35 protein-coding genes and 1 tRNA gene are annotated in these 41769 nt (G+C 37.6%); 17 read left to right on the forward strand and 19 right to left on the reverse strand.

What is annotated here, in order from left to right; genetic code table 11:
• Positions 1 to 170: 170 nt before the first annotated feature.
• From ACFIJL_RS07100 to rpmH, 8 genes are all read right to left on the reverse strand, one after another.
• Positions 171 to 255, reverse strand: a tRNA-Leu gene (locus tag ACFIJL_RS07100).
• A 128-nt stretch (positions 256 to 383) separates the two neighbouring features.
• Complete coding sequence (locus ACFIJL_RS07105) at positions 384 to 1004, reverse strand: 2,3-bisphosphoglycerate-dependent phosphoglycerate mutase (RefSeq protein ID WP_375623809.1); 621 nt, start codon at positions 1002 to 1004, stop codon at positions 384 to 386.
• 28 nt (positions 1005 to 1032) lie between these two features.
• The gene (gene dapB, locus ACFIJL_RS07110) at positions 1033 to 1845 is read right to left on the reverse strand and encodes a 4-hydroxy-tetrahydrodipicolinate reductase (RefSeq protein WP_375623811.1); all 813 of its coding nucleotides are present in this window, start codon (positions 1843 to 1845) and stop codon (positions 1033 to 1035) included.
• Between the two features lie 1212 nt (positions 1846 to 3057).
• On the reverse strand, positions 3058 to 3750 hold the full coding sequence (locus tag ACFIJL_RS07115; RefSeq protein ID WP_375623813.1) for a glutathione S-transferase family protein: 693 nt from the start codon (positions 3748 to 3750) through the stop codon (positions 3058 to 3060).
• A 139-nt stretch (positions 3751 to 3889) separates the two neighbouring features.
• Positions 3890 to 4534 (reverse strand): ribosome biogenesis GTP-binding protein YihA/YsxC, encoded by a 645-nt coding sequence (gene yihA / locus ACFIJL_RS07120; RefSeq protein WP_375623815.1) that lies wholly within the window; start codon positions 4532 to 4534, stop codon positions 3890 to 3892.
• The gene (yidC, locus tag ACFIJL_RS07125) at positions 4531 to 6369 is read right to left on the reverse strand and encodes a membrane protein insertase YidC (protein WP_375623817.1); all 1839 of its coding nucleotides are present in this window, start codon (positions 6367 to 6369) and stop codon (positions 4531 to 4533) included. Before yidC ends, yihA begins: the two co-directional genes overlap by 4 nt.
• Positions 6359 to 6751 carry a ribonuclease P protein component gene (gene rnpA / locus ACFIJL_RS07130; RefSeq protein WP_375623819.1) on the reverse strand — a complete coding sequence of 131 codons (393 nt, stop codon included), beginning with the start codon at positions 6749 to 6751 and terminating at the stop codon, positions 6359 to 6361. Before rnpA ends, yidC begins: the two co-directional genes overlap by 11 nt.
• 117 nt (positions 6752 to 6868) lie before the next feature.
• Complete coding sequence (gene rpmH / locus ACFIJL_RS07135; RefSeq protein WP_005864709.1) at positions 6869 to 7003, reverse strand: 50S ribosomal protein L34; 135 nt, start codon at positions 7001 to 7003, stop codon at positions 6869 to 6871.
• A 567-nt stretch (positions 7004 to 7570) separates the two neighbouring features.
• Here rpmH and ACFIJL_RS07140 point away from each other — a divergent pair.
• The gene (locus tag ACFIJL_RS07140) at positions 7571 to 8632 is read left to right on the forward strand and encodes an Mrp/NBP35 family ATP-binding protein (RefSeq protein WP_375623822.1); all 1062 of its coding nucleotides are present in this window, start codon (positions 7571 to 7573) and stop codon (positions 8630 to 8632) included.
• 486 nt (positions 8633 to 9118) lie between these two features.
• On the opposite strand, the gene ACFIJL_RS07145 is transcribed toward ACFIJL_RS07140, so the two are convergent.
• The 7 genes from ACFIJL_RS07145 to ACFIJL_RS07175 all read right to left on the reverse strand — a co-directional run bounded on the left by ACFIJL_RS07145 (position 9119) and on the right by ACFIJL_RS07175 (position 17003).
• The gene (locus ACFIJL_RS07145) at positions 9119 to 9910 is read right to left on the reverse strand and encodes a pyrroline-5-carboxylate reductase (RefSeq protein WP_375623824.1); all 792 of its coding nucleotides are present in this window, start codon (positions 9908 to 9910) and stop codon (positions 9119 to 9121) included.
• 55 nt (positions 9911 to 9965) lie between these two features.
• A complete protein-coding gene (locus ACFIJL_RS07150) occupies positions 9966 to 10211 on the reverse strand; it encodes a hypothetical protein (RefSeq protein WP_375607294.1) in 246 nt (81 codons plus the stop codon).
• Positions 10212 to 10314: 103 nt separating this feature from the next.
• Positions 10315 to 10683 (reverse strand): YraN family protein, encoded by a 369-nt coding sequence (locus ACFIJL_RS07155; RefSeq protein WP_375623865.1) that lies wholly within the window; start codon positions 10681 to 10683, stop codon positions 10315 to 10317.
• Between the two features lie 10 nt (positions 10684 to 10693).
• A complete protein-coding gene (rsmI, locus tag ACFIJL_RS07160) occupies positions 10694 to 11581 on the reverse strand; it encodes a 16S rRNA (cytidine(1402)-2'-O)-methyltransferase (RefSeq protein ID WP_375623826.1) in 888 nt (295 codons plus the stop codon).
• Positions 11582 to 13619: 2038 nt separating this feature from the next.
• Positions 13620 to 15281, reverse strand: a complete 1662-nt coding sequence (locus ACFIJL_RS07165) for a 4Fe-4S dicluster domain-containing protein (protein WP_375623828.1) — start codon at positions 15279 to 15281, stop codon at positions 13620 to 13622.
• 3 nt (positions 15282 to 15284) lie between these two features.
• Entirely contained in the window at positions 15285 to 16205 is a 921-nt protein-coding gene (locus tag ACFIJL_RS07170; RefSeq protein WP_375623830.1) for an electron transfer flavoprotein subunit alpha/FixB family protein, read from the reverse strand.
• A 51-nt stretch (positions 16206 to 16256) separates the two neighbouring features.
• On the reverse strand, positions 16257 to 17003 hold the full coding sequence (locus ACFIJL_RS07175) for an electron transfer flavoprotein subunit beta/FixA family protein (protein ID WP_375623832.1): 747 nt from the start codon (positions 17001 to 17003) through the stop codon (positions 16257 to 16259).
• A 512-nt stretch (positions 17004 to 17515) separates the two neighbouring features.
• Between ACFIJL_RS07175 and ACFIJL_RS07180 the strand changes: the two genes are divergently transcribed.
• The 3 genes from ACFIJL_RS07180 to ACFIJL_RS07190 all read left to right on the forward strand — a co-directional run bounded on the left by ACFIJL_RS07180 (position 17516) and on the right by ACFIJL_RS07190 (position 20235).
• Positions 17516 to 18319: a hypothetical protein gene (locus tag ACFIJL_RS07180; RefSeq protein WP_375623834.1), complete on the forward strand. Its 804-nt coding sequence runs from the start codon at positions 17516 to 17518 to the stop codon at positions 18317 to 18319.
• Between the two features lie 183 nt (positions 18320 to 18502).
• Complete coding sequence (locus ACFIJL_RS07185; RefSeq protein ID WP_375623836.1) at positions 18503 to 19423, forward strand: sulfite exporter TauE/SafE family protein; 921 nt, start codon at positions 18503 to 18505, stop codon at positions 19421 to 19423.
• Between the two features lie 2 nt (positions 19424 to 19425).
• Positions 19426 to 20235: a TIGR02186 family protein gene (locus ACFIJL_RS07190; RefSeq protein WP_375623838.1), complete on the forward strand. Its 810-nt coding sequence runs from the start codon at positions 19426 to 19428 to the stop codon at positions 20233 to 20235.
• A gap of 22 nt (positions 20236 to 20257) precedes the next feature.
• Here the strand turns inward: ACFIJL_RS07190 and ACFIJL_RS07195 are convergent, their stop codons facing one another.
• Positions 20258 to 20539 (reverse strand): DUF6460 domain-containing protein, encoded by a 282-nt coding sequence (locus tag ACFIJL_RS07195; protein ID WP_375613505.1) that lies wholly within the window; start codon positions 20537 to 20539, stop codon positions 20258 to 20260.
• A gap of 1076 nt (positions 20540 to 21615) precedes the next feature.
• Here ACFIJL_RS07195 and ACFIJL_RS07200 point away from each other — a divergent pair.
• From ACFIJL_RS07200 to ACFIJL_RS07225, 6 genes are all read left to right on the forward strand, one after another.
• Positions 21616 to 23241, forward strand: coding sequence for an ABC transporter substrate-binding protein (locus ACFIJL_RS07200; RefSeq protein ID WP_375623840.1), 1626 nt, complete (start codon positions 21616 to 21618; stop codon positions 23239 to 23241).
• A 372-nt stretch (positions 23242 to 23613) separates the two neighbouring features.
• Entirely contained in the window at positions 23614 to 23802 is a 189-nt protein-coding gene (locus ACFIJL_RS07205) for an exodeoxyribonuclease VII large subunit (RefSeq protein WP_375623842.1), read from the forward strand.
• Between the two features lie 377 nt (positions 23803 to 24179).
• Positions 24180 to 25811, forward strand: a complete 1632-nt coding sequence (locus tag ACFIJL_RS07210) for an ABC transporter substrate-binding protein (RefSeq protein ID WP_375623867.1) — start codon at positions 24180 to 24182, stop codon at positions 25809 to 25811.
• Positions 25812 to 26679: 868 nt separating this feature from the next.
• Positions 26680 to 28311, forward strand: a complete 1632-nt coding sequence (locus ACFIJL_RS07215) for an ABC transporter substrate-binding protein (RefSeq protein WP_375623844.1) — start codon at positions 26680 to 26682, stop codon at positions 28309 to 28311.
• A gap of 462 nt (positions 28312 to 28773) precedes the next feature.
• Positions 28774 to 30204: an exodeoxyribonuclease VII large subunit gene (xseA, locus tag ACFIJL_RS07220; RefSeq protein ID WP_375623846.1), complete on the forward strand. Its 1431-nt coding sequence runs from the start codon at positions 28774 to 28776 to the stop codon at positions 30202 to 30204.
• The gene (locus ACFIJL_RS07225) at positions 30182 to 30811 is read left to right on the forward strand and encodes a DNA-3-methyladenine glycosylase I (RefSeq protein ID WP_375623848.1); all 630 of its coding nucleotides are present in this window, start codon (positions 30182 to 30184) and stop codon (positions 30809 to 30811) included. The genes xseA and ACFIJL_RS07225 overlap by 23 nt, the downstream gene beginning before the upstream one ends.
• Positions 30812 to 31026: 215 nt before the next feature.
• Here ACFIJL_RS07225 and ACFIJL_RS07230 read toward each other — a convergent pair whose 3' ends face one another.
• Positions 31027 to 31191: a DUF4102 domain-containing protein gene (locus ACFIJL_RS07230; protein WP_375623850.1), complete on the reverse strand. Its 165-nt coding sequence runs from the start codon at positions 31189 to 31191 to the stop codon at positions 31027 to 31029.
• 1091 nt (positions 31192 to 32282) lie between these two features.
• Here ACFIJL_RS07230 and ACFIJL_RS07235 point away from each other — a divergent pair.
• The 6 genes from ACFIJL_RS07235 (at position 32283) to ACFIJL_RS07260 (ending at position 39650) form a co-directional block, all read left to right on the forward strand.
• Positions 32283 to 33908, forward strand: coding sequence for an ABC transporter substrate-binding protein (locus tag ACFIJL_RS07235; RefSeq protein ID WP_375623852.1), 1626 nt, complete (start codon positions 32283 to 32285; stop codon positions 33906 to 33908).
• A 361-nt stretch (positions 33909 to 34269) separates the two neighbouring features.
• Positions 34270 to 35886: an ABC transporter substrate-binding protein gene (locus ACFIJL_RS07240; RefSeq protein ID WP_375623854.1), complete on the forward strand. Its 1617-nt coding sequence runs from the start codon at positions 34270 to 34272 to the stop codon at positions 35884 to 35886.
• A gap of 112 nt (positions 35887 to 35998) precedes the next feature.
• On the forward strand, positions 35999 to 37072 hold the full coding sequence (locus tag ACFIJL_RS07245; RefSeq protein ID WP_375623856.1) for an ABC transporter permease: 1074 nt from the start codon (positions 35999 to 36001) through the stop codon (positions 37070 to 37072).
• Positions 37073 to 37074: 2 nt separating this feature from the next.
• Positions 37075 to 38004, forward strand: coding sequence for an ABC transporter permease (locus ACFIJL_RS07250; RefSeq protein WP_273790732.1), 930 nt, complete (start codon positions 37075 to 37077; stop codon positions 38002 to 38004).
• Complete coding sequence (locus ACFIJL_RS07255) at positions 37997 to 38881, forward strand: ABC transporter ATP-binding protein (RefSeq protein ID WP_273790733.1); 885 nt, start codon at positions 37997 to 37999, stop codon at positions 38879 to 38881. The genes ACFIJL_RS07250 and ACFIJL_RS07255 overlap by 8 nt, the downstream gene beginning before the upstream one ends.
• Positions 38868 to 39650, forward strand: coding sequence for an ABC transporter ATP-binding protein (locus ACFIJL_RS07260; RefSeq protein WP_375623859.1), 783 nt, complete (start codon positions 38868 to 38870; stop codon positions 39648 to 39650). The genes ACFIJL_RS07255 and ACFIJL_RS07260 overlap by 14 nt, the downstream gene beginning before the upstream one ends.
• Positions 39651 to 40386: 736 nt before the next feature.
• Here ACFIJL_RS07260 and ACFIJL_RS07265 read toward each other — a convergent pair.
• Together ACFIJL_RS07265 and ACFIJL_RS07270 are read right to left on the reverse strand one after the other, a co-directional pair.
• Positions 40387 to 40905 (reverse strand): helix-turn-helix domain-containing protein, encoded by a 519-nt coding sequence (locus tag ACFIJL_RS07265; protein WP_375623861.1) that lies wholly within the window; start codon positions 40903 to 40905, stop codon positions 40387 to 40389.
• A gap of 80 nt (positions 40906 to 40985) precedes the next feature.
• Positions 40986 to 41516 (reverse strand): helix-turn-helix domain-containing protein, encoded by a 531-nt coding sequence (locus ACFIJL_RS07270; RefSeq protein ID WP_375623863.1) that lies wholly within the window; start codon positions 41514 to 41516, stop codon positions 40986 to 40988.
• Positions 41517 to 41668: 152 nt separating this feature from the next.
• On the opposite strand from ACFIJL_RS07270, the gene ACFIJL_RS07275 reads away from it, so the two are divergent.
• Positions 41669 to 41769 (forward strand): helix-turn-helix domain-containing protein (locus ACFIJL_RS07275; RefSeq protein ID WP_375619074.1); only part of this gene is annotated, 101 nt, incomplete at its 3' end.

Below are 41769 nucleotides of genomic sequence, written 5' to 3' on the forward strand. Positions count from 1 at the left end.
TGGCTTACATCAAGAAGCGTTAGCAGACTTCAAAGAAACATTAGAAACATTGTGCGAAGCGTGCTTTATAGAGAAATATTAAAAATCCTATTCCCTAACTTTTATTTACGCGTCCCTCACTGTAAAAAATATATGGAAAATCAATAAATTATTTTGGATAAAAAAGAACATGGTGCCCAAAAGAGGACTCGAACCTCCACGCCTTACGGCACAGGTACCTGAAACCTGCGCGTCTACCAATTCCGCCATCTGGGCTTATAAAATTCATCTAAGCGCATGAAGAAACTCTGTCAATAAAATTATAGAATTTATTTTTTCAGCTTAAAACGATAGAATTGAATTTTTGAGGGAGATCATGATTTTAGAAGTTTAAGGTTAGAAGTTTAGGGTGTGAGGACTGTCTTTGATAAAATTGTTGAATCCGGATTAAATGTGTAAATAATAGGAATGCCGGTCGCTAATTCTTGAGATATAATTTCCTCACCAGTTAGACCTTCAAGCGCCATAATAAGAGCACGAAGAGAGTTTCCATGTGCTGCGATCAAAACAGTTTGGGAGCGCAAAATATGAGGCTGGATATGGTAAAGATAATAAGGCCAGATGCGCGCACCGGTGTCGCGTAGGCTTTCTCCATTCGGCGGCGCAATCGTATAGGAGCGGCGCCACATTTGCACTTGTTCTTGCCCCCATTGTTGGCGTACTTCATCTTTATTTAAACCAGAAAGATCACCATAATTACGTTCATTTAATGCGGGACTTTTTATCACTTCTAAATCTGATTGTCCCATTTGCTCTAAAATGTGCTGAGCGGTTTTTTGAGCTCTCTGTAAGGCAGATGTATAAGCGATATCAAACTTTAAACCATATTCTTTTAGTTTTTCTCCTGCTGCTATCGCTTCTGCATGACCTTTTTCTGTTAAATCGGGATCTTTCCAACCGGTAAAAAGGTTTTTGAGATTCCATTCACTTTGTCCATGACGAATGAGTACAAGTATGCGTCCCATTATGAATTGCCTCTATTCTATTGATTGTTTAAAATTCATCGTTCAATCCTAAAACATCGAACATTGAATAAAGACCGCTTTCATGATTTTGTGCCCATAAAGCTGCTTTTAATGCACCGTTGGCAAAGATAGAGCGTTCTTGCGCTGTATGTGAAAGAATAATGCGCTCATTGGAACCGGCAAAAATGACACTGTGTTCTCCAACAACTGTTCCACCACGTGAACAGGAAAAGCCAATGGTGCCTTTTTTGCGTTTACCTATATGACCATTGCGTTCGTTGACACCCACATTTTTAAGCATAACATTGCGCCCTTCAGCTGCTGCTTGGCCAAGAAGAATGGCTGTTCCAGAAGGGGCGTCAACTTTGTTCGCGTGATGCATTTCATAAATTTCGATATCAAAATCATCGGCTTCTAATGCTTTAGCGGCTTTCTTTACAAGGTTTGCTAAAAGATTTATTCCAAGGCTCATATTTCCGGATTTGACAATTGTTGTATATTTTGCAAAATTTGCAATTTTTTCTTCTTCTGTTTTGCTAAATCCTGTGGTGCCAATAATATGGACAAGGCTTTTTTGAGCAGCGTAGTTAGCATAAAGAATACTGGCTTCTGGTTGTGAAAAATCTAAAATACCTTCTGTATTAGAAAAGGCATTTTCGGGATTGTCAGTGATACTAATCCCAAGAGAATCAGAACCAATTAAGGCACTGGCATCTTTTCCTACAAACGGTGAGCCTTTGCGTACAAGAACAGCACAAAGCTCTACATCTCTCCTCTGCTGGATTGCTGTAATGAGTTCACGTCCCATTCTTCCATTTGCACCAACAACTGTAAGGCGCATTTTTATCTCCTTATGATACTTTACTGTGCAGTATAGGCAAATTCTTGCCTTCTTTCCAATGGTTCTTTTTCTTTATAGAAAAATTTTTTTCTGCTTTAATTTATCTTGTTGTGCTGTAAGATACTGTTGTTTAGAGCAAGTGATATAAGATCTACAAATTTAAATAGAGATGTTTTTCGTTAGAGGGTGTGATGAATATTCCTAAGTAAGGTTTGCTTATGAAACCTAATGAAGATTGTGTATTACTTTACGCTTTTGTTTCTTTCGTTCTTTAAGGGGGAGCGTTCTTCATGCAAAACAAGATCTCCCAAACAAAATAGACCTATGTTGTCAATTCATGCGCTTTTCTTAAAGAAATATTTATCAATTTTTCTAAACTTATTTTATGATAGTGTTCATGAGTGGTATCACGAGAGAGTATCCATAAATAATATAACATCTATTCTGCGCCACTATCTTTATGCTTCAGAAAAGAGAAAATCAGCACTATCATGCGTTTTATTAGCCTTTAATGTTTTAATAATTCTTGGCACTTAGGCATTTTCATTCTTTTCTTTAATATTTTTTCACTTACCAATTTCATTTGTGACCCATAAGCAAGTGATTTTGATTGTTTCAAATGTGAGGAAGGTAATGAGAAAAAAGTATTTGGAATTGATGATTTAAGTTAAAAATGATTGTATATCAATATATTATCCATAAATAAAATCATGTAAAAAGGGAGTAAAAACAAGAGACTAACAAGAAGTTGGATTGTTTACACACGAGAGTTGGTCGGATTCTTCATCCTTGAGGAAAGTCAGTTGAAAAAATTGTTATGTTATAAAAACGCATAATGAGTTTTGTTTATTATAGAGCAAATAGTATATATATTATGCAATACATTTTTTCATATATTGGGGAGAATGGAGGATAACATGCGTTAAGTATTATTATTTTATTTGCCGATCTTCTAATAATGCTACAGCTCTTGTATTTAAAGAGAGTCTTTAAAATTCTTTCTTAAATACTTTCTCTCCCTGTACTAATCTTTTTTATGACATGACAAGAAAGTGACTTTTTTGATGCAATTATAAAGGGTCTTATTCTCTGTTAAATATGATTATAAATCAATGCATTATTGTATTATTTATATGAAATGCATAAAAATTCATAAACCTATAAATATCCTTTAGATAAAATATCACTTTTATTTTTGTTTGTGAGAGAAGGCTAGAAATCAAGATCTGCATAGTGAGCACTTGCAACAATTCCGCGGACGCGATCTGTTAAAAGAGAACGAAAAGAAGGGCGTGATTTAATTCTCATATACCAGTCTTTGGCAGCAGGAGATTGTTCCCAGTCAATTTCCCCTAGAAAGTCAAGTACAGAAATAGAGGCTGCTGCTGCTAGATCTGCATAGGACAAGGCAGAACCGACTAAACTATCGCGAGAGGCACAGAGCCAATTAAGATAGTTCATATGTGGTAAAATATTGGCACGTGCATTGCGTAAAATTTGTGAATTAGGAGCACCACCGCCAATGGCAAGTGGCATTTCACGTTTATGGATTCGTTCTCGTACGATATGGCGCGTTGCTTCATTTTCGAATTTATTTAAGAACCAGTCATTGAGACGGCGTACTTCCGCACGATCTAAAGGATTTTCCGGAAAGAGCTTATTTTCTTGTCGTAAACTTCCATGTATTTCGTCTAAATATTCACAGATAACAAGAGGGCCTGATAACGGAACTTCGTGTTCATCGAGAAAAACAGGAACATGACCAGCGGGATTGAGAGCTAGAAATTCGTGTCTTCTTGCCCATTCATATTCTTCAATCAGTTGAGTGGTTACACCATATTCCCCAAGAATGAGGCGTATGAAGCGCGAGGCAGCGGATAGGGGAGAGTGAAAAAGTGTTAGCATAATTTACACTATCAAATAGAGTTGAAGAAAATTCTTTCAAGTAATCATTTTTATAAAGATGCTTGACTAGAAGTACAAGATTATTAGCAGCTGCTAGCAATTATAATTAATAAATTATTAATAACTAGGAATTGTTCTCTTATGCGATGGTTTGCAAAATGGCAGCACGTAATTCTTCTAAACCGATAGCTTTTTCTGAAGAGGTTACAAGAAGCTCAGGATAAGCTGCTGGGCGTTTAAGAAGCTTTGTTTGTGTGCTCATAATTAATTTTTCCAAGGCATTTGATTTGATTTTATCGCTTTTTGTCAAAACAATTTGATAAGAAACGGCTGCTTTATCAAGGAGAGCAAGAACATCTTCATCATTATTTTTGATTCCGTGCCGTGAATCAATCAAGATATATACACGTTTTAACGTTGTGCGCCCCCGTAAATAGCTAAAAATCAAATTTGTCCACGCATCAACCAGATTTTTAGGAGCAGCAGCGAAACCATAACCAGGCATATCTACTAATGCTAGAGGGGGAAGGTCTCCTAGTTGCCCACTGAAGCCATCAGGGACAAAATAATTAAGCTCTTGAGTCCGTCCTGGTGTATTTGAGGTACGTGCTAAGCTTTTTTGTTGGACGAGTGCGTTAATTAAAGATGATTTTCCAACATTGGAACGTCCTGCAAATGCAATTTCCGGTGGTCCTTCGGGGGGAAGAAAGCGTATTGCTGGTACACCACGAATAAAAATCCAATTGCGAGAAAAAATTCCAGAAAGGGAAGAATCTCTTGTCATTCACGCACTTCTTTTTTGGGTGATCTTCTCCAGATGGCTTTCAGATTATCAAAAAGCTCAATTTTGACGCCTTGGCGCTTCATCATGATACCTTGCTGAATGATTGATAATATATTGTTCCATGCCCAATAGATGACGAGACCAACAGGGAAAGAGGCGAGCATAAAAGTAAAGACAATAGGCATCCATGTGAATATCATCGCTTGGGTTTGGTCTTGAGGAGCGGGATTCATACGCATTTGTAAAAACATCGTTATTCCCATAATCAAAGGCCATGCACCAATCATAAGAAATGTTGGCGTTGTATATGGCAAGAGACCAAACAAGTTAAAAAGAGAAGTTGGATCGGGTGCCGCTAAATCTTGAATCCAGCCAAAGAAAGGCGCATGGCGCATTTCAATGGTGATATAGAGAACTTTATAAAGAGCAAAGAATATTGGGAATTGAACCAACATTGGCCAACAACCGGCAAGGGGATTAATTTTTTCGGTTTTATACAGGTCTATTATTGCTTGTTGTTGTTTGGTTCGGTCATCGGGATATTTTTCTTTTATTTCTAGCAACCGCGGTTGTATAAGCTTCATACGTGCCATAGATTTATAAGATTTATTGGCTAGAGGGAAAAGAAGTGTTTTTAAGAGTACTGTGACAAGAAGTATGGCGATACCAAAATTTCCTGTTTGCTTATAAAGAATATCAATGAGAGAAAACATTGGTTTGGTGATGAAATCAAACCAGCCCCAATCAATTAAAAGAGCAAACTTTTTGATTTTTAGGTTATTTTGATAATTATTAATAATTTCAACTTGTTTTGCACCAGCAAAAAGACGATTAGTAACAGTTTTTGTTTCATTTGGGGCAATCGTTAAAGGCGACCCTAGCAAGTCAGATTGATAATGTGTTTGCAAACGATCAAAATAAATAAAACGGCTTGTATATTCTTTATTTTGCGGGGGAATGACTGCTACGGCCCAATATTTATCGGTAATACCAATCCAACCTCCTGTTACTTTAGAGAAGGTCATGCTCTTTTGCCCATTATCAGGATTTGGATCAAGTTCTGCTAAGGTTTTATATTTTTCAGTTTTGAGCGAATCTCCCGCAATTCCTATCATCCCCTCATGAAGCAAATAGGTTGCATTTGTATGTTCTGGTGGCGCTGCACGTGCAACGCGGGCATAGGATGAGAGATATATTGGTTGATCACCTTCATTGCTGATAGAATCCTCAATGGTAAACATGTAATGATCATCAACAGAAAGGGTACGGCGGAAGATTTGTCCCTGTCCATTATTATAAATTAAAGTGATGGGTGTTGAAGGAGTCAGGATTGTATTATTTCCCTCTATTTGCCATTTTGTATCCGATTGAGGTAAGGCTTTTGCTGGCAAAGACGCACTTGCAAAACCAAATTCAGCAAGGTAGGTCGTTTTAAAACCTTTAGGGTTTAGCAAATCGATTTCCGGTGATTTTTTATCGACTGTTAAACGATATTTTTTGAGGTGAAGATCATCGAATTGTGCACCAACAAGATTAATAGAGCCTTCTAGTTCATTGGTTTTGATCGCAATACGTTCTGTTTTGGCCAATACAGCTTTCCGAATTTCAGGTGTCATTGGCTGTTCGATGATAGATGTAGCTTGATGCGTTGAGGCATCGTCAGAAAAATCCGTCGTGGTAGTAGCAAGAGCTGATTGTTGTTTTGACAATTGCTGTGTGACGATTTGTTGTTTTTGTAACTTTGCTTGTTTGGGAGCAACATGAAGAAATTGCCATGCGATGAGCACTACGAAAGATAAGCCAATAGCGATAAAGAAATTGCGGTTATATTCCATCCGTACACCCTTGTTGTTGTTTCTGATGTTTTATTTTTGGTTTTATTCGCCGATTTAACTCACTAATTAAGGATGTAAAAGGCGCATGTAACACATCACGGTACGCTACAATGACATAATCTGTTCCTGCTTCTAGGTGGTTTGTTACACCAACTCTCACGGCTTCACGCAAGCGCCTTTTAATACGATTACGTTTCACAGCATTACCGTTTTTACGGGTAACAGTGAAGCCTACGCGTGCAAAAAGAGAATCTTTTTTTTCTGTTGTTTGTTTACGAGATTTAACTTCGAGCAGAAATAAAGGACCACGTCGTTTTTCTCCTGTACGGACAGCCAAAAAATCTGCTCTTTTGCGAATACGACAGGGATGTTTTTTCTTCATAAAAGAACATTTCGCAATTTCACTAAATGCCTGCAAGCAGGCATTAGAGGTTCATAATGAAAGTTTCACAACGAAGAAATGATGAGAAATCCTCAATAGTTGTGAATATTTAAATGGTTAAGCAGAGAGCCGCTTACGTCCACGAGCACGTCTTGCAGCAATAACTTTACGTCCTCCAGCTGTGGCCATGCGTGCACGAAACCCATGGCGGCGTTTACGGACAAGTTTAGAGGGTTGGTAAGTACGTTTCATTTATTTAAATACCGCGGAGTGCGGCCCTTCTTAATCTTCGTTTTATGAGCAGTTATGCACGAGATGAACAATTTTATCCTATCATACGGCTGTTAACCCATAAGGAAAAATATAAAAAAAGTCAATCTTAGAATGTTTTTCTCTCCCTTGAAAGAATACAAAACACCTTAATAACTGTCTGTGACACTTTTTGTAAAATACTGTAAGGGTTTCAGAAAATAACGATTGAATCTACAAAAAACAAATGACTAGGGCATTAAAGAAAGTGTGACTGATTACTGTATGCCAATTTTAAATATCCTTTAATATTAAAAGTTTTTTTACAAAATTTTTATCAGAATATTCATTAAATTGATTGTAGCATAAACATGATTGATAGGATTTTATATCAGATTTTATGTTTGAGCTTCTTTATTTAAGGATAGTTTCATATTTTTAAAGAGATAAGATATAAGTAATGTACACTTTATAATGCTGAGTAAAGTAGAAAATTATCAGGTGATAAGCCTGTAAGTGTTTTCGTTCTTATGCTTGTATTTGCTGGTATTTTTATAGAGAGGAAAGAACGTGAATCCTATCACAAGTGAGGCTGTCCGCAATGTGTTACGTACAATCAAAGGACCAGATCTTGAAAGCGATATTGTGTCGTTGGGGCTTCTTTCAGAAATATTGATTGCTGATGGAAAGGTTTTTTTTTCCATTACAGTTCCTGAGGGAGGTGTGCAAGAATGGGAATCATTGCGTCGTTCTGCTGAAAAGATGGTATGTGCCTTGGAGGGCGTGGAATCTGTTGTTGTCACACTTACAGCTGAAAAAACAACAAAGGCTGCATCTAGACGGAGAGCAAATCTCTTACCGATCAAAATGCCCATAGAAGGTGTGCGGCATGTGATTGCTGTTGCTTCTGGAAAAGGAGGGGTAGGAAAATCTACGATGGCAATAAATATCGCCTTAGCTTTACAAGATTCTGGTTTCAAGACGGGGGTGATGGATGCTGATATTTATGGTCCTTCGTTGCCACGTTTGACAGGACTTGTTAATCAAAAACCACAGCTTATTGGAGAAAAAAAGCTTCAACCTCTTGAAAAATTCGGACTGAAATTGATGTCGATGGGATTTTTGGTGGAGGAAGAAAAGCCGGTGGTCTGGCGCGGTCCTATGGTTATGGCAGCTGTAACGCAATTGTTACGAGATGTTGTATGGGGCCCTTTGGACGTTTTAGTCGTTGATATGCCGCCCGGTACAGGGGATGCACAATTAACGCTTGCCCAACAGGTACAATTAACAGGTGCGTTGGTTGTTTCTACGCCCCAAGATCTTGCTTTAGTGGATGCGCGTAAAGCAATAGAAATGTTCATGAAAGTTAATGTTCCTATTCTAGGACTCATTGAGAATATGAGTTATTTTATCGCTCCTGATACGGGAAAACGCTATGATATTTTTGGCTATGGTGGTGCACGGGCAGAAGCGGAACGTCGAGAAGTCCCTTTCTTAGCGGAAATACCGCTTGATGCAGCTTTAAGATTTTCTTCAGATGAGGGGGTCCCTATTTTTGTTGCTAAGCCTACTGAAGAGCTTGCTAAACTGTATCGTAAAATTGTTGATCAAATAAAAAATAAATTCTTTTGAAGATATGTTTGTTTAAGAGAATTTGCTAAAATATAATCATAAAAGACATAAAAATAGGTGTAACCTTTGTAAGGGTAAAGGGAAGCCTTAATGTTTGAGTGGAGTATAGAGGTGACAAACAAAAAGTTAGTCATGCACTTGGGTAATCTGAAGAACGGGGACTTAATCGGGGCGGTTGGAGCAGTGAGGTGAAAAAGATGTTGGCATTGATGCGAAAAGAAGAAGACAGAAAATGAAAATAATTGAGGAAAATTGTAAAAGGTTATAAAAAATATTTAACAATCACTTTTTTACGATAAAAACAGCTTGAAGATCAATCGGAAGATTGATCCCTATTCATTTAAATTACAAGGGATGGGCGTTTAAAAAGCTCGTTTATCTTGCTCTTGAAATGTGTATAGCAGATAATGTTATCAATCCATATTCAAGAAAAACTCAATAAAAATACCAATAACTTTCTCTTATTGAGAGGATAAAAAATGCTGGTCAAGCCTTTTTAGAAGCATTTATTTTTTGAAAAGTAGCTTCAATAGCCGTTGTTAAAGCACTTCTTCCCCCTTGATGAGAAAAACAATTTGACAAAAATTCATTTGTTCCCCCCTTTGTTGAAAACTCTTTTTCAAGTCGTGCAAAATCGAGAGATGTAGAACAATCTGTTGCTATAATTTTACGCATTTCATCTGTAAGATTGCCAAACATCATGGTAAGAAATTCTGCTGATTGCTGTTGTTTTAACCCCTGTGTTATAAACCATTGATGGGCTGTCTCTAAAAAATTAAAATATACGCCCATAAGTGAACCAGCAGTCATAAAAAGATTAAACTGCTCTTCCTTATCTAGTACCAATGTACCCCCCAATGCATCAAATAGAGCACGTAAAAAGGGATGATCGGGATAAATTGGTGTCAAATTTTTACACTCTGCGACAAAAGGTAGAGGAACAGCACGATAAACTTTATGGTTGATCCATTCTTCCACTTCTGCTGCTTTTGCCATAGCAAGTACGGAAATAACCAGCTGTTCTGGACGAAAGCGAAGAGAACGCAAAACGCTTTCTGCAATTTGGTTAGGCAAGCAAAGAAAAACACAATCACTCACATCGAGCAACGCTTGGTTATTTTCAGCAATCATAACCTTATCATACGTGTGTGAAAGATGCTCTGCTGTTTGTGCATTGCGCGGTGAAACAATAATGGAAGAAATGTCAAAGGTGCTTGTCATGAGGCCATTGACCATTGAAGCACTGATTGTGCCCGTTCCCAAAAAGCCAAGTTTCATTTCTCTTCCTCAGTTTTATATTTTAAAAGGAATCTCAATTAACAGTTTATGTGTTTTAACTAACATAAATGCTAATTGAGGAAGCAACACATAAAATAGCAAGAATAATCAAGCCCAAATAGACTTTTGGTTTGTCAAACAGAACGGCAAAAGCAGAAAACCAACCAACAATAGCTGCGGCTAATGCAAATAAAAAACCTGGTTTATTCATAAGTACAATATGCATTGCCATTAAACCACCAATAATCAGCGCTCCAAAAACAATGAGCAAACCTGTTGCAAACTTTTCATAATCATCCATATTTCGCTCCTTATAGCGCTCAAATTGTTATACACTTTTTAACGCATATGCATATAAAAACGAAACGTTTTTTATAGAGTATGGTTAAAACGGAAGGAGTCTTTTATTGATCAGATGTAAAAAATGCAGGGATATGCTGTGGCCAACGCCAAGGTAAAATTGCAATTAAATCAAAGCGTACAGACAAAAGGGCATAATCTTTTTGCCGTGCAAGCCAAATATCGGCAGCTGCTTCAATTCGCCTTTCATTCATTCGGGAAACCGCTTCCATTGCTTCAGCTAATGTTGAACGTGCTTTGACTTCAACGATTAAAATCAAATTTCCACGTCGTGCAATTAAATCAATTTCCCCACATTTTGTTTTAAAACGCCTTTCGGCAATGTGAAACCCTTTGCAACGTAGCCACCAAGCTGCCAATTTTTCTGCACGAACCCCTCGATAAAAAGACTTTTGCCTCCGTTTTTTTTGTATAGTCTTAATTTTATGCATTTTTTAAAAAATTTAACCGCTGAAAAAGTTCCTGTTTTTTAAAACCGGTCTTTTTTGCAACCAAAGCTGCTGCCTGAGCAGCAGAATGTGTCCGCGAGAGTTTTAATAACATTTCATCAACTTCTTGATCACTCATCACGTTTAAAGAAGAAGATGATTCTCCAACAAGTACAACAATTTCTCCACGAATATGTGATTGTTTTTTGTAAGATTCCAACAAATTCCCCAAATTGGAAGCATCCACTGTTTCAAACTTTTTTGTTAATTCACGACAAATTGCGGCAGGTCGATCAGCCGAAAAAAGCGTGACCATATCCTGTAAAGTTTCAACAAGACGATGCGGTGATTCATAAAAAATCAAAGTCGCTGGAATCTCTTTTAATTGTTCCAATCGTTTTTGACGCTGTCGCTTGCGTGCACTCAAAAAACCTGCAAAGAAAAAGCTATCCGTAGGAAGCCCTGTTGGTATAAGAGCGGTTAAAAGAGCTGATGCTCCAGGGATCGGAATAATTTTATGACCAGCTTTACGTGCCTTTTCTACCAATCGAAATCCGGGATCAGAAATAAGTGGCGTTCCCGCATCGGAAACAAGCGCTACCGTTTTATTTTCTGCCAAAGCGGCTAAGAGCTTCGGCCCCGCTTTTTGCGCATTATATTCATGATAAAGAAAAGTTTTTTTCTGAATACCATAACGTTGCAACAAAACACGTGTTACCCGCGTATCTTCACACGCTAAAATATCAATTCCTGCAAGCACTTGCAAAGCACGAAGCGTAATATCTGCAAGATTTCCAATAGGCGTTGCTACAAGATAAAGCCCTGGTTCTATAACGGGGGCAGAATAAGCATGCGCACCTATAAAATATGCTTTTTCACACATGCTCTTTTCTTTTCATCAAATTCCCCTCACCACAAGATTTTTATTCATACTCATAAGCTTTATAAGCCATTTTTGTTCATTTTTTACCAGTACATTTTTTATCATTACAAAGGCTTACTTTGCTCGAATAGTTGATACTCCCACAATACAATAGTTTTACCTTCATATTCACTAACATTATCATCTGTTTTGGTCAGCATGATCTTTTTCAAAAAAACAGACTCCAGATGTATCCAATATCCTATCAGCTCTATAATTTTCTATAAAGTTTTTCTTTCGAGAACCAAAAACAATTTTACCTGTGCCTATATTTCACGCTTGGTTGTGCTCTTTTACAAGCTAAACTTTCTCAATTATTTCCATAACGCCCATCTTTCAAATGCTCTATTGATATTCAAACTGTTCTTCTGAGTAAACGTCAGCAGATCCTTTTAAAACACAAACAACTCGCTATATCGTTATTGATCAAATATAAGCCCTTCTTAGCAAAATATTTCATTTTGTCCTATTCTCTTCCCCCTTAACAGATATAAAGAATATCTTAAAAACTTTCAAGGTTCATTTTTATCTTAATTATTTGATTTATAATGGATAATTTGTTATTTTTTGCCTATAGAGTAGGCGCCTTAAATATCGTAAAATTATCTCATTTTAACGCCTCTTATCATCAATGAATTAAAATCATTTGTATGCATCACAAGGAGGATTGGTGTGTCGTTGAAGATGAGTAAAAAAGGAGTAAAATGCCTTTTTGAGCTCTCTTAAAGCAAAGGCTATCGCAACATTGGAGTTAGCAAAGAAAGTGATGCTGCCGGTTTATACTTTTTATTGCGTAAATATGGAACTATTCATTTACGAGAATACGAGATATTTTTCTCAAGATTTATCGCGAAAGAATTGTTCGATATATATTGAGAGCTATCTTTTAAAAATAAATCCATAAATAAGCAATACAAGTTTGTTTTAATTTTGGGCGTTTTATTTTTTTGAAGGATATGCTCCCATAAAAAATGCAAGTCATAAAAGCAGGGATAATACGTAATCTCTCTTTTTTAAAAGATAGTGTGATGTTTTTGAAAGTCGTAAAACCGCATGAAAAGATGATGATAAAGATGTGAAACAGATTTCTTCCTTTCAGACCTCATATTCTTACTCAGTGAAGCTGTATTTTCATTTCAGGGAAAATTTAAATAGAATATGCAAGATTTTTGCTCAGGATACAAAAGTTGGAATGACTCGCTTTCATTCACCTTTATCTTTCTTTCATATATGCCGCTTGTGTTCGATTTGGATGTTGATTTACAAGCTACAGAGAAAGTACAAGCTTTATAAAGAAAATACGCTATAAAACGCGTAATAGAATGGTCATGAATTGGAAAGACATTTAGGTTTTGTCAGATATTATTTCCAATAATGATAGCGCTTATGGCTTTTTATTCTTATGGTGTTTTTACACATTCTTTGCATTCCATCTGTAAAGGTTAGATGCAAGACAATGTATAGACTACCCTTGATTTGAGCGTAAAAAGTTGATGTGATACTTAGATTTGGGGATATCTTTATCAGTAGAAACATTGAGAGTGATTAAATAAGCATGCTCTGTGTCATGCAATATTTTCTTTTTTCTACATTCATCCGTGGTTTCCTTTAGTGAAAATTGCTTGGCAAAGGATAGGAGATAAAACAAACTCGAAGCATATCTCCATGGGTTTTATTCTTGGCTTTTTGAAACGATGGAGTTTTCTTTGAGGGGGCTAAATCCATTTTGGATCATAGGGGAGGGAGCAAAGTAGAGCCACAGCTTTGCCTTTGTACAGACTGTTGAGAGCAGTGTCTGTATTTTTATAGCAGAATGGTCAAGATATCTTCATTCTTGTTTTTTTATTGAAAAAAATCATGCAGTGAGGAGAGTATTTTATATGAGAATAGAGTCCATTTTACACTATGAAAGAACCTATATAGGAAGATGATTGATAGATTTCTGATCTGAGGGAAATATTTCAATTTAGGAGAAAGAACAATAATCATATAGTGAGGGTTACATATTAGGATAGAAGGGGCCCTCATTGCCTTGCGGACAGGTCCAAGTGATATTTTGGTTCGGATCTTTGATGTCGCATGTTTTACAATGTATGCAATTTGAAGCGTTGATCATATAAGTCAGATGGTCATTATCCTCTAGCCATTCGTAGACAGCGGCGGGGCAATAGTTTGTGGAAGGTCCTCCGTAGATTGCATATTCAGAGTCCTTTTGTTTTTTTAATGAGGCTATTTTTAAATGGCAAGGTTGATTTTCTTCATGGTGTGTATTGGAAAGGGCAACACTTGAAAGGCGATCAAAGGTTACAACACCATCTGGTTTTGGGTAAGCAATGGGTTGAAATTTTTTTGCTGGTTCAAGGCATGCATAATCTTCTTTTCCATGGGAGAGTGTTTTAAATAAAGAAAATCCGAACAGTTGTTGCCACCACATATCAAAACCGGCAAGTTTAATTCCATATTTTGTCCCATATTTTGCCCAGAGTGGTTTGGCATTTCGCACTTTATAAAGATCTTTGCCAATGAGCCCTTTTCGCCACTGTTCTTCGATTTCTTTCACCTCATCATGGGCACGCCCTTGTGCAAGAGCGGTAGCGATTTTATCGGCAGCTAATATGCCAGATAAGATGGCATTATGTGATCCTTTGATACGCGGAACATTAACAAATCCAGCAGAGCAGCCAATAAGTGCTCCACCAGGAAAGGTGAGTTTTGGTACAGATTGCCAACCTCCCTCGCTGATAACACGTGCACCATAGGAAAGACGTTTTGCACCTTTGAAGATTTCATAGAGTTTTGGATGTGTTTTAAAACGTTGAAATTCTTCAAAGGGAGAAAGATAAGGATTTTTATAATCTAAGTGTACAACAAAACCGACAGAAATGATATTGTTTTCTTGGTGATAAATAAAGCCACCACCCCCGGTATTATTGTCTAAGGGCCAACCGGTGAAATGTTGTACTAAACCGCGTTGGTGTTTGTGGGGATCAATTTCCCAGAGCTCTTTGAGACCAAGACCGAATTTTTGTGGTTCACGGTTTTTGCTAAGATTAAAATGTTGTATCAGTTGTTTTGCAATTGAGCCGCGTGCTCCTTCCGCAATTAAAGTATATTTTGCCAATAAAGCCATACCAGGCATATAATTTTTTCCGTGGCTTCCATCTTTGTTAAGCCCCATATCACCGGTGAGAACACCAATGATCGCTCTGTTATCGTTTTGAATGGTCTCTGTTACGGCAAAACCAGGATAGATTTCAACACCCAATGCTTCAGCTTTTTTGCTTAGCCAGCGGCAGACGTTTCCAAGCGAAACGATATAACACCCGTCATTTGATAAGATTTTGGGATGCAAAATATTGGGAAATATTGTAGCCTTTTGAGGTTTTAGAAAAAAAAACTGGTCACGGGTAACAAGGGTCGTGAAGGGATGGTCATTGTCATTTCGCCATTCTGGTAAGAGTGTATTGATACCAATGGGGTCAACAACTGCGCCAGAGAGGATATGTGCACCAACTTCGGTACTTTTTTCAATAATTGCGATAGAAAGCTCAGGGTTAATTTGTTTCAAACGAATTGCGGCAGAAAGCCCTGCAGGTCCTGCTCCGACAATGACTATGTCAAACTCCATACTTTCACGCTGGTCATGCAGAGGTGCTTTCATGGTTTATAAAGCTTTCTCCAATTCTGGAATAATTTGATGGAGGTCACCTACAAGAGCATAATCGGCAATTTGCATGATGGGAGCTTCTTCATCTTTATTAATGGCAACAATAATTTGTGCATCCATTATACCGGCTAAATGTTGGATTGCACCGGAAATGCCAACGGCAATATAGAGTTCAGGGGCAACGACTTTTCCTGTTTGTCCAATTTGCCAATCATTGGGCGCATAGCCTGCGTCCACTGCTGCGCGACTGGCACCCAAAGCGGCATTTAATTTGTTTGCAAGGGGAAGAAGAAGTGCCATAAATTGCTCTTGAGAACCAAGACCGCGTCCGCCTGATATAATAACACGGGCTGAGGTAAGATCAGGACGATCACTTTTGTTGGTTTCTTCTTTTACGAAAGAAGAAAGATTTGGATTGGCAGCTGGCGTTATTGTTTTAATGGGAGCAGAATTATTTTGGGAAGGTGTTGGTGTGAAAGAAGCGGTGCGAACTGTTATAATCTTTTTGTGATCATTGGTGCGTACAGTTTCAAATGCATTGCCTGCATAAATTGGTCGTTTGAAAGTATCGGGAGAAAGAACGGCGGTAATATCTGAAATTTGCATAAGATCAAGAAGAGCTGCTACGCGTGGCATCACATTTTTCCCAGTGCTGCTGGATGCAGCCATGATCACATCGTAATCATTTGCTAATGTGAGAATTGTGTCTGCTATAGGTTCGGCGAGTTGATGGGCTAAATAGTCTGCTTCGGCAATAAGAATTTGCCGCACACCATTAAGTTTAGCACTGTTTTCCGCTATCGTTTGAATTTTTTCTCCGCAAAGCAAAATATCGATATCGTTACTGAGTGCGCGCGCTGCGGTGAGTGCTTTTGCGGTTTCTTCTATATTATGATCGGCCAATAAAAGAGTTGCCATAAATTTTTGCCTTTTTATGTGAGTGTTGCTTTTACGCTAATGGTGAGAATATTAAATGCAGTTTTTTTGTTTTAGCGCACTGATAAGCTCTTCTACATTCGCTACTTTAATACCAGATTGACGGGGGTTGGGTTCTTCAACGCTTAAAATTGTTAAGCGTGCTTTCGTATCGATGCCAAGATCAGTCAGCGCTTTTTGTTCAATGATTTTCTTTTTTGCTTTCATGATATTAGGGAGAGAGGTGTAGCGCGGTTCATTGAGCCGTAGATCGGCGGTCATAACCATGGGAAGGGGAAGAGAAAGGGTTTGTGTTCCATTATCAACTTCACGAATAACTGTCGCATGCCCATTTTCTATGTTAAGATGTGAGGCAAAAGTTGCCTGTCCCCACCCAAGAAGAGCGGCGAGCATTTGTCCTGTTTGGTTGCTATCGTCATCAATCGCTTGTTTTCCTAAAAAGACCATATCAGGTTTTTCTTCATCAACAATGGCTTTGAGAACCTTAGCAATTGCTAAGGGTTCAAGTGTTTGATCCGTGGTGACAAGAAGTGCGCGATCAGCCCCCATTGCAAGTCCTGTTCGTAGAGTTTCTTGGGCTGCTTCTGGTCCAATTGAAACAAGAACAACTTCTGAAATTTTACCGGATTCTTTTTGGCGAATTGCTTCCTCTACGGCTATCTCATCAAAAGGATTCATAGACATTTTTACGTGAGACAGATCAACGCCTGTGCTATCGGGCTTGACGCGTATCTTGATGTTATAATCCACAACACGTTTGACAGCGACAATTATTTTCATGATGATCCTCTTATTTGTATGAATACAAGTCTATAGCAATACTCATAAGAAACAAAATTGTTTAGAATGGAGTCTCATTTATAACTTGTGTTTTCTTTCATATAAGCTTTTTTTACGTTTACTTGTACTTTCTTTTCGTCATTTTCAATTTTCATATCTTTTGCATTGCCATAATTGCCTTATTTGCTTGAATAAAAAGTAAAAAAATCAATTTGTTTTGTGAGAATATTCTTTTTTCATTTTATATGCTCTGTTTATGATGGTGCAATAGGGGCTTTATGCAATGAAAAATAAGTGAAAAAAATAAAAATGAGAGAATGATTTTTCTTTTCAAATCTTGAAGGAAGAAAAATTAAAAAGCCTTCTTTCAAATATTTGGGGTGAAGATAGGGCAAAAATATTTCTGGAAAAAAGTTTTTTAGCGTTCTTAAAGCTCTATTTACTAAAATAGAGCACACTTTACTCATCATTTGTGCGATTCTTTTCAGAAAGTTAATGAGGGGTAAGCGTTTGTGAATACGAAGGGTCATACGATCAATCAGGTTAGGAACGATAAATTCTCTTCTTTTGTTGAGCAGAAAGAGAGAAGGGATGCGCCTATGGACGTAACGATGTCTGATATTGCTCAAAAATTACGCACTGTTCATGCACAAATGCAAATGAAGCATTCTTCCCGTTCTTTGATACAGCAGGGGTCTTTAGAAGAGCATTTTAAATCTTACTTAGATGATATTAGTCGGGCCATTTTGGCTGAATATTATATCCGTCGTCAAAGGGAAAAAAAGCTTTTCCAGTCTTTAGAGCAGATTAAAACAATTGTTCAAAGTTTGCAGAGTGAAAAAAAGAGCTTAGAAGAAGCAGCACTAACACGACGTGGTCCTCGTTCAAAATCACCTGATTCTGTTGTACAAAAACTTGCTCATATGGAATGTGAGGGAAATAAAGAACGTTTATCACTTCAAAAAGTTCAAAATTTTTCGAGACAAAACGGTATAATTCCACTCCAAACAAATGTTGAAAATGCGGTGCAGAAAGAAAATAAAAGCTCTTTGCTAAATAATACTCTGAAACCTTCTTTTCAAAAGGTTGAGGGAGCCGTAGAGTGTGCTGTGATAGAAGAAAAGGATATGGGTGTTCAGGCACCTAATCATTGCATTGAAAATGATTTTTCTTCTTTAAAGGGGCAGTCACGGGGGAGTGTCTCGTTTTTATCTCATTTGGTAAAAAAAAGTGTTCTTTGTTTTTTAATCGTTGCATTTATGGTAGCGATAACGTTATGTCTTTACAGCTTTTTAAAAGGAGCTCGCTTTTTTTAGTTTTTATGATGTTGATGTTAATAGATGTGAAATGTATTGCGCATTCGTGGATTATGCGAAAGTTGTATAGCAACTAAAATTATCCTTTTAAACACGCAACAAAGATTATTAGAAAAAGAGGATAATTGGAGAAAGATTTTTCCAATTGTTAAAAAGCCTCAGATTATCTTGAAGGTTCTGTAAGTGAGTATTTATTTACCAATTGCTGAAATGTCACTCAATATGCTGATTTTGATTGGTATGGGAGTCGTTGCTGGTTTTTTTTCTGGTCTTTTTGGAATTGGGGGCGGTTTTCTTATTACACCTTTATTGATTTTTTATAATATCCCTCCTGCTATTGCTGTTGGAACAGGTGCAAACCAGATGATTGCGTCATCTGTAACAGGGGCGATTACACATTTTAGAAGACGTACGCTCGATATCAAACTTGGTATTCTTTTGGCGATTGGAGGAGGGGGTGGTTCTTTAATCGGGATTCAAATTTTTTCTGTTTTAAAAAAATTAGGTCAATTAGACTTAATGATTTCCCTTCTTTATGTAATTCTTCTTGGAAGTGTAGGAAGCTTGATGATTGTTGAAAGTTGGTATGATATGATGCGCAAGCGTAAGGCAGGAAAAGCCAATATTCGTCTTGCGGGTCGACATAACTGGATTCATCGCTTACCGTTAAAAATGCGTTTTCGGACATCTATGATATATGTCAGCATTATTCCAGTTTTAGGGATTGGTCTCATTGTGGGGTTGTTGTCTTCTATTATGGGAATTGGTGGGGGGTTCTTTATGGTACCAGCATTGATTTACCTTCTGCGTGTTCCAACCAATGTGGTGATTGGAACTTCACTGTTTCAGATCACATTTGTGTCTTCTTTCACGACAGTCTTGCAAAGTATGACTCATCAGTCCGTTGATATTGTCCTAGCTTTTTTATTAATGCTGGGAGGCAGTATTGGTGCGCAATATGGAACACGAGCTGGACGGAAGTTAAAGGCCGAACAATTACGTATGGCACTTGCATTTTTGGTGTTGATTGTGTGTATGCGTCTTGCTTTTCAATTATTTATACGCCCTGATAATCTTTTCTCTCTGGATGTTCTTATGAGATAAAAATGGGTAGATTATTTTCTTTATGCATTATTACAAGTTGCTTTTGTTTTGTTTCTTTTTCCTCATGGTCACATGTTGGGACGACAGCGACATTCATTGATCAAGTTGATCACGAAACTGTCCAAATTATCGTAACAACGAATACGATTACTGTGGATACAAATTTTGCTGGTCGTGATCTTTATATTGCTGGTGTTTTAGAAAATGTTGATCCATTATATTCTCGACAGAACCGTTATGATGTTGTTGTAAGCTTGGAGGGACAAGACCGAACAATGGTGATGCGAGAAAAAAAACGTAATGCTGGTGTATGGGTTAATACAGATTCTCTTATTTTTAAAAAGGTTCCTCTTTTTTACTCTATGGTTACAACGCGTGAAATTGACGATATTACGAGCATTGAAGATTATAAACGCTTAGGGTTAGGGTTACTCTATTTGCCATTGCAGACGGATGAACAAGATCAGAAAAAAATACAGATCTTTCGCGATGAACTTATAAAATTGCAAAAAGCTAAAAACCTTTATTATGAGGAAGTAGGGGGTGTTCGTTTTGGTTCTGACACGCTTTTTACTGCACATTTTCGTTTGCCAACCAATATTCCTGTTGGACATTATAAGGTCCGTGCTTATCTTTTTCGTGATGGACAGTTTATTGATAGTGCAACAACGACTCTTGAAATTGTTAAAGCACATATTGCTTATACAATTTTTTATGCAGCGCACAAGTATCGTTTTTTATATGGTATTGTTGCAGTGATTATTGCTATTACTACAGGATTTTTATGTCGTTTGATTTTTCGAAAAGATTAACGCAAGGAAAATGTTAAGGCTTTTATTTTTTATGAAAAATTCGTAAGATAAGAAAAATAGGCACAACAACAATAGCTCCCGTCATAGTTATATGGAAGAAATTTGTAAGCGTTATAAATCCTGCTTCCCATAGTGATTGAAAAAAATCTACTATTTTTTGTATGAGGTTTCGAGGTGTCCATCCCAAAAAATTCATTACGATGCCAATGAAGAATGAAAGAATAAGCAATTTTAGACTAACGCGGCTTAATTTTTCTCCAAGAAACGCATGAAAAGAATTTAATAATTTTTTTTTTCGCTTCATTCTAAGATACTTTCGAAGATCGTGTTTTTTATTGTATTATCATAGTACAGCGATGTTAATATCATAAAGGAAAAACATTTTTTTATTTTTTCTTACTTTTTGTAGTTTATCACCTTATTCTGGTTAACAGTGCTGGTTTTTGAAATATACACATGTTTTATTGCATTTTTTGCGATATTTTCATGGCACTTTTTTATGAAATGAAGGAATATCCTTTGTTTCTGAAAATTTGTAGAGAAATTTTATAACGTTTCGACATTTTTTATCAGAGTGAGAGTTTTAGTCTATTGAAGATTTTGTAACGAACTTATTATTGTCGTGTATAGAAATAATATTTTAAGACAGTTTACTTAAAAAAAGACTATCTATTCTGATAATGGTGTGCTTATATAGGTATTATATTTAGGTATTTCAACCTTAGCGCATTGAAAAGATATTTTTTACTGAAAAAATGTAAGCAATGAATTGAGTGTTGTTAAAGGAGCAGAGGTATTTAAAATACGATGTGGAAAAAAGTTTTGTTATGTGTGGGTGCGTAAAGGAATATCAGGGGGAGCCCATGCTCCTTTTATTTAGAAATAAAATATAATTTAAAAGCTGTTATTTGGCAGAGGATTATGGAAAAATTCAAAATTCCTCTTGTAGGGGGAGGAGGTCATGTCGGTTGATGGGTGAATTTTCCTGTTTTTTTTAAATGTCAAATTGTTAGTAGAGATCTTTGTTATTAAGGCGCTTAAGCTAACAAGGAAGAGTCTTTTGATGGCATAAAAAGGCGAGAGGAAAGAAGAGCAAGCTTACCCGACAAAAGAGAGAAAATAGTGGTTTTATAGTCTTCAATCGTAGGCGTTATGACATCATGAATAGGCTCTGTTATGGGGGAGTATTCATTGTATGTCAGAGTGTTTGTTGTTGCATGTTTTGGTATAGGGATGGGTAGAAGTCCGTGGTTGGTAAGTGGTGTTGTTTGAAGGTTTTAATACTTTGTTTGAGGCGCTTATGGATCATCTAACCTTATTATTAAAGCATGTGCTTGTTGTGTGGGAAATTTATATAGTAAACTTTAAAAGGAAAAGTCTATGAACTTGAAGAAAAAAATATTACAAAATAGCAGCTCTCTTGTTTCTGCTTTTATAGCTTTGGCGATGGTTGCACAACAAGTTTCAGCAAAAACACCCGCTGATACCCTTGTGATGGCTTGGAATCTTGACGCAATCAGTACATTTGATCCTGCGCAGCTCAATGATGTTTATGGAAGTGAAATTGTTCGCAACGTTTGTGATAACTTGATCAGTGCTGCGACAGATGATCCTGCTAAAATGGTTCCTGCTTTAGCAACGCATTGGGATGTTTCAGGTGATGATCACAGTACGGTGATTACTTTTCATTTGCGTGATGGTTTGAAGTTTAATAATGGCAGATCAGCCAATGCCAATGATCTTGTTTGGGGTATGAAGCGGGTTGTCAAATTGAAGATGGGTAATGCGGCAATTTTTAATGAATATGGAATTGTAGAACAAAATGTTGATGATGCTTTGCAAGCTCCTGATAAGAAAACAGTTGTGATGAAATTTGATAAACCTTATCCAGCAGAACTTATTCTTAATAATATTGTTGCAAGTCCTGCAACAGCTTTGCTTGATCGTAACACGATTATGAAACACGAAAAAGATGGTGATTTGGGAAATCAGTATTTGAAGAGTCATGCTGCTTGTGTTGGTCCTTATCAGTTAAAAAGTTGGCGCCCTGGAGAAGCTCTTTTGTTGCGTGCAAGCTCTCACTATTGGGGACAAGCGCCTAAATTGAAGCAGATTTTAATTCGCCATGTTGCAGAGCCCGGAACACAACGTTTGTTGTTGCAAAAGCACGATATTGATGTTGCTCGTGATTTGACCCCTGAAGATCTTGCAGATCTGCAAAAAACAACAGATGTTAAAATCGAAGAAGTGTTAGAGCCATCCATGATGTACTGGGGATTTAACATGACAAATCCTATTTTTGCTAAGGAAAAAGTACGTTTGGCGATGCGTTATCTCATAGATTATGAAGGTCTTGGCAAGAAGCTTCTCAAAGGTGTTGGTGTTCCACGGGCCAGTTTTATTCCTCTTGGCAACTTTGGGGCTTTAGATGAAAAAGAAGGGCAACCCTTTACATTTAATATTGCAAAAGCCAAGCAGCTTTTAGCAGAAGCTGGTTATCCGAATGGATTTGAGGCAAATTTTCTCGTATCAAATGCTCCTTATAGGGTGTTAGTTGCTCAGTCACTCCAAGATAGTGCCGCAAAGGCAGGGGTGCGTCTTAAAATTGAACGGATGGCCGGTACACAGTTGTTTTCTAAACTTTATGCACGGGCTTTTGATACGATTTTTGTCGGATGGAATAACGATTCTGCGGATCCGCATACAATGGCTTCACGTCTTGTTTATAATCCAGATAATCGGCTTGAGGCTAAAAATACAGCCTATCCTAGTTGGCAGCATGGGTATTTGGATGAAACGATGAATCAAAAAGTTGAAGAAGCGTTGTTTCAAAAAGATCCGCAAAAACGAGCGCAACTCTATGCTGATTTACAACGTGAATTGATGCAAAAAGGACCTTATGCGTTTATCTTTCAGAAATATACCGTTATCGCGATGACGCCTGATATCAAAAAGTGGGTTTGGAATAGTGCGCCACATATTTTTTATAGTAAAATTGAAAAATAAGAGTGTCTTCAATGCTGTTCAATAGATAAAGGGCATTGTCATGATATATTCGGCGTATTGTATAAATTTTAAGCTTTGCAATGCGTCGAAGATCATAAGTAATGCGTGATATATTGTTGAATATCTTTTCAAGACATTCGTTTAAAGAGATTTTTCATTCTCATTATAGGTGTATTGAAGTGGATGTTAAGATCGATATTTCAATTTCTCTGAATTAGAAAGAGGTCAATTTATTTGTTAAAAAACTGAGTATAACATAAAGAACGAAGTGTAACAAATGTCGCGGAATTTAGTCGTGCTAAAGGTGCAAAGGTTTTGCGATGTTGAAGGAAAGTTTTGTTATGAGGGGTACACAAGGGATATCAGTTTTTTATGGTGTTCATATTTTCTTTTGCTTTGAAAGATGATGAGATGCCAATTGAAGGGTGCTATTTTACGGGGAGTGATGAAAAAATTAAATTTTCTTTTGAAGAAGGAATAAAAGTCGTTGCATTTGGCAAATTAACGAGTTTTTCTGTTTTATCAAATAGTCAAATTGTTATGAAGGCTCTTTGTTATTAAGGTACTTGAACCAACAGGGGTTGGTGCTTTGATGGTATAGAATACGCCGGAAGAAATACGAGACAAGCTTGCTTAACAAGATAGAAAAAATACAGGTTTTATAGTCTTCAATAGTAGGCGTTATGATATCGTGAATAAGCTCTGTTGTTGGTGAGCGTTCATTGTATATCAGAGTGTTTTCCTTTGTATGTTTTAGTTTGGCTTATAAATGTAGACAGGAGGAGTCATTGGCAAGAGGTGCTTGTTCTTGAAGGTTTTAAAGTTTGATCTTTAGGAGCCTATCGTTCGTCTAAACTTAATTATTAAGCACGTTTTGCTGCATGGGGAATTTATACAATAAACGTTAAAAGGAAAATTCTATGAACGTGAAAGGTTCTATGAACGTGAAAAGAAAAATATTGAAAAAGGGCAGTTCTTTTATTTCTGCTGTTCTTGCAATGGGGATGTTTGTGCAACAAGTTTCAGCGAAAACACCTGCCGATACGCTTGTGATGGCTTGGAATCTCGATCCAATAAGTACATTTGACCCTGCACAACTCAATGATCGTTATGGAATTGAAGTGGTTAATAATATTTGTGATAATTTAGTCGTTTCTGCTACAGATGATGCTGCTAAAATGGTTCCCTCGTTAGCGAAGAGTTGGGATGTTTTAAGTGATGACCAGAGTACGGTGATTACTTTTCATTTGCGTGATGGTTTAAAGTTTTATGATGGTCGTCCTGCGAATGCCAATGATCTTGTTTGGGGTATGAAGCGGGTTGTCAAATTAAAATTGTCTAATGCGGCAACATTTAATGAATATGGGATTACAGAACAAAACGTTGATGAGGCTTTTCAAGCACCAGATGAGAAAACGGTGGTGATGAAATTTGATAAGCCTTATCCAGCAGAGCTCATTCTTAGCAATATTTCCACTAATCGCACTGCTGCTTTGCTGGATCGTGAGACACTCATGAAAAACGAACAAGATGGCGATATGGGAAACCGATATTTGGCCAGTCATTCTGCTTGTGTTGGTCCTTATCAGCTAGAGAGTTGGCGTCCTGGAGAAGGGATTTTGTTGCGTGCAAGCTCCAATTATTGGGGTGAGGCGCCTAAATTGAAGAAGATTTTAATTCGCCATGTCGCGGAACCTGGAACACAACGTTTATTGTTGCAAAAACACGATATCGATGTTGCACGTAATTTGATGCCAGAGGATTTGGCCGATCTCCAAGCAACAACGGATATTAACGTTGAAAAAGTGTTGGCGCCCTCCATGATCATATGGGGGTTTAATACGACAAACCCTATTTTTGCCAATGAAAAAGTGCGTTTAGCGATGCGCTATCTTATTGACTATGAAGGTCTCGGTAAGACGCTTCTCAAAGATGTTGGTGTTCCACGGGCAAGTTTTATTCCTCTTGGTAATCTTGGAGCTTTGGATGAAAAAGAAGGACAACCCTTTAAACTTGATTTTCAAAAAGCAAAGCAACTTTTAACAGAGGCGGGTTATCCGGATGGTTTTGAGGCCAGTATTTTTGCTGGTGCCTCTCCTTATCCTTTTGCGTTGCCTATTGCTCAGTCCCTCCAAGACAATGCAAAAAAAGTGGGGGTACATTTTAAAATTGAACGTTTCGTAGGTACGCAGTTATTTTCAAAATTTTATGCGCGTGGTTTTGATACGATTTTTTTCGGATGGAATAATGGCTCTGCAGATCCCCATACAATGGCATCACGTCTTATTTACAATCCTGATAATCGGTTTGAGGCTAAAAATACAGGCTATGCGAGTTGGTGCCATGGGTATTTGGATGAAACGATGAATCAAAAGGTTCAAGAAGCGTTGTTTGAAAAAGATTCTCAAAAACGAGTGCAAATGTACGCTGATTTGCAACGTGAATTTATGCAGAAAGGACCTTATGCTTTTATCTATCAGACATATGTTTCTGTAGCGATGACACCTGATGTCAAAAAATGGGTTTGGAATAGTGCACCACGCATTTTTTATAGTGCAATTGAAAAATAAGAAGGTATCAGGTTTATAAAATATAAAAAACATGATCATGTATATTTAATGTATTGCAAAGCTCTTTAACACTTTGCAGTACGTTGAATTTTATAGGGAATGGATTACTATGTTGTGTAGAGAATTTTATTTCAAAACATTCTATTGGGAAGAGAGGTTATTTATCTCGATAAATTCTACGTGTATAGAAAGTAATAAATTTATTTGTTGCAAAAGACAGGTGTAAAGAATAAAGCAAAATTTAGTGTTTATGAAAAAATGGGGGACTTTAAAATGTTTTAGTGAAAAAACTATTTTATGCAGGTACGTGGGGAAACATCAAGCTACTCTTCTTATACCTCAGGTTACACTCCTTATGGCTTAAAATATGATAATCTATAGGTTCGAAGCTGTTATTTGATACGGAGTTATAATAAGGTTCGAGTTTTCTTCTTAAGAAGGGTGAATATGGCGACTGAAAATTTATTCAGAATCATCAAAATATCAAATTGTTTTGAGGGTTTTGAAGCAATTAGAGTAACGCTTTGATGATACTTTTTAGAAAATAACAAGAAGAAACTTGAAGAAGAAATCTTTTGGATGAAGCAAAGAAAAATTTTGGACTGATATGCTCTGAATTGTAAGTGCAGTGATGTCGCGTGCTATCGTGCGTGATAGCTTTATTTTAATCAGATCGTTTTGCGTTGCATATGTTCATTTGTCCTATACGTGTTCGGGGAGAATGAGCTTTTGAAAAGTGGCTGCTACTCTTGGAGGTTTTGATATTTTACCTCTGGGAGGCGTGTTTTCTAAGCATGATCTTATCATTTTTGCATGTTGTCACATGGGGAAGTTATACAATAACCTTAAATCTTAAAAGGAAAATTCTATGAACGTGAAAAGAAAAATATTGAAAAAAGGCAGTTCTTTTGTTTCTGCTGTTCTTGCAATGGGGATGTTTGTGCAACAAGTTTCAGCGAAAACACCTGCCGATACGCTTGTGATGGCTTGGAATCTTGATACAATAAGTACATTTGATCCCGCACAAATCAATGACCGTTATGGTAATGAAGTTCTTGTTAATGTTTGTGATAATTTAGTCGTTTCTGCTACAGATGATGCTGCTAAAATGGTTCCTTCTTTAGCGAAGAGTTGGGATGTTTCAAGTGATGATCAGAGTACGGTGATTACTTTTCACTTGCGTGATGGTTTAAAGTTCAACGATGGTCGTCCTGCGAATGCTAATGATCTTATTTGGAGCATGAAGCGGGTTGTTCAATTGAAGATGGCTACTGCGGCGACATTTAATGAATATGGTATCACAGAACAAAACGTTGATGAGGCTTTTCAAGCACCGGACGACAAAACGGTGGTGATGAAATTTGATAAACCTTATCCAGCAGAGCTCATTCTTAGCCATTTTGCCACTAGTCGTACTCTTGCTTTGCTTGATCGTGAGACACTCATGAAACACGAAAAAAATGGTGATATGGGAAACCGGTATTTGGCAAGCCATTCTGCTTGCGTTGGTCCTTATCAGCTAGAGAGTTGGCGCCCTGGAGAAGGAATTTTGTTGCGTGCAAGCTCCAATTATTGGGGGGAGGCGCCTAAATTGAAGAAGATTTTAATTCGCCATGTTGCGGAACCTGGAACACAACGTTTATTGTTGCAAAAACACGATATCGATGTTGCACGTAATCTGATGCCAGAGGATTTGGCCGATCTCCAAGCAACAACGGATATTAAAGTTGAAAGAGTGTTAGAGCCATCCGTGATCATATGGGGGTTCAATGTGACAAACCCTATTTTTGCCAATGAAAAAGTGCGTTTAGCGATGCGCTATCTTATTGACTATGAAGGACTCGGTAAGACGCTTCTCAAAGATGTTGGTATTCCACGTGCAAGTTTTATTCCTCTTGGTAATCTTGGAGCTTTGGATGAAAAAGAAGGACAACCCTTTAAACTTGATCTCCAAAAAGCAAAGCAACTTTTAACAGAGGCAGGTTATCCGGATGGTTTTGAGGCCAGTATTTTTGCCGGTGCCTCTCCTTATCCTTTTGCGTTGCCTATTGCTCAGTCTCTCCAAGACAATGCAAAAAAGGTGGGGGTGCGTTTTAAAATTGAACGCTTCGTAGGCACGCAGTTATTTTCAAAACTATCTGCACGTACTTTTGATACAATTTTTTTCGGATGGAATAATGATTCTGCGGATCCTCATACAATGGCTTCACGCCTTATTTATAATCCAGATAATCGGCTTGAGGCTAAAAATACAGGCTATGCGAGTTGGTGCCATGGGTATTTTGATGAAACGATGAATCAAAAGGTTCAAGATGCGTTGTTTCAAAAAGATCCCAAAAAACGGGCGCAAATGTATGCTGATTTGCAACGTGAATTTATGCAGAAAGGACCTTATGCTTTTATTTATCAGACGTATCACACGATAGCGATGACACCTGATGTCAAAAAATGGGTTTGGAATAGTGCTCCACGTATTTTTTATAGTGCAATTGAAAAATAAGTGGATTTTAATGCTGTAAAATACAACAAGAATGAAATCATGATAACTTCAGCGTTTTGTATGGGGGTTAAGAACTTTGCAAAACGTTGAAGCTTATCGGTAGCGCATTGATATGTTGTGTATAGAATGTAATTTCAAGATACGCTATTTAAAGAGCTCTTTTATCTTATTACGCCATAAAATACTGTTGTTTAGAGCGGTGATATAAGGCATGAAAAGCTTTACATATTAAGTGTTTTTAGATATCGTGATCAGTATTCAGGGTAGGGCTTGGCTGTCGCGCCTATGAAGTAAACCGCATGGAGTGGTCAGCAGGTGTAACCCCACCGAGAGAAGCTAGTCCGGTGGACTGATAGTAATCTCCATCCTTTGAGATGTTGGGAGGAAATCAATTTCGTTAAAATTAAAAATGTGTTTGTGTGAATGTTAAGACTGAATATTTCAATTTCCGTGAATTGAAAAATGGCAAATTTGTTTGATGAAAAAATAAGTGCAACGAATGTTGCGGAATTTACTGTTTCCGAAATAGCAGGGGCTTTAAAGCGTGTTGTTGAGGAAAAGTTTGGTTATGTACGGGTGCGTGGGGAGATATCAGGTTACCGTGGTGCTCATGCTTCAGGACATGCTTATTTTGCTTTAAAAGATGATAAGGCGCGGTTGGAAGCTGTTATTTGGCGTGGAGTGATGGAAAAGCTCAAATTTCCTCCTGAAGAAGGGATGGAAGTGGTTGCTGTTGGTAGACTTACGACGTATCCAGGATCATCAAAATATCAAATTGTCATTGAGGCTCTTGAACCAACTGGGGTTGGTGCTTTGATGACACTTCTTGAAAATCGTAAGAAAAAGTTTTTAGAAGAAGGTTTATTTGATGAAGCTAAGAAAAAAGCTTTGCCTTATATGCCTCGAATTATAGGCGTTGTAACATCACCAACAGGTGCTGTTATTCGTGATATTATTCATCGTATATCCGATCGTTTTCCGTTGCATATTTTGGTTTGGCCTGTACGTGTTCAGGGGGAAACAAGTGGGAAAGAAGTGGCTGCTGCTGTTGAAGGGTTTAATGCGTTGCCTTTAGGAGGCGTTGTTCCTAAGCCTGATCTTCTTATTGTTGCACGGGGAGGGGGAAGTTTAGAAGATTTGTGGGGATTTAATGACGAAGCTGTTGTTCGTGCTGTTTATGAATCTTCTCTTCCTGTTATTTCTGCTGTTGGGCATGAAACGGACTGGACCTTGATTGATTATGTGGCTGATTGGCGCGCTCCAACTCCCACTGCTGCAGCAGAACGGGCTGTTCCTGTTAAGCTTGATCTCGAGGTGCTGGTGGCATCGCTTGGTGCACGTTTGCGCACGGGACTTGCGCGTTATTTTGATTTTTATCGACAAAAACTGCGTGCTGCTCTACGAGCTCTTCCGACTGCCGATCAACTTTTTGCTCTACCACGGCGTGGTTGTGATGAAATTTCAAGTCGATTACAGCGTGCTCTTTGTGTGAGCTACGATAAAAAACGTTTTTCTTTTCATGCACTTGGTGTGCGTCTTTCACCGCGTTTGCTTAATACTGAAAAAGCACAACGCAATACAAAGGAATATACGGCACGTCTTCAGCGTGCTTTTGTGCGTAGTGTGGAAAAACAACGTGCTGGGTTAGAGGTAGTATCTAGGCTTTTAAGGAGCACTTCATATCAGAATATTTTGGAGCGCGGTTTTGTTTTGGCTTTGGGGAAAGAGAATAAGCCCATTAAACGCTTGGCTCAGTTTCCTGAAACGGGGCACATAAATTTACGTTTTTTTGATGGTGATATCCGTGTTGCAACACAAGAGCCTGTTTCCGCTAAACGTTCAAAACATAAGCAAATAAAATCGCCTAGTGATGATCAAGGAATGCTCTTTTAATACGGGGGGAAATGCAATGCTTGCGGAAGGTCTTCTTAAGGGAGTGGATGGAAAAGTTCGTTGCGCATGGGCTGGAACGGATCCACTTTATTGTGCTTATCATGATAATGAATGGGGAAAGCCTGTTTTTGAGGATATCCATTTGTTTGAAAAAATTTGTCTTGAAGGTTTCCAAGCGGGGCTTTCTTGGTTGACAATTTTAAAAAAACGCTCTTCTTTTCGCATTGCATTTGATCACTTTGACTTTGAAAAGATTGCTCATTATGATGAGCTAAAGGTGCTAATGTTAATGCAGAATAAAGACATTGTTCGCCATCAAGGAAAAATTCAATCGGTGCTTAATAATGCATTGAGAGCACAGGAAATTATAACAGAGTGGGGGAGTCTGTCCCACTATTTTTGGTCTTTTCAACCACCACAATCAGAGCGTTATGAAAAGATAGACTTTCAAACACTGTCGGCTCATCCCATAACTCCTGCTTCTCTTCGTCTTTCTCAAGACTTGAAGAAACGTGGCTGGACATTCGCTGGCCCCACAATTTGTTATGCTTTTATGCAGTCTGTAGGGATTGTTAATGATCATCTTGAAGGATGTTTTTGTCGATAAATTGGCAAATTTTCTTTTGTAAGAGTAATGATCAATAGGATAATAATTGAATTATTTAATAAATGTATAAATTATACAATTCCACTGTATAAGATAATTGAAATATACAAACTATAGAATATCAATGATTTTTTATTGTTGTTGGCACTAAAAACGATAAAGGTATAATTTTGAGGATGAAAAAACAGACGCAAAAAGGAGTGATATCTTAACTGTTATGTATCTGAAGTTAGATCATGGTGATGTCTTGTATGTTTTAAAGAAACATTTAGTACACCAAAGCCCATTTCGCGACGCAGCCCGTGAATGGTATGACAGATAAGTCCATAATGCACTCCATCTTTAGGTTTATGAAGGAGCAAATCGGCACCATCACACATTTACTAGCTCTCAATGTTGGGAAACAGTTTTTGGCATTTGTAATGGTTCAGAAGAGTTTTTTTATTTCCGTTAATAACATGACTGTTATAATTAATTGAATATTTTATTCATGTTTGTTGACGAATGCAAAGTGGTTGTTAGATGGGGTGCTGTTGTTGCATTGTTTTTCTTTGCTTATATGACTGTTGGTTTATTTATATGTAGGTTGATTGCCCAATGCTTACCTAGGCAATATAAAATGAAATGCAGCGATGAAAAATTGAAGTTAAATGACTCAAGCTGCTTGTGTTGGGTTTTATTATCTGATAGCTTTCCTCTATTAGTAGAGTGATCTTGCCGCGTGTGCGCTCCAATTTTTTGGAAGATGATTAAGCTCATGCAGGCTTGTATCCACTACATTGCTTCGTTGAATCTCTGTATGTTTCCGCTGGAAACGAGAGTTCTGTTGCTGTATGTTGTTTTCTGCTCTATTTTTATAGTGGTAAAGCAATGATGCACACTAAAGTTTAGAAGGGTTTATATTCGTTATGTCTTTAGGGGGGAAACGTCTAATGAATTTTATTTTTCAAAAGATTAAGCAGATTTTTGTAGGGGGTAGCGTTTTAGAAAAGATATTTTCTTATGTCTTTCTGCTGTTTCAGTGCCGTTTTGGTCATGTAGTAAAGATGCGCCGCATCTTGAAACTGAGTGTTTGAGGGGGATGACTATTTTTAAAGTTTGCATATTTTATTTTAAATGTCGCCTAAAGGAATAGAATAATGAATTCATAAATTTTTGCGTAATGATTTTTTTAAAGCTCACTATTTTTTTGGGCGACAAGGCTTATTGATGATTAATAGGGAACTGATATAGTGCATATATCATATGCAAAGAGGTTATGAAAAGAATGTAATACTGGTTAGTAAAACATATATTGCATGTTCGCTGTGGTTTATTGAGACGTAAGTCAATGAATTTATCAAGTAGATGACTCTGTGTAGGTGATTAAAAATATAGGCGATTAGAACGTATTTATTCAATGCTATAATTATAAATTTGCTATATTATTTCAGCGTCATTAATTGATAAAAATAAATAAAGGGAAAAGTTTATGAACTTGAAGAAAACAATATTGAAAAGTAGCAGCTCTCTTGTTTCTGCTCTTATGGCATTGGCGATGGTTGCACAACAAGTTTCAGCAAAAACACCGGCTAATACCCTTGTGATGGCTTGGAATCTTGATGCAATCAGTACGTTTGATCCCGCACAACTTAATGATGTTTATGGAAGTGAAATTATTTACAATATTTGTGATAACTTGGTGAGTACTGCGACAGATGATCCTGCTAAAATGGTTCCCGCTTTAGCAACACATTGGGATGTTTCAGGTGATGATCACAGTACGGTGATTACTTTTCATTTGCGTGATGGTTTGAAGTTTAATGATGGCAGATCAGCCAATGCCAATGATCTTGTTTGGGGTATGAAGCGGGTTGTCAAATTGAAGATGGGTAATGCGGCAATTTTTAATGAATATGGAATTACAGAACAAAATGTTGATGATGCTTTGCAAGCTCCCGATGAGAAAACAGTTGTGATGAAATTTGATAAGCCTTATCCAGCAGAACTTATTCTTAATAATATTGTTGCGAGTCGTGCAACAGCTTTGCTTGATCGTAAGACGATTATGAAACACGAAAAAGATGGCGATTTTGGAAATCAGTATTTGAAGAGTCATGCTGCTTGTGTTGGTCCTTATCAGTTAAAAAGTTGGCGCCCTGGAGAAGCTCTTTTGTTGCGTGCAAGCTCTCACTATTGGGGACAAGCGCCTAAATTGAAGCAGATTTTAATTCGCCATGTTGCAGAGCCCGGAACACAACGTTTGTTGTTGCAAAAGCACGATATTGATGTTGCTCGTAATTTGACACCTGAAGATCTTGCAGATCTGCAAAAAACAACAGATGTTAAAGTTGAAAGAGTGTTAGTGCCAACTATGATGTACTGGGGATTCAATACGACGAATCCTATTTTTGCTAAAGAAAAAGTGCGCTTGGCGATGCGTTATCTCATAGATTATGAAGGTCTTGGCAAGAAGCTTCTCAAAGGGATTGGTATCCCACGGGCCAGTTTTATTCCTCTTGGCAACTTTGGGGCTTTGGATGAAAAAGAGGGGCAACCCTTTAAACTTGATATTGCAAAAGCCAAGCAGCTTTTAGCAGAAGCTGGTTATCCGAATGGATTTGAGGCAAATTTTCTCGTGTCAAACACTCCTTATACTTTGTTACTTGCTCAGTCACTCCAGGATAGTGCTGCACAGGCGGGCGTGCGTCTTAAAATTGAACGTGTAGCAGGTACACAGTTATTTTCAAAAGTGGATGCTCGAGCTTTTGATACGGCTTTTATCGGATGGAATAATGATTCTGCGGATCCTCATACCATGGCTTCACGTCTTATTTTCAATCCAGATAATCGTTTTGAGGCTAGAAATACAGCCTATCCTAGTTGGAAGCATGGGTATTTTGATGCTAAGATGAATCAAAAAGTTGAAGAAGCGTTGTTTCAAAAAAATCCGCAAAAACGAGCGCAACTCTATGCTGATTTACAACGTGAATTAATGCAAAAAGGACCTTATGCGTTTATCTTTCAACAATATAGCGTTGTCGCGATGACGCCTGATGTCAAAAAATGGGTTTGGAATAGTGCACCGCGTATTTTTTATAGTGCAATTGAAAAATAAGCGTGTCTTTTTAATGTTATCAAAGCTAAAAAGAGCTTAATCATAATTGCATGATGAAAATATTCTCCCATATAAGAGCTCTTCAGTTTTTTAAGGATGAAACTGTGAGGGATCTTTGTGCAGTATATGATTAAGGTCGTTTATAGGGGGGATGAATATGGGAAGTTTATATTGGGGAGGTTTTTTTGTTTATCGTTACAGATTCTCTGCATTCCGAATATAGATTGATATATAAGAGAATTACTTTATAGATGCTTGGTTCGATTAAATGAAGTTGATGTTTGATGCCATGCTATTTAAAAGAGCAAAATCATAATCACTTTGTGTGAAAAGGTACAGGAATACAATAGAAAGAGATAAAATGGGAAAACAAAGAATATTAAAAAAATTTTCTATTTTATTAAGCGCAATCGTTTTTTTTAATGGGGCTGTAACATCGGCATTCAGTACCTCATCTAAAGATATATTGGTAATGGCATGGAATATTGATTCAATTAGTAGTTTTGATCCAGCGCAAACTGTTGAGGTTGTGACGAGTGAGTTATTGACGAATATTTGCAGCGCGTTAGTGCAATATGATGAGCATGACCCTACAAAAATTCGCCCTGCTATGGCAAAATCTTGGGACGTTTTAGACAATGGCAAAAGAATAGTCTTTCATCTTCGTGATGATTTAAAGTTTAATGATGGAAGGATGGCTACAGCGCAAGATTTGGTATGGTCGATGCGACGGATTATTAAATTAGGATTAAGCTATGCTCAATCTTTAATGGATTATGGGTTTACCAAAAACAATATTGAAACAAATATTCAGGCTCTTGATGATAAGACTTTACAATTAAAATTAGATAAACCCTATCCTATTCAGCTCATATTGACTGTTATTGGACAATCTTATGCTTCTGCTTTGCTTGATCGGAAAACAATTGAAGCACAGAGTATTAACGGTGATATGGGGAATAAATATTTAGCAACACATACAGCTTGTGTTGGACCTTATAAATTGGTGAGCTGGTCTCCAGGAGATAAAGTTGTGTTAGAGGCGACACAACATTATTGGGGCGATGTACCTAAAATTAAGCAGATTGTTGTGCAGCATGTAGCGGATTCATCAAGTCAAAGACTTCTTTTGGAAAAAGGTGATGTGGATATCGTGCGTGATCTTTCTTCAGAGGATATTTTAGATCTTGAAAAAAAGGGAGGCCCAGTCAAAATTAGTCGTGTTTTGCGTCCGCAGATTATTTACCTATCGTTAAATAATAAGAATGCAATTTTTGCGAATGAAAAGGTCAGATTGGCACTTCGTTATTTGGTTGATTATGAAGGTCTTGGAAAAACTGTTCTGAAAGGGATTGCTATTCCTCGGGCAACTTATATGTCCTTGGGTGTTCCAGGTGCTTTAGATGAAAAAGAAGGCTTGCCTTTTCAGTTGGATTTGAAAAAAGCAAAACAACTGATTACTGAAGCTGGTTATCCTAATGGGTTTAAAGCTAATCTTTTAGTTGGAAGCCTTAGTTATATGTCGTCTGTTGCACAGTCTATTCAAGCCAATGCACGCAAAATTGGTGTTGAGCTTACAATTGAAAAAATGGCACAAAATCAATTGTTGAGCCGTGTACGTGGTGGAAACTATGATACTGCACTTATGGGGTGGGGGAGTGCCGATCCTGATGGACATCCAGCTTCATTAAATCACGTGTTTAACCCTGATCCAACATTTACAAAAAAGCACAATATGTATTTAGCTTGGCGCGCTGGGTATTATGATAAAAATATTAATAACATGGTGATGGATGCTTTGTTTGAGCAAGATCCCAATAAGCGCATTGTGCAATATCGTACTTTACAGCATTATGTGCTAGAGCATGGTCCTATGGTTTATTTATTTCAGACATATTATACCATTGGTATGGGACCTGATGTCAAAAAATGGATTTGGAACAGTTATAGACTTTATTACAATGAAGCAGAAAAATAAAAAGAAGCATGTTATAGAGAAGGATTGTAGAACATGCTTAATAAGAGGTTGTTTCGTTATATGAAAAAAGGTATTTGCTTTATGTTGTGTCGCTACAGAGGGGATTTTTATAATGGTTTTGCCACTTTCAGAGACTGAAAGAGCTGTATCAGAAAAGCAGAAAAAATTATTTTTATGGGATTTTTTATGCAAAGGATTGAAACTTCTTATTTCAGTTTTTATCACATTGCTTGGGTTGGTGACGATTACTTTTTTTCTTGGTCATCTTCTTCCTCTAGATCCGGTTCTATCTATTCTTGGTGATAATATCAGTCAGGAAGCTTATGATGCAATGTATTATAAGCTGGGTCTTGATAAGCCGTTGATTGTCCAATATTGGAAGTATCTTCATAATGTATTTTTGTTTGACTTTGGAGATGCTTTAACTTCTGGGCGACCTGTTCTAGCCGATATTATGCGTGTATTTCCTGCAACATTAGAGCTTGCAACCGTTGCTATTGTTATTGGCACAACTCTTGGAATTCCATTTGGTGTTTTTGCAGCAATGTATCGCGATTCATTTATTGATTATGTTGTCCGTGTTTTTACACTTGTAAGTTATTCTACTCCAACATTTTGGCTCGGATTAATGGCGTTGTTAATATTTTACGCCAAGCTTGGCTGGGTTGGTGGCCCAGGACGACTTGATTTTCTTTATGAATATTCTTTTGAACCAAAAACAGGTTTTTTCCTTTGGGATACTGCAAGCCAAGGACAATGGGAGGCTTTTGGTAATGTTTTTAGTCACGTTATTATGCCTGCTTTGATCTTGGCTTTCGGTGCTATGGCTTATATTAGCCGTATGACTCGTGGGTTTATGATTGAGCAGCTTAATCAGGAATATATCATTACTGCACGTGTAAAGGGATTATCGTGGGCGCGAACCGTTTGGGGGCATGCCTTTCGAAATGCTGCTGTTCAAATTATTACCGTTGTTGCACTTTCTTATGCTTTTTTATTAGAAGGTGCTGTTTTAACGGAGACAGTTTTTGCTTGGCCTGGTTTTGGACATTACTTGACAAATGCTCTTTTAGCCGGAGATATGAATGCAGTTGTAGGATGTACTTTACTTGTAGGATTTATCTTTGTCGCCATTAATTTATTTTCTGATTTGCTTTATCGCATTTTTGATCCAAGGACACGTTGAATATGACAGTAAGTAATCATCATAAATCGCAATCATCATCTTCTTTGGGTAGTTGGTTAAACGATCCTGTTCCAAACTCCATAATTCAAGCGAACATACAAAGAATTTATCACGCACTGGCTAAGTTTTTTCATAACTTTTCGGCTGTATTCGGTCTGCTTATTATTTGTATTATTATCATATGTGCATTTTTTGCTCCTTGGATTGCTACGCATGATTTTCTTAGCAATGATCTAGGTCATCGGTTACAGCCACCCTCTATGGCGCATTATTTTGGAACAGATGAATTGGGACGTGACATTTTTAGTCGCCTTGTTTTTGGTTCCCGTATTACTCTTTATGTTGTTTTTCTTACAACAGTTATTGTAGGTCCAATAGGGCTTATTGTTGGAACTGTATCTGGTTATATGGGGGGATGGGTTGATACTGTGCTCATGCGTATTGTCGATATTTTTCTTGCTTTTCCAGGTTTGATTTTAGCTCTTGCCTTTTCAGCCGCATTGGGACCAGGGATTGAAAATGCTTCTATTGCAATTTCAATTGCAGCATGGCCGCCAATTGCACGTTTAGCACGTGCTGAGACTTTGACAATACGTTCTTCTGATTATGTTTCTGTAGTTCGCTTGCAAGGAGCTTCTGCTTGGCGAATTATTTTGTTTCATGTTGCACCCATGTGTATTCCTTCAGTGATTGTACGATTAACTTTAGATATGTCTGGAATTATTTTAACGGCTGCTGGTCTTGGTTTTTTAGGGTTGGGAGCTCAACTGCCAAGTCCTGAATGGGGTGCGATGCTTTCTTCAGGGCGGGAATTTATGATGACAAATTGGTGGTTGGCGGCAATACCAGGCTGTGCAATATTATTTGCAAGTCTTGCTTTCAACCTTTTAGGTGATGGTCTTCGTGATGTATTGGATCCACGCAATGGGTAATAAATTATTAGAAGTAGAAGATTTACGTATTTCTTTTCCTACAACGCGCGGCATTTCAGAAGTTGTGCGTGGCGTTAGTTTTTCTGTTGGAAAAGAAAAAATTGGAATTGTTGGTGAATCCGGATCTGGAAAATCGATGACTGGGCGCGCAATACTAAGGTTAAGTCCAAAAGCAGCCATTGTTAAAGCTAAAAAAATGCGCTTTGAGGATGTTGATTTATTGGCCGCAAGTGAACCTCAGATGCGAAAAATCCGTGGGAAACGTATTTCAATGATTTTACAGGACCCCAAATATTCACTTAATCCATTAATACGGATCGGAGAACAGATTATGGAGGCTTACCGTATTCATTATCGTGTTTCAAAAGCTGAAGCGCGGGAGCGCACCATATCTATGTTAGAATCTGTTCATATTCGTGATCCTGAACATGTGATGCGTCTCTTTCCTCATGAAATATCTGGGGGGATGGGGCAGCGTGTGATGATTGCAATGATGCTCATTCCAAAACCTGATTTAATTATTGCCGATGAACCAACATCTGCGCTTGATATTACGGTCAGACGGCAAGTTTTATCCGTATTAGATGAACTTGTGACAAAATCTGGAACGGGACTTATTTTCATTAGTCATGATTTGAATATGATTGCTGATTTTTGTGATCGTATTTTGGTGATGTATGCGGGGCGTGTGTTAGAAGAGTTGCCTGCTTCTGATTTGTCTCACGCTTGTCATCCTTATACGAAGGCGTTGCTCGCGAGTTTGCCACGGCTTGATAATCCAGTTGATATTTTGGCTGTTCCTGAGCGTGATCCTGATTGGTTGTATAATCCTACGATTGTTAATGGTGTTGAGGAGGTTCCTCATGACAAATTGTGAGAATATTATTGATGTTTCTAATTTATCTGTAACTTTTGGTCATCGGCATAAGGCAGTAACAGTTGTTAAAAATGTTAATTTTCATATTAAGCGTGGTGAAGCTTATGGTTTGATTGGTGAATCCGGATGTGGAAAGTCAACTATTTTGAATACATTGGTGGGGCTTATTCCAGATTATAGTGGAAAGTTCCTTTTTGCTGGACAAGAAGTTGAAAAGAAAAAAAGTAAGGATTTTTTACGCTGTATTCAAATGGTTTTTCAAGATCCTTATGCTTCGCTGCATCCAAGAAAAATGGTCCATACGGTTCTTTCTGAATCGCTCAAAATCCATGGGATGGATAATCAAAGAGAGCGGGTAGAGGATGCTTTAGATTCCGTTGGTTTAGATTCTTCATTTCTTTATCGTTATCCTCATGAGTTGTCTGGAGGGCAGCGTCAGCGTATTGCTCTTGCACGTGCTTTAATTATTGAGCCAGAGGTGTTATTGCTTGATGAGCCAACATCTGCATTGGATGTTTCGGTACAGGCTGAAATTTTAAACTTGTTGAAATCACTGCGCGTGAGAAAAAAGCTTACTTATTTAATGGTATCCCATGATCTTGCTGTTGTTGCACATATTTGTGAACGTGTTGGAATTATGCATAAAGGGATTATTCTTGAAGAGCTTAGCAATGATGAATTGCGTAATCTACATGCGCAACACGATTATACAAAGGAGTTCTTTGAAGCAAGTATAGAGCCTATTGTTCATAGAGATCAAAGAGCATGATCAATTTTACAGAAGAGAAGATGCAATTTTATTTGTTTTGAAGTTTCTAGAGATGTTTGGCGGCATTGTTAAGAGGGAAGGGGATAATAGGATTTTTTCAGTATGAATTTTCTGGGCAGTGTTTGAGCTGTAATATTTTAAATCCTATTAGAACTTCCATTTTGAAATATATGAGTGACTTATAACATACATCCCTTTGTTTGATATTATTGCATTATTTTTTACTTATCATTTTATGTTCAAAAGTTTTATTTTGGGATTTTAAGCATTAAATTTGTGAGAAATAACAAAAGATAGTAATGCTGTATTTTCTAGAAAAGCTTCTCATTATTTTACAATTGTAGTTTGACACTAGGTTTTATACTAAGTGGGAAAAGGTGGGATTAGGTAGGAATACGTGGTAATTTGTTGTTTTCATGTATAAAATCTAGCATTAAATGCGCGTTTTGTCAAAATAGATTTTGACACCTAAAATTGTAAAAAAGAGCTAAAAAGAGCGAAAATTAGAAAAAAGTGCGTTTTCATGGTAAAAATGAGAGAGGGCTTTGAAAGGTCTTTGAAAACCCTGTGAAAAATTTTGAAAAGTCTGTGAAAGCCCAGAAAACCGCCTTTGAAGACCCTGTGAAAAAAATCAATCCAAAAGTTCAATTGACTCCGAAATCAGCCAAAAATAACCAAAAAAGCAAAAAAGATTTCCACTTTCATTTTTCATTTTAGAGAGGCATTAAGCTATATCTTATGTAGTTTCTGGATGTGCATTTTCAGCTTCTATTTGACGCTTTAAATGCAATTTTAGAAGAGGGAAAGTCGCTTCGATTTCTTCCATGTCGTTGATGTCTTGAACAAGCTCTTGCAGTTTTCTATAAAGTTCCGCCGCGAGTTCCGCTATATCTTCAGGAGGGATCTTTATTTTAGCATCGCGATAGGTTGTATAAGCTATGCGCCCAAGCTTTTTCATGAGACCAGCAGGGATAGTTTGTGGTTTAAAACCAGCTGTTTTCGCTTTTGCCATGTCTGTAAACATTTCGCCTTCACCCGTAACGAGCCAATGAGGATTAATGTTATAGGCCGTATAATAGGCGTTAATTGTTGAGCATGTTGGTTCGTGTGCTCCAATTTCATAATTGGCAAGGGTGCCACGTTGTAAATTAAGCCGTTGCGCAAAGATACTACGTTCTTCATTTCCGTAGATTCGTCTTATTTCACGTAGGCGTTTTGCCAATGGTGTTTTAGGTTCTAGTTCGGGGCGTGCCAAAAGTGCTCCTTATTCATATTTAGGTTAGCTTAAATTACAGGATTTTAAAAAGAGATTCCCCCATTCATTTTAGAGAGGCATTAAGCCGTATTTTGTGTAGTTTCTAGATGTACTCTTTCAGCCTCTATTTGACGCTTTAAATGAATTTTAAGAAGAGGGAAAGTTGCCTCTACTTCTTCCGTGTCGTTGATGTCTTGAACAAGCTCTTGTAACTTTTTATAAAGCTCTGCCGCTAATTCCGCTATATCTTCAGGGGGGAGTTTTATATTTGCATCGCGATAGGTTGTATAAGCTATGCGACCAAGCTTTTTCATGAGACCAGCAGGGATGGTAGGTGCTTTAAAACCAGCTGCTTTCGCTTTTGCCATGTTACTAAACATTTCACCTTCACCAGTGACAAGCCAGTCTAAGGATATTCCACAGCGATCTTTATATATTCGCATTATAGATGCAGGGGGTTCTTGCAAACCCGTTTCATAATTGCGCATAGTCGTTTCGGGGATTTCAAAATGTTTAGCAAATTGTTTGCGCTCTGTAAAACCAAGGGTGTGCCGTATTTCACGCAAGCGTTTTGCCAGTTCTGTTGTCGGTTCTTTTTCAGGACGTGCCAAAAAAATCACTCCAAATCCATTTTCGGTATTTACAAAAGCCGAATTTGGCATTATACATCTAATTACCGCCCGATATAGAGGGCAGATATTTTACAATTAACCCCACAAAAAACGGATGGTTTGAGCATCCGTTTGAAGCAGGAGCGAAGTTTATGACAACCACCCAAACATGCATCCAAGTATGGGATCGCCATAGTATTTTAGCCGAGCTACGCCGCCGTAATATGACCTTGGCGGAGCTCGCGAAAGCTTA

The sequence above is a fragment of the Bartonella sp. TT119HLJHH genome (genome assembly GCF_042193385.1).
In the GTDB taxonomy this organism is placed as follows: Bacteria; Pseudomonadota; Alphaproteobacteria; order Rhizobiales; family Rhizobiaceae; genus Bartonella.

Excerpts from the sequence above, each read along its gene's own strand:
- ACFIJL_RS07105 (WP_375623809.1), bottom strand. The coding sequence starts at position 1,004 with ATGGGACGCATACTTGTACTCATTCGTCATGGACAAAGTGAATGGAAT.
- dapB (WP_375623811.1), bottom strand. The coding sequence starts at position 1,845 with ATGCGCCTTACAGTTGTTGGTGCAAATGGAAGAATGGGACGTGAACTC.
- ACFIJL_RS07115 (WP_375623813.1), bottom strand. The coding sequence starts at position 3,750 with ATGCTAACACTTTTTCACTCTCCCCTATCCGCTGCCTCGCGCTTCATA.
- yihA (WP_375623815.1), bottom strand. The coding sequence starts at position 4,534 with ATGACAAGAGATTCTTCCCTTTCTGGAATTTTTTCTCGCAATTGGATT.
- yidC (WP_375623817.1), bottom strand. The coding sequence starts at position 6,369 with ATGGAATATAACCGCAATTTCTTTATCGCTATTGGCTTATCTTTCGTA.
- rnpA (WP_375623819.1), bottom strand. The coding sequence starts at position 6,751 with ATGAAGAAAAAACATCCCTGTCGTATTCGCAAAAGAGCAGATTTTTTG.
- rpmH (WP_005864709.1), bottom strand. The coding sequence starts at position 7,003 with ATGAAACGTACTTACCAACCCTCTAAACTTGTCCGTAAACGCCGCCAT.
- ACFIJL_RS07145 (WP_375623824.1), bottom strand. The coding sequence starts at position 9,910 with ATGAAACTTGGCTTTTTGGGAACGGGCACAATCAGTGCTTCAATGGTC.
- ACFIJL_RS07150 (WP_375607294.1), bottom strand. The coding sequence starts at position 10,211 with ATGGATGATTATGAAAAGTTTGCAACAGGTTTGCTCATTGTTTTTGGA.
- rsmI (WP_375623826.1), bottom strand. The coding sequence starts at position 11,581 with ATGTGTGAAAAAGCATATTTTATAGGTGCGCATGCTTATTCTGCCCCC.
- ACFIJL_RS07165 (WP_375623828.1), bottom strand. The coding sequence starts at position 15,281 with ATGAAAGCACCTCTGCATGACCAGCGTGAAAGTATGGAGTTTGACATA.
- ACFIJL_RS07170 (WP_375623830.1), bottom strand. The coding sequence starts at position 16,205 with ATGGCAACTCTTTTATTGGCCGATCATAATATAGAAGAAACCGCAAAA.
- ACFIJL_RS07175 (WP_375623832.1), bottom strand. The coding sequence starts at position 17,003 with ATGAAAATAATTGTCGCTGTCAAACGTGTTGTGGATTATAACATCAAG.
- ACFIJL_RS07190 (WP_375623838.1), top strand. The coding sequence starts at position 19,426 with ATGGGTAGATTATTTTCTTTATGCATTATTACAAGTTGCTTTTGTTTT.
- ACFIJL_RS07195 (WP_375613505.1), bottom strand. The coding sequence starts at position 20,539 with ATGAAGCGAAAAAAAAAATTATTAAATTCTTTTCATGCGTTTCTTGGA.
- ACFIJL_RS07200 (WP_375623840.1), top strand. The coding sequence starts at position 21,616 with ATGAACTTGAAGAAAAAAATATTACAAAATAGCAGCTCTCTTGTTTCT.
- ACFIJL_RS07205 (WP_375623842.1), top strand. The coding sequence starts at position 23,614 with ATGGTGTTCATATTTTCTTTTGCTTTGAAAGATGATGAGATGCCAATT.
- ACFIJL_RS07210 (WP_375623867.1), top strand. The coding sequence starts at position 24,180 with ATGAACGTGAAAAGAAAAATATTGAAAAAGGGCAGTTCTTTTATTTCT.
- ACFIJL_RS07215 (WP_375623844.1), top strand. The coding sequence starts at position 26,680 with ATGAACGTGAAAAGAAAAATATTGAAAAAAGGCAGTTCTTTTGTTTCT.
- xseA (WP_375623846.1), top strand. The coding sequence starts at position 28,774 with ATGGCAAATTTGTTTGATGAAAAAATAAGTGCAACGAATGTTGCGGAA.
- ACFIJL_RS07225 (WP_375623848.1), top strand. The coding sequence starts at position 30,182 with ATGATCAAGGAATGCTCTTTTAATACGGGGGGAAATGCAATGCTTGCG.
- ACFIJL_RS07230 (WP_375623850.1), bottom strand. The coding sequence starts at position 31,191 with ATGTGTGATGGTGCCGATTTGCTCCTTCATAAACCTAAAGATGGAGTG.
- ACFIJL_RS07235 (WP_375623852.1), top strand. The coding sequence starts at position 32,283 with ATGAACTTGAAGAAAACAATATTGAAAAGTAGCAGCTCTCTTGTTTCT.
- ACFIJL_RS07240 (WP_375623854.1), top strand. The coding sequence starts at position 34,270 with ATGGGAAAACAAAGAATATTAAAAAAATTTTCTATTTTATTAAGCGCA.
- ACFIJL_RS07245 (WP_375623856.1), top strand. The coding sequence starts at position 35,999 with ATGGTTTTGCCACTTTCAGAGACTGAAAGAGCTGTATCAGAAAAGCAG.
- ACFIJL_RS07250 (WP_273790732.1), top strand. The coding sequence starts at position 37,075 with ATGACAGTAAGTAATCATCATAAATCGCAATCATCATCTTCTTTGGGT.
- ACFIJL_RS07255 (WP_273790733.1), top strand. The coding sequence starts at position 37,997 with ATGGGTAATAAATTATTAGAAGTAGAAGATTTACGTATTTCTTTTCCT.
- ACFIJL_RS07260 (WP_375623859.1), top strand. The coding sequence starts at position 38,868 with ATGACAAATTGTGAGAATATTATTGATGTTTCTAATTTATCTGTAACT.